Below are 55,793 nucleotides of genomic sequence, written 5' to 3'. Positions count from 1 at the left end.
TAGCCTTCCGACAGCGCGCAGCCGGTCACCGCCAGCCATTTCTCGGCCACCGGCTTTTGCGTGGCCATGCCGCCGCCGAAGGAGGTCTTCAGCTTGGAGAAGTCGAGCTTGTCGAAGCCGGGCGTGTTCAACAAGCCGTTGTAGAGCGTGTTGACCGCGGGGAAGCTGTTGATCTGATATTTCGCGAGCTCCTTGACGAAGCCGGGCAGGTCGCGCGGGTTCGGGATCAGGAGGTTGACGCCGCCGGCGCGCACCGCCAGCAGATAGCAGGCGGTCAGCGCGAAGATGTGGTAGAGCGGCAGCGCGCAGACGATGAAGAGCTGGTCGACATGCGGCGGCTTCTTGATCGCCGGCTGCAGCCAGGCGTCATTCTGCAACACATTGGCGACGATGTTGCGGTGGAGCAGGGTGGCTCCCTTGGAGACGCCGGTGGTGCCGCCGGTATATTGCAGGAAGGCGACGTCGTCGGGCGTGATCCTGGGCCGGTTGAGCTTCATGCCACGGCCCGCAGCGACAGCGGCATTGAACGGGACGGCGCGCGGGATCGAGAACGGCGGCACCATCTTCTTCACCCGGCGCACCACCAGATTGACGATCACGCCCTTGAAGCCGAGCAGGTCGCCCATGCTGCCGACGATGACGTGCTTGACAGACGTCTTGCCCAGCACTTGCTGCACGGTGCTGGCGAAATTCTCCAGAACGATGATGGCTTCCGCGCCGGAATCCTTGAGCTGGTGCTCGAGCTCGCGCGGGGTGTAGAGCGGGTTGACGTTCACGACAGCGTATCCCGCGCGCAGCACGGCGGCGGTCGAGATCGGATATTGCAGCACGTTCGGCATCATCAGCGCGACGCGCGCGCCCTTTTGCAGGCCGAGGCTCTGCAAGTATGCGCCGAGCGCGGTCGACATCTCGTCGAGCTCGCGATAGGTGATCGCCTTGTCCATGCAGATGAAGGCCTTGCGGTCGGCGAACTTCGCAAAGCTTTCCTCGAGCAGCTCAACCAGCGATGAGTATTGCGTGACGTCGATGTCGGCGGGCACGCCGGCCGGGTAATGCTTGAGCCAGATGCGCTCCATGGAAATCCCCTCTCTCCTCGTCCCCGGACGTTGGCCCGGACTGCCTTCTTTTGGGCAGTATTGGGCTAGCCGGCAGCCGATGGCAAGCCGCCCGCGCCCGTTCGACGCATCTGCAGATCGGGGGATGTTGCGGCGCGGTTAACTGGCCGGCTTGCTGCTGTCGTTCTTCGGCTTGGCCGCCGCCTTCGGCTTCGCCGGCTTGGCGGCTGGCTTATCACCCGCGGTGGCAGCGGGCTTCTCCGAAGGCTTTGCGGCAGCGCCATTCGACTTGGCGCTGGCATGCCGCACAGCGGCAGGTTTCGCCGCTGGCTTGGCCTCCGGCTTAGCGGCTTGCTTGGTGTCCGCTTTGGCCTGCTTTGCAGCCGGCTTGGCGTCGGACTTAGCGTCCGACTTGGCGTCGGCAGAAGCGTCGGGCTTCTTGGCCGCGACATGCGCCTTCTTCTTGTGTGGCTTTGGCGTGTCCTTCTCGGTGTCCGCCGCAACCGCGGCGATCAGCGCCGCACCCGTCCGCGTTGGGCCGGTATAGACCACGACCGGCTCGGACGCCTCCGCAGGCTGCGCCAGCAAGTCAGCCGGCTTGAACAGCGGCGGTGGCAGGGCGGCGGCGAAGAAGGTCGCGCCGGTCTCACCGCTGCTGCTGCTTGTGCTGCTGGCGACAGTGTCCTCATCCTCGTCGCTCGCCGGCCGCTTGCGCTTGGGGCCGCACATCTCGTCGCGCAGGTTCGGCGGCGTGGCATCGATCGGCGCCAGATTCTCCACCGTGCCGAGCGAGGGCTTGAGCCAGGACAGGCCGTTATTGGCAAAGCCGCGATCGAGCAGCTGCGCCGCGCGCACCGCGCGCATCCGGCCCGACGAGGCGCCGAGCACCACTGCGATCAGCCGCTTGCCGTCGCGCGTCGCCGACGCCACGAGGTTGTAGCCGGAGGCACAGATGAAGCCGGTCTTGAAGCCGTCAGCGCCGGGATAGCGGCCGATCAGGCGGTTGAAGTTCTGCGTGACCCGTCGGCCGAAGCGGATCGAGGGGATGTGCACGAAATATTCGTATTCCGGGAGATCACGGATGATGGCGCGGGCGAGGATCGCAAGGTCGCGCGCCGAGGTGATCTGACCGTCCGCCGGCAGTCCGTTCGGATTGACGTAGCTCGTCTGCACCATGCCGAGCTTCTGCGCGGTCTCGTTCATCATCGCGGAGAAGCCGTCGATCGATCCGCCGACGCCTTCGGCGAGCACGACCGCCATGTCGTTGGCCGACTTCACCAGCATCATCTTCAGCGCATTGTCGACGGTGACCTGCGTGCCCGGGCGGAAGCCCATCTTCGACGGCGATTGCGAGGCGGCCGTCGGCGACACCGTCAGCAGCGTGTCGAGCGAGATGCGGCCGTCCTTCACCGCCTTCAGCGTCACATAGGCGGTCATCAGCTTGGTGACCGATGCCGGATACCAGGGCATGGTCGCGTTGTCGGCCTGCAGCACCTTTCCACTATCGGCTTCCACCACCAGCAGCGCCTCGGCGTTGGTCGCGCGCGGCGCGAGAGCGAGAGCCGCGGCGGCGACGAAGAGGAGAAGCGATCGGCGAAGCAGCGGGCGAAGAAGGTGCACTATCCTGGTCCGGTTCTGATTGAAGACCCGCCTTGAACAAGGTGGGCTTTCAGATGTGACGTTCCGGTTTCAAGCGTGTCCGGCGCCGGCCAATTTTGCGGCGATGCAAACCCTATACCGGGCCGCCTTTCGAGAACAGAGGCCGGCCGACTTAATCGTGGACGAAATCGGCCGAATTTCGACAATTCCGCGACCGGCGGACTGCGGCCTATTCCGCCTGCAGGCTCGCTCGCGCGTTCTCCTGGACCATGAACTGGGCCCGCGCCAGATCGGCAAAACGGCCGCCTTTTGCGACGAGTTCATCGAAAGTTCCGCTTTCGATCACCCTGCCATTGTCGAACATCAGGATGCGGGTGGCGTGGCGGATGGTGGAGAGGCGATGCGCGATCACGAAGGTGGTACGGCCTTTCATCACTTCATCGAGAGCGGCGTTGACCTTGGCCTCGGTGACGGCGTCGAGCGCGCTGGTCGCCTCGTCCAGGATCAGGATCGGCGGATCCTTCAGAAGCGCGCGGGCGATCGACAAGCGCTGCCGCTCGCCGCCTGACAGCATGCGGCCGCGCTCGCCGGCATGGGTATCAAAACCCTTCTCGCTACGCTCGATGAATTCCAGCGCCTGCGCCCGGGCTGCTGCCGTGCGAAGTTCCTCGTCGGTGGCATCAGGCTTGCCGACGCGCAGGTTCTCGGCAAGCGAGCGGTTGAACAATAGCGCCTCCTGGAACACCACGCCGATGTTCCTTCGCAGCGCAGTCAGCTTCAGCGCGCGGATGTCCATGCCGTCGATCTTGATGATGCCCGACTGCGGGTCGAAGGCGCGGTGCAGCAGCGCGATCGCGGTCGACTTGCCGGCGCCGGTCGAGCCGACCAGCGCGATGGTCTGGCCGGGCAGCGCGGTGAAGGTCAAATCCTCCACTGCCGGCCGCTTGCCGTCATAGGAGAAGGAGACATCGTTGAATTCGATGAGGCCCGACAGCCGGCCCGCATCCATCGCGCCGGGACGGTCGCGCACCGCCGGCACCGCGTCGAGCACGTCGAAGAATTCCTTCAAGCGCGGCGCTTCCATGAACACGTTGTTGATGAAGCTCACCACCTGCTCGAGCTTCTGGATCAGCATGGTCGCGAAGGAGACGAACATCACGATCTCGCCGACCGAGGTCAGCCCCTGCTGGTTCAGCACGATGCCGACCGTGAAGATCGCAAGCACGGTGATGGTGGTGGAGGCGCGCGTGATCACGGTCACCAGCGCCCACCACGACAACACGGGCATTTGTGCGGCGAGCAGCTTGTCGGCGACGAAGCGCAGGCCCTGCACCTCCGAGTCGATGCGCACGAAGCTCTGCACCAGCGCGACATTGCCGAGCGCGTCAGAGGCGCGCGCGGAGAGATCGCTGTAGTGCTCCTCGACCTCGCTCTGCATGCCGTAGGTCTTGCGCACCACCAGCGTCGTCAGCACGGTGAAGACGACACAGAGCGCGAACAGCAGGATCGCAAGCCGCCAGTTGATGTAGAGCGACAGCGGCAACAGCACGACCAGCGACAGGATTGCGGCGAAATGCTCGCGGAAGAAGCCGAGCCAGAGCCGCCACAGCGCGTCCGTGCCGTTCAGCATCACCTTCATCAGCCGTCCCGAATGGGTGCCGGTGTGGAAGGTCAGCGGCAGTTGCAGGATGTGCTCGAAATAATCGGTCAGAACTGCCTGCCGCTGGCGATGCGCGAGCCGGTCGGCATGCAGCGCCACGATGGCGCTACACCCGATTGTGAACAGGCCGAACGCGACCCAGGCCGCGAGCAGCGGCCATGGCGACGTGGATGCGAGCAGCCCGGTGACCGGCTTGCCCGAGAGTACGTCGACGATCTTGCCGAACAGCACCGGCTCGGCGAATTGCGCGCAGGCGAGCAGGAGATTGGCGCCGGCCAGGATCCAGCCGAGCCGCGCCTCCTTGCCGAGCAATTCGAGCACGCGAACATAAAGACGAAGCAGCGACATGCCGCCATTGTAATCCGGGATCGCGGGCGAGAACCAGAGCGCGATGGTTTTTTGGGCTCTTTCTCCACGTCATTGCGAGCGCAGCGAAGCAATCCATATCTCCGCTTGCGGAGGCGTGGATTGCTTCGTCGCTGTCGCTCCTCGCAATGACGGGCGCGGCGATATTCTTGCTCAATTCACCACGCGCGCGTCGGCCGGCGGCAGGAACGCGTCATCGAAAATATCCGCCGCGGTCGGCCGCTTCTGGAATTTGAAATCCTCCGCGATCTGGTCGATCGACCGCTCGAACCTGACCGTATCGATGCCGCCGAGGCCGTGCTGCTTCACTTCCGCGGTGAGGATGTTGTCGCCGATGATGGCGCGCAGCCGCTCGGATTCCAGTTCGCGCGAGCCGGCGTCCATGCGGCTTACCACCTCGGTCACCGCGCGGCCCGGGTCCTTGATCGCAAGATGTGTTCCCGTGATCGCCGCCCGCACAAAGCCCTTCACGGCCTCGGGCTTGGCGGCTGCCAAATTCGGGTTGACGATCAGCGCGGCGCCATAGGCCTCGCAGCCGTAATCTGCGAAGCGCAGCACCGCAAGATCGTCCGCCGGCACGCCGCGATCGCGCAGGTTGATCGCCGACAGATAGGAGAAGCCGGTGACCGCGTCGACCTGTCCGGCCGACAGCATCGGCTCGCGGACCGCGGCGCTGATGCTGCTCTGCTTCACGCTTGCCGGCTTGATGCCGTTCTGCCTGGCGACCGCAGGCCACAGCCGGATCGAGAGATCGCCCTCGGCGACGCCGAGATTCTTGCCCTCGATGTCGGAGAGGGCGCGAATGCCGCGGCTCCTGCGCGCGATGATGGCGTAGGGCGCGTGGTTGAACAGGACGAAGATCGCTTTGACCGGGGCCGCGCCCTGCCGGTCGCGCGCGCGGATCAGCGTGTTGATGTCGACCAGCGCGAAATCGCTCATCCCCGCGCCGACGCGCGCGATCGCGTCCTGCGATCCGCTGACGATGTTGGTGGTGACCGCAAGTCCCTCCGCACCGAACGATCCGCCGACGGCTGCCATCACGAAGGGCGACGCCGCCGCGTCGATCGGGCGGTCGAGCGTAAGCTGGATCGTGATCGGCTGCTTGGCGGCGCCTGCGCTCTGCGCGCGGCTTGCGCGAGGGCACAGGCTGGCGCCGAGGCCGATCGCAAGGCCCAGGAAGTCGCGGCGGGTGGAAGTTGAGGTTACGCGCATGATGACGTCAGGAGACGCGAGACAATCTGTCGCGCTGGGGTGTGTCTGTTTCGTGACGCCGAACGCGCGTTTTCGCCCGTTCAGCGGTGCCATTCTGCCGCTTCTAACCTGAATGCTTGATGACTGCCACGATTTCGCCAGGGATCGTTCAGCCTGCGTTTGGTTTGGGGAACTTAGGATCGCACCCGTGGTTGGCTGTGAGTGGCCCGACGGGCCGAGCTTCCACGGAGGACTACTCAGATGTTTGCGCGAAAAGGTGTGTTTTCATCGATCGGCCGCGGAGCCGCGCTGGCCACGGTCGCGGCGGTCGCGCTGACGGCGGTCGAGCCGTCGATGGCCTATGCGGGCTCGGCCCCGAAGGCCAAGGAGGTCACGGCGCAGACCGGCACCAGTGACGTCACCGATATCAGCGCGCGCCGGCGATACTATCGCGGTGGCGGTGGTGGCGCGGCTGCTGCGGCCGCCTTTGCCGGCATCGTTGGCGCGGGGCTTGCGATCGCCGCCGCCCAGAACCGCCGTGATTACTATGATTCCTACGGCTACTATGGTGGCGGCCCGGTCTATTACGGTGGTCCGGCCTACTATGGCGGCGGTCCGTATTATTACGGCGGCGGCTATGGCCGCGGCGTGCCGTATTATCGCGGTCACCCGATCGCGAGCTGGTAAACGTAATCTTGATCGCAACGACATCCACCGGCCGCCCGCGCGGCCGGTGGATTTTTTTGCGTGTCATGGTTGCCCGTTAACACGCTGGCCAGAGGTTTGAATTAGGCTTGAGAAATGAGTGATTCGGTCGAACGGCTCTATCGGGCGGTTCTCGCGGCCCGGCATCTCGATCCGGCGACGTCGCGCACCGCCCGGCTGTTTCAGCGCGGGCCGTCAAAGATGGCCAAGAAGCTGGCCGAGGAAGCGATCGAGGTCGTGATCGACGCCCTCAGCGGCAAGACCGACGCGGTGGTGCGCGAGAGCGCCGACCTTCTCTATAATCTGACTGTTTTGTGGGCAGCCGCCGGCGTCAAGCCGGAGGATGTCTGGAAAGAGATGGAACGGCGCGAACATCTGCTCGGAATCGCCGAAAAACTGCCGAAGACTGGCGCCAGACTGGCCAAGCCGTCGGCCGAGCCGGTCGTGCGGCGGCGAATTGTCGCGCTCGAAAGCAGCCTGCGGAAGCGGCGCTGACCCGCCAACAATCCTCTTTTGCCGGCATGGACAAATGCGCTCCATGATGGTTGATCGCGCCCATGCTGAAACGGATCTACGACTGGTGCATCGACGCCGCCGACAAGCCCTACGCGCTTTGGATTCTCGCGGCGGTCGCCTTCGCTGAAAGCTCATTCTTCCCGGTTCCGCCCGACATCATGCTGCTGCCGATGTCGCTGGCGCAGCCGAGGCGCGCGTGGTGGTTTGCCACCGTCTGCACGATCGCGTCGGTCGCCGGCGGCGTGCTCGGCTACGCCATCGGCGCGCTGCTCTATGACTCGGTCGGCCATTGGCTGATCACCATCTACGGCCTCGGCGACAAGGTCGACGCCTTCCGCGCCTCCTATGCCGAATGGGGCGCGGTGATCATCCTGCTCAAGGGCCTGACCCCGATCCCCTACAAGCTCGTCACCATCACCTCGGGCTTTGCCGGCTATAACATCTGGCTGTTCATCCTGTGCTCGATCGTCGCGCGCGGCGGCCGCTTCTTCATTGTCGCGGTCCTGCTCAACCGCTACGGCGATTTCATCCGCAAGGAATTGGAGAAGCGGCTGGGCTTCTACGTCGCGCTCGGCGCAATCGTGCTGGTGTTCGGCTTCTACATCGCCTTCAAGCTGGTTTGATCCTGCGCGACAAACCGGTGCTCTAACCCCTCATGGTTAGGAGGCGCGTAAGCGCCGTCTCCGGACGATGCGTCGCATCGCTTTCAGAACCATGAGGCCCCAATCGAGCCCGTGGCCCATCCCTCGAGACGCCGCTTGCGCGGCTCCTCGGGATGAGGGCGATAGGTGTGGCGTAAAGCGCTTTGCCGTGTCGTCGTCCTCGGTTACGCTTCGGCATGCTTGATCGAGTCGAGCTTTCGTTTCGCATCGGACCGCCCGTCGCCAAGGCGGCTGTTGTCGTGTCGACACTGATGCTCGCCTCCGATCTCGCTTTTTCGCAGGCCGCGCCTCCAATCTCGCTCGGTGTCCAGTCACAGCCCCAGCCGAACCAAGCTCCGCCACCCGCGCGTGAGGAGAACCCCGGCCTCATCAACGAGATCGGCAAGCTGTTCGAAAAGTCCAGGTCGATCCTGCCGTCCTTGAAGAGCCCGGGCGAGACCGTCGACGACCTCAACAACAGCGCCAGGGATGCGGGCGAGAACCTGTCTGCCCTCACAAGACCGTCATTGATTGTCACCGGCCGCGCGGCCTGCCTGGTGGCAGCCAACGGCGCGCCAGACTGCAAGGCCGGCGCCGACAGGCTCTGCCAGAGCAAGGGTTACAAGGAAGGCAAGAGCCTGGACACCGATGCCGCCGAGAAATGCTCGCCGATCGTGTTCCTGCCCGGCCACAAACGCAAGCCGAACGACTGCCGGACGGAAAATTTCGTCACGCGGGCGATCTGCCAGTAGTGCGCTGTAGCGCTCGTAGCCCTGGTGGAGCGCCAGCGTAACCCGGGGCCGCTGGTAAACGCTGCCACAGATGCCCGGGTTGCGCGTTCCGCTTCACCCGGGCTACGGCAGTAGCGCCAAGACGCAATACTTGACACTGGAAAGATTGCCCTGCTGGTATGACGTCTGGCATCTTAAGCCCAGTCTCTCTTCCGAGCTAACCCGAAGGATTTTCACTGATGTCCATGCCTGCGTTGTTCAAAGGCCGTCTGTCGATTCCAGTGATCGGTGCGCCGCTGTTCATCATCTCCGTGCCTGATCTCGTGATCGCGCAGTGCAAGGCCGGCGTGGTCGGATCGTTTCCGGCGCTGAATGCGCGGCCGCCGGAGTTGCTCGACGAATGGCTGGGGCGCATCAAGGAAGAACTCGCGGCCTATGACAGGGCGCATCCGGAACGGCCCTCGGCGCCATTCGCGGTCAATCAGATCGTGCACAAGTCGAACAACCGGCTCGATCATGACCTCTCGCTTTGCGAGAAGCACAAGGTGCCGATGATCATCTCCTCGCTGGGCGCGCGCGAGGAGCTCAATCAGGCCGTGCACAATTGGGGCGGCATCGTCTTCCACGACGTGATCAATCAGAAGTTCGCCCACAAGGCGATCGAGAAGGGCGCCGACGGCCTGATCCTGGTGGCGGCCGGCGCGGGCGGTCATGCCGGCACCCTGTCGCCGTTCCCCTTCGTTACGGAGACGCGGCAGTGGTTCGACGGCCCGATCGCGCTGTCGGGCGCGATGGGCAGCGGCAAGGCGATCCGCGCCGCGCGCGTCCTCGGCGCCGACTTCGCCTATATCGGCTCGGCCTTTATCGCGACCAAGGAGGCGAATGCGGTGGAAGGCTACAAGAGCATGATCACCGGCTCGGCCGCCGAAGACATCGTCTATTCCAACCTGTTCACCGGCGTGCACGGCAATTACCTGAAGCCGTCGATCGTCGCCGCCGGCATGGATCCGGACAATCTGCCGACCTCCGATCCCTCCAAGATGAGCTTCGGCACCGACGCCTCCGGCGAGCGGGCGAAGCCGAAAGCCTGGAAGGAGATCTGGGGCTCGGGCCAGGGCGTCGGCAGCGTCGAAAAGATCGTGCCCGCCGCCGAACTGATCGCGCGCTTCAAGAAGGAATACGAGGAAGCCGTCGATCCGGCGTTGTGAATAACTCGCATCGTGTCTCGTCATGCCCGGGCTCGTCCCGGGCATCCACGTTCTTGGCGCGTTGCGGAAACGCGTGGATGGCCGGGTCAAGCCCGGCCATGACGGAGCAAGCGCAAGTGGACGCTCCGCACACCCTTGATGCAGCCATCACGCCTGTGCGACAAATACCGCCATGAGCGCCGCCGCCGTCAACGTCGTCAACCATCCGCTGGTACAGCACAAGCTCACGCTGATGCGCGAGCGTGACCGGTCGATCAAGAGTTTCCGGGAACTCGTGAACGAGGTCGGCATGCTGCTCTGCTACGAGGTGACGCGCGACCTGCCGCTCGAACTGGTCGACATCGAGACGCCGCTGATGCCGATGCGGGCGCCGATGATCGCAGGCAAGAAACTGACCTTCGCGCCGATCCTGCGCGCCGGCGTCGGCTTCCTGGACGGCATGCTCGCGCTGGTGCCGTCGGCGCGCGTGTCGCATATCGGGCTCTATCGCGATCCCGAGACGCTGGAAGCGGTGGAATATTTCTTCAAGGCCCCGCACGATCTGGCCGACCGCACCGCGATCCTGATGGACCCGATGCTGGCGACCGGCAATTCCGCCGTCGCCGGTGCGCACCTCCTGAAAAAGCGTGCTGCGCGCGACATCCGCTTCGTCTGCCTGCTGGCCGCTCCCGAGGGAATCGCTCATTTCCAGAAGGAGCATCCCGATGTGCCGCTTTGGACCGCGGCCATCGATGAGCGGTTGAACGACCACGGCTACATCCTGCCCGGCCTCGGCGATGCCGGCGATCGCATGTTCGGCACCAAATAGGCCCAGTTATCATGGACCCCATCTTCCGCGTTGACGGCAACAAGGTCGTCACCAGCCCGGATGCCGCCGGCCCGTGGCATCCGCAGATGCAGCACGGTTCCGCGCCCGCGGCGCTGGTGGTGTGGGCCGCCGAGTCCCTGCCCACGCCGGTGCCGATGCAGATCGCGCGCGTCACCATCGACCTGATGCGGCCGGTGCCGGTCGCGCCGCTCGCCATCGAGACCGAGATCTTGCGCGAGGGCCGCAAGATCCAGCTCTGCGGCGTGCGGCTGCTGGCCGAAGGTGTGCCTGTGGTCGCGGCCTCCGTGCTGCGGATCAAGTCGCAGGCACAGGCATTGCCGCCGGATGTCGTTGATCTGCCGCTCGGACTTCCCGGCCCCGATCAATCGACGTTCGAGCCTGCCGATAACGCCGGCAGCCCGTTCACCAAATGTATCTCGATGCGCGCCGTCCGCGGCCGCTTCGGCATGGTTGGTCCTGCCGCGATCTGGTTTCGCGTCGAGCGGCCGCTGATCGCGGGATCGCCGGTGTCGCAGGCCATGCGCGCGGTGGTCGCCGCCGATTTCAGTAACGGCACTTCGTCCGCGCTCGATTTCCGGGAGTGGACCTTCATCAATGCCGACCTCACCGTGAGCCTTTTGCGACAACCGGTCGGCGAGTGGATCCTGCTCGACGGCGAAAGCTGGATCGGCCCCGACGGGACGGGGCTTGCGATGTCGCGTCTCGCCGACGAGCGCGGCTATTTCGGCCGCGCCGTGCAAAGCCTCGTAATCGAGAAGCGGTAGAGCAACGCGGCGAAAAATCGCTGCCTCACCTTGGAACGCTTCGCGGCCGGGCGAGTTTGGCACTCGTCGAGGGCCATCATGAAGCGCGTTGATTTAGCCGCCGGCGGACTGACGCTCGCTGCCAGGCAAGCGTCAGCCGTCGACACTTCCTATCCTATTGCAGCCAAGTCCTTTTCAAGCCGGAGCGTGTTGTGAGGCCCGGTCCTTCCTCTGAGCGTGCGGTGGTCCTTGCCTCGAGCGAGCGTGAAGCGGTCGAGACTGCCTGCCTGATCCGCGACGCCGGCTACTACGCCAACATCTGCGGTGATCTCGCTGTGCTGAGGCGCGAGATCGCAAGCGGCGCCGGCCTAGCCGTCATTGCCGACGACGCGATCAAGGGGGCGGATTTGACCGACCTGACGCGATGGCTCAACGATCAGCCGGCATGGTCAGATTTCCCGATCGTGCTTCTGACCCAGGGCGGCAGCCTTGAGCGTGATCCGGGCGCGGTACGGCTCGGCAAGATCCTGGGCAATGTCACCTTCATCGAGCGCCCGTTTCATCCCACCACGCTTGCGAGCATCGTCGGCTCCGCGGTGCGTGGCCGGCGCCGCCAGTACCAGACCCGCGCCATTCTCGAAGATCTCACCGAGAGCGAGAGCCTGCTGCAGACCGCGCTGAATGCCGGCCAGCTCGGCGCGCTGGAATTGCATTTGCCGGAATTCGAGCTCGAGGCCTCGGACATCTGCAAGGCCTATTTCGGGCGTCGCGCGAGCGAGCACTTCACCTATCCGGAGCTCCTCGACGCCGTACATCCCGACGACCGCGAGCGGCGACTTGGCGTCCTCGAGCAAAGCATCCGCACCGGCAAGCACTACGCGATCGAATACCGCGTGATCTGGCCGGACGGCTCGCAGCATTGGCTCGACGTGCGCGCCCGCGCCGTGCGGCGGCCCGACGGCAGTCTCAGGTCGCTGGTTGGCGTCTGCTCCGACATTACCTTGCGCAAGACCGCCGAGATCGAGCGCGAAAACCTGCTGGCGCAGCTCGCAGCCGAGCGCATTGCGCTTTCGGAATTGACGGCGACGCTGGAGCAGCGCGTCGAACAGCGTACCGCCGACCTCCTGAAAGAAGTCGCCGCGCGCGAAAAGGCGCAGGAGCAGCTCCGTCATGCGCAGAAGATGGAGATCGTCGGCCAGCTCACCGGTGGCATCGCCCATGACTTCAACAATCTGCTGATGGCGGTGATGGGCAATCTCGAACTCTTGCGCAAGCGTCTGCCGGGCGACCAGCGCCTGCATCGTCTCATCGACGGCGCAATGCAGGGGGCCGAGCGCGGCGCCTCGCTGACGCAGCGGCTGCTCGCCTTTGCCCGGCAGCAAGATCTGCGCGTGGTGCCGGTCGATCTGCGCGTCTTGATCCAGGGCATGAGCAATCTGCTCGAACGCTCGCTGGGGCCGCGGATCGCATTGCATCTTGATTTGCCCGAAGCCCTGCCGCCGGCGCGGATCGACGCCAACCAGCTCGAGCTTGCGATCCTCAATCTCGCGATCAACGCGCGCGATGCGATGCCCGATGGCGGCGCGATCGACATCAAGGTGTCGGAAGATCAGGCCGTGAAGGATCCGGCGCTCAAGCCGGGCAGGTATATCAGGCTGTCGGTGATCGATACCGGCACCGGGATGTCGCCGGAGATCCTGAAGCGCGCGATCGAGCCGTTCTTCTCGTCAAAGCCACTCGGCAAGGGCACCGGGCTCGGACTGTCGATGGTGCATGGGCTCGCCGTGCAGCTCGGCGGCACGCTGCAGCTTTCCAGCATCGAAGGCCAGGGCACCACCGCAACGCTGATGCTGCCGGTTGCGACCGTACTGGCGGAAGCAGCGAGCCCGCAGCTGCCGTCGCGAAAGCTGGAGCGCTCCGCGGTGATCCTGTTCGTCGACGACGATCCCTTGATCGCGATGTCGACCACGGAGATGCTGGAGGACCTCGGTCATCACGTGATTGGCGCCACCTCGGGCCTGCATGCGCTCGATATCCTCCGCAGCGAGCAGCCGCTCGATCTGATGATGACCGATCACGTGATGCCTGGGATGACCGGGCTCGAGCTTGCCGCCGCCACCCGCAAGGTGCGCCCGTCGCTGCCGATCCTGCTCGCCACCGGCTACGCCGAATTGCCCGACGGCGTGCAGGTCGACCTGCCGCGGCTGGCGAAGCCATATCATCAGGACCAGTTGCGCGATCGGCTGGACCAATTGCTGCGGTGAACGTCGCCCCAGCTCTCTCCACGTCATTGCGAGGAGCGAAGCGACGAAGCAATCCACGCCTCCGCAAGTGGCGCGATGGATTGCTTCGCTCCGCTCGCAATGACGTCGGAGCATTTCGGCTCCGCCCGACTACCCTACCATCCGCTCGCGGCCGGCCCAGAAGCTTGCCTTCAGCACCTTCTTGTCGACCTTGCCGACGCCGGTCATCGGCAATGCTTCAACGAAACGGATCTGCTTCGGCGCATGCGCCGAGCCTTTCTTCGCTTTCACCAGGTTGATCAGCTCATCGGCATCCGGCCGCGCGCCGTCGCGGGCGACGATGACAGCGGTGACCGCTTCGCCCCATTTGTCGTCGGGCACGCCGACGACCGCGACCATCGCGACATCGGCATGCTGCGACAGCACGTCCTCGACCTCGCGCGGGAAGATGTTGAAGCCGCCGGAGATGATCATGTCCTTCTTGCGATCCAAGATGTACATGTAGCCGCGCTCGTCGGCGCGGGCGATGTCGCCGGTATGCAGCCAGCCGTTCTTCAGTGTCTCCGCTGTCGTGTCGGGCCGCTTCCAGTATTCCGCCATCACATGCGGCGCGCGCACGCAGATCTCGCCAGCTTCGCCGGCTCTGACCTCCTCGTCATTGTCATCAAGGATCTTCACGTCGCAGACCGCGATCGGGAAGCCGCAGGACAGGAGGAACTCGGGCGTCTTCGGATCGTGGTCGGCCTTGCGCAGCACCGAGACCGGATAGCATTCGGTCTGACCGTAGAGCTGCGAGAACACCGGCCCGATCCGCTCGATGCCTTCGACCAGCCGGCTCGGCGACATCGCCGAGGCGCCATAAAGCAACAGTTCGAGCGAGGAGAGATCGGTCTTATCAAGCGCGGGATGATCGAGCAGCACATAGATCATGGTCGGCACGAACAGCGTGAAGTTGATCTTCTCCCGCTCGATCGTCTTGAACACGGCCTCGGGATCGAAACCTTTGAGCATGTGCACGGTGCCTCCGCGCATCAGCGTCGGCAGCACCTTGGTGCCGGCAACGTGGCTGATCGGCGCCACCGTGAGATAGCGCGGCGTGTCGGGGATCTCGAAATCGGCGAGGATCGCGCCGGCGAAGCCGCCATATTCGCGGTGATAACGCAGCGCGCCCTTGGATTTGCCTGTGGTGCCACCGGTATAGTTCAGCGTCGCGACGTCGTCCGGTCCGGCCAGGCAACGCGCGGTGACGTGTCCCGCCTGCTCGATCGCCTGCAACAGGTCGATGCCGTAATCGGCTGGGCCGAGGGTAAACACGGTTTTGATATTCGTGGCTTTCGCTGCGAGATCACCACCGCGGTCGTGGAAGGTCGCGGCATCGATGATCAGCATCTGCGCGTCGGAATCCTCGATCTGGAACAATTGATCGTCGAGCGATCCCAACGGATGCAGCCAAGTGATCGCAAGTCGCGCGAGCTGCGCGGCGACGCCGGCACACCAGGCGTCGGCGCGGTTGGCGCTCAGCAGCGCGACGCGGGTGCCGGGCGCGAAGCCGAGCCGCGTGAACACGTTCTGGATCCGCCCGATCAGGTCGGTCGCGCCCTGGTAAGTGATCGATCCATCAGGCCAGCTAAAGGCCGTGCGCGAGGGATAGCGTGCCAGCGCCCGCAGCGTCTGTTCGCATACCGGTGGAAACGCATGGAGCGGATGGCTCATCTGAAAGATTCCTCCCTGCCGATTTTGTGTCTGGCATTTCTTCGTGCCAATGTTGACGATGACGCTAGCACAACAAGGAAGCGGCTCAAGCCGGGAGAGGGAAGGAACGCCTTGCCGTCGGACAGCTTTCGCTCGCGTATTCGCGAACGCCTCGCGCTGCCGCTGATTGCGGCGCCGATGTTTCTGGTCTCCGGCGTCGAGCTGGTGGTCGCCGCCTGCCGCAATGGCGTGATCGGTTCGTTCCCCACGGTGAATTGCCGCGAGACGGAACAGCTCGATCAGTGGCTCGCCGAGATCGAAGATCGATTGCAGCGTCATTCCGACGCGAGCGGGAAGACGGCCGCGCCGATCTGTCCGAACCTGATCGTGCATCGCTCCAACGCGCGGCTGCCGCAGGATCTTGAGGTGCTGCTGCGTCACAAGCCGGAGATGGTCATCACCTCGGTCGGCTCGCCCACGCCTGTACTGGCACCGCTGCATGATACAGGCGCGCTGGTGTTCGCCGACGTCGCATCGATCCGCCATGCCGAGCGCGCGGTCGAGGCCGGTGCTGACGGATTGGTGCTGCTCACCGCGGGCGCGGGCGGGCAGACCGGCTGGCTCAATCCGTTCGTGTTCGTGCGCGCGGTCCGCGCCTTCTTCGATGGTCCGATCGTGCTCGCCGGCGGCATCTCAGATGGCCACGCCCTCCGCGCCGCCGAAGCGCTCGGCTGCGACCTCGCTTATATGGGTACAAAATTCATCGCCACGCGCGAGAGCATGGCGGACGAGCGCTACAAGCAGATGCTGGTCGCAAGCGGCGCTGACGACATCCTGCTCACCACCGCCTTCACCGGCTTGCAGACCAACATGCTGCGGTCCTCGATCGAAGCCGCCGGCCTCGACCCGGACAACCTGCCGCAGCGCGGGGCCATCGACATCGGCAAGGATATCGACATCGGCGCCCGCGAAAGCCGCCCCAAGCGCTGGCGCGACATCTGGAGCGCCGGCCATTCGGTCTCCGGCGTGACTGATGTGCTCGCGGTGGATGAACTGGTGGCGCGGACGGTTGAGGAATATCGTGCAGCGGCGCGCCGTATCGAGCTCTCCTAGCTGGTACCCATCCTGCCGTCCGGCTCGCAACCCTGTGTTCACCATTTAACCCGGCCTTAACCACGTTCGCCCCAACAATAGCTGCGCAGGACAGCCCGCCGCCACGGCCGGGCTGGCGCAAGACCAAAGGGGATGCGACGTGCTTCTTGAGGCCTCTCTCACCAAAACCCCCGCGACCCTTGATGAGCTTCGGACCCGTGTCCGCCACGCCTTGCAGCGCCATCCGCTCTGCCGAAACGTCGAATTCGACGTCGTCAGGATGCCCCGAACCCGCCGGACCAACTGGACCATCAGCCTGCATTCGGTCTCAGGGTCCGCGCTGTTCGAGGCCCATGACATCGTCGCCGACATCCAGGAAGCCTATGAACTGGCCGTCGCGGCCTGATTTTCGCTTGCTTGGATACGATTTTTTCGGCCTTTTCCCGCCTTGGCGGTTCCGAGGGCATGCTAACGCCGCAATTGGCGTTCAATTTCAAAGGGTAATCCGGCCGGGATGGAGACGTCGTTGACCAGGGCCATGACCATCATCGCGCTGACCTGCTTCCTCGTGGTCGGCGCCGCCGCCACCAGCATTTTGAGCCGTGACAGCGTGCCGATGCCGCGCAGTGTCGCGGAGGACGCCGCGCCCGTTCATCCCGTCTCCAACAAGGAGAGCAAGAAGGATCGTCTGGCGGTGGTGGCCTACGCGCTCGCCGCCTATGAGCCGCAGCCGCAGACCCCGGCACAGGCGCAGCTTCAGGCCCAGGCCCAGGCTGCCATCCCGGATCTCACGGCCTCGCTGCGCCAGGCCTATGCCTCGGCCGAGCCGGCCGATGTGGGACTGCCGAAATTGACCGAGCCCCCCGCGAACCAGCCGGCAACCGCCCAGCCGGCTACGCCAGCGGCCCCCGCCAAGCCGAAGGCTGCCGCCAAGCCCGCGCCGCAGAAGAACTACGCGCTGCTCAGCGATGCGCAGATCGCCGGCATCAAGGATCGGCTGAAGCTGACCTCGTCGCAGGAATATTACTGGCCGGCGGTCGAGACCGCGCTCCGCGCCGTCGCCCGCAAGATCCACCAGAAGCGCCAAGCCGATCCGAACGCGACCGGCGTGCCGATCGATCCGGACTCCGACGAAGTGCAGCAATTGAAATCGGCGGCAATGCCGCTCCTGTTCCAGCTCCGCGAAGACCAGAAGAACGAAGTCCGCTCGCTCGCCCGCGTCATCGGCCTGGAAAAAGTCGCCGCGATGATCTGAGCGCGCCACTTCGCCCTCGCGCCTTCTGCAATCTCCTTCATCCGCGACGTTGCGCTTGGTCGCACAGGTTTTTCGTCGCGCGGGTTCCGCAGGAACATCGCTTCCGCTCGCACGTTGCTCGCGGCGTAGGAGAGGGAGCCCGTCATGCGCACAATGACCGCATTTTTTGCGGGGGTGGGAACTGTGGTCATCGCGATCGCCGTTGGCCTCGGTGGCGGCATGGTGATCTCGAACATCCTAAGCCCGCATCAGCCAAAGGCAGGCGCCGAGCTGACAAAGCTCGAACGGCGCGCGGCGGAGCCTGTCGCGGCATCGAATGCACCGGCTGAGCCGGTACCCTATCTCGCAGCGACCCGGGCCGCCGCGACCAATCCGGTCGTCGTCGATCCCGCGCCGCAAGCGGCGCCGCAGCAGGCCGAGCCGGCGCAGCAAACCAACACCACTCCAACCAACGCGGCGTCGAGCGAGCCGGAGCGCGGTCCCAATGCATCTGCGCAGCCTGCAGCCAACGCACAGCCGTCGGCGCAAACCGCCGCGCGCACTTCGTCGGCTTCTTCCGGCGACGCGCTGGCAAGAGCACGCGACGCCGAATCCAAGCGTGACGCCCGCCGTGTCGAGCAGCGGCGCAAGGCGGAGCGCCGACAGCAATGGGCTGAGCGTCGCCGCGTCCGCGAGCCGCGCGATGACGAACTGCGCGACGTCGAGCGCAGCGTCAGGGAAGATACCGAGCGGTCACGCGTCTTGGAGGCCGAACCGGTAAGCGTCGGGACGCCGAGGATCAGGCTGTTCGGCGACGAGGACTAGAGCGTTTTCGAGCGAAGTGGACACCGGATCGCGTGAAGAAAACGCGTCAAAACAAGAATCTAGAGCTTCGGTTCTGATCCATCAGAACCGAAAATGCTATAGTCTGGCAGTCGAGCGATCTGCGATTAATGCAGCAAGTCGTACGCCGCGACGCGATTGATGTCGGCCAGGCGCCGATCGGCATTTGCCTCAAGGTCGAGGCTTCCAACCAGCTCAAGCAGACGCTGATAGGCATGGTCCGCGATATCAACGGGCAGAGGCTCTTCATCGAAGGTTTCGATATAGCCACCAACGAGATCGCTCAGCAGCCGGCACAAGGCCTGCTGCCCGGGCTCGTCCTTCACCAAGGCGTCAAGTTTTTGCTGGAAGTTTCGGAAGGTTCGCAAGCCATGGTGTTGTTGCGAGAGCCATGCATGCAAGTCGTTCATATCAGCCTCTTCATGCTACGGAAGAAGCTACCGGCTTATACACGCGGCCGGCTCCTGGCGCCATCGCAATTTTTTGCGCTGCGGCCCTTGAAGAAGACGGAACAGGCAACTTCAATTTTCGTTGCGCCAGCCTCCCAACAGGAAAACTCTGCGCGGTCTGCGATTTGCTCCCGCCTGCGCCTGGACGTCGGTGAGATCGACGCTGCTTCGCTTCATCAGGACCTTGGCGACGATTCCGATCACGACGAAGGGCGCGACGTAGATCGCGAACACCTCGAGTGCGCGCATGGCACCGCTCCACATGATTGCGGACCCGACCATTATAGCACAGGGCGTTTTTTCATGTCGGCAAAGCAAGCTGCGCTGCGCTGACGCATGGATTGCCGGAACGGTGCAGTGCGGAAGACTGCGCGGCAGAGCCGCCGCCATCCCGGCTTAATGCCGGTTCGGGCGAGCTTCCGCCCACCTCGCCGATATCGAAATTGCGCAGGCGTGCTAATATCTCCAGTTCTTCGCGCCCAAGTATTCTTTACGCCCAAGTATTTTCGGTAACGTCTCTTGGGTGACGTCTGCATGCAAAGAGGAGAATTCAACTTAACGAGATAACAGGGAGGACAGATCATGGCTCGCATAAGTCGGCGTAAGCTTCTGAAGCTTTCCGGCGGTGGTGCAGTGGCGGCGAGGGCTGGGGGACTGGCGTCAATCCTTGCCCTGAAGCAGGCACCAGCCTTCGCACAGGCAACGACGATTCACTGGCTGCGCTGGAACGATTTCGTTCCTGCCTCGGACGAGGTGCTCCGCAAGGTGATCGTTCCCGAATGCGCCAAGGCGCTCGGCATCAAGCTCAACATCGAGATGATCAACGGCAACGATATCCAGGCACGCACCACCTCCGCGATTCAGTCCGGCACCGGTCCCGACGTGATCTGCGCGCTGAACAACTGGGCGCAGCTCTATCCCGAGAGCGTCGTCGACGTCAGCGATGTGGCGGAGGAGATCGGCCAGGCGCAGGGCGGTTTCTACGAGGAATCACGCGTCGTCGCCAATGACGGCAAGAAATGGATCGCGGTCCCCTGGTGCGTGCTCGGCGCGCAACTGGCGTACCGCAAGTCCTGGTTCGCGGAGATCGGGTACGAGGCGCCGAAGTTCCCGCAAACCTGGGAGGAATATCGCGAGGCTGGCAAGAAGCTGAAGGCGAAGGGCCGGCCGCTGGGGCAGACGGTCGGCCACAGCTTCGGCGACCCGCCGACCTATGCCTATCCGTATCTTTGGTCATGGGGCGGCAAGGAGGTCGAAGCGGACGGCAAGACGGTGACGCTGAACTCCAAGGCGACGGTCGATGCCGTCAACTTCGCGGTCGGCTTCTGGAACGACGCCTATGACGAGGGTGGGCTCGCCTGGGACGACACCAGCAACAACCGCGCCTTCCTCGCAGGCACGATCAGCTCCACGTTGAACGGCGCCTCGATCTATCTCGAGGCCAAGCGCAAGCCCCAGGTCTATCTGACTGAAACCGGCACCCCGCTCTGGCAGGACATCCTGCACTCGCCGCTGCCCAAGGGCGCCGCCGGCCAGTTCGGCTATCACCTGCCGATGTCCAACATGCTGATGAAGTATGTGAAGGACCCAAAGCCCGGCAAGGAGTTCCTGCGCTGGATCACCTCCAAGCCGGTCTATCAGGCGTGGTTCGACTCGCAGCAGGGCTATTCCGTCGGGGCCACCACGGTTTGGGAGCAGGACAAGCTCTGGGACAACGACCCTGTGATGCTGCCATTCCGCACCGCGGCGCGAGCTGGACGTTTCCCCGGCTACGCCGGACCAGCCGATCGTCGCGCAGCCGAAGTGCTCAGCAAGTACATCATCGTCGACATGACGGCAAAGGCGATACAGGGCATGCCGGCGCAAGACGCGGTGAAATGGGCGCACGACGAGGTCGCAAGGATTTATGCCGCTTGAAGCCGCTTCCTCGGCGCGCTAGGTTTTGATCTCGCCTCGGTGCTGCGGCCCGCGGCCGCAGCGCTCCGGCATCCGCTCGGAGAATCGCGCGATGGCCGTCGACTATGTCGCCGCCGCCAAACCCTATGTGGCCGCGCCGCGCCGCGGGCCGGTTACGCGAGTTCTTGAGAACGAGCGCTGGTTCGCGTTCTTTCTGCTGCTGCCGACCGCGGTATTGCTCGGCCTCTTTATCGCCTATCCCTTCGTCAAGGGCGTGCTGCTGGCGGTGACCGACGCCAAGGTCGGCGTGCCCGGAAATTTCGTCGGACTGCAGAATTTTGCGGTGCTGATGAACGACAGCATCTTCCGCATCGCGGTCTGGAACACCATCCTCTACACGGCGGTGACGACCGTCTTCAAGCTGGCGCTCGGCTTGTGGCTTGCTCTGCTGCTCAACCGCCACTTTCGGGCAAAGGCCCTGACCCGGGCCTTCATCCTGTTGCCCTTCATCATCCCGACCGTGCTCTCGACCTTCGCGTGGAAGTGGATGTTCGATCCGACTTTCAGCGTCATCAACTGGACGCTCTTTCACCTCGGCATCATCCGCACCCGCATCAATTGGCTCGGCGACCCCCAACTTGCCCTGATCTCGGTGATGATCGTCAATGTCTGGCGCGGCGTGCCGTTTTACGCAATCAGCCTGCTCGCCGGATTGCAGACCATCAGTCCGGAGCTCGCCGAGGCGGCCGCGATTGACGGAGCGCGGCCCTGGCAGCGCTTCCGCTACATCACCTGGCCCTTGCTGCTGCCCGTCACCATGGTTGTGGTGCTGTTCTCGGTAATCCAGACATTCGCCGATTTCCAGCTCGTCTACATCCTGACCGGCGGCGGACCGGCCAACGCCACGCAGCTCTTCGCCACCTACGCCTATCAGATCGGCGTCGGCACGGGTCTGTTGGGCGAGGGCGCGGCGATATCGCTCGCCATGTTCCCGGTGTTGCTCGTCGTCGTCGTCGTGCAGCTCCTCTACATCCGACGCGTGGAGACACTCTGATGATAGAGGGCGCGCGCTGGCGTCGTTGGGTCTTCTTCAATCTCCCGCTCGCGCTGTTCGTGATCGGGCTGCTGTTCCCGTTCTATTGGATGATGGTGACGACGGTGCGGCCGGACGCCGAGCTCTATCGTCCCTGGATGGCGCCGAACTACACGCCGTTCTGGACGCTCAATCCGACCCTTGACCATATCCGGTATCTCCTCAACGAGACGCTCTTCAACAGGTGGATGCTGAACACCTTCTTCATCTCGGTGCTTGCCACATTGATCTCGCTGTTCTGCGGGCTCCTCGCCGGCTACGCGCTCTCCCGGCTCAAATTTCCGTTCGCCGGCAGCCTCGGCACTGGAATCTTCGTCACCTATCTGGTGCCGCAGACGCTGCTGTTCATTCCGCTCGCCGATATCATCCGCAACTTCCGCCTCGGCGATACGCCATGGGCGCTCGTTCTCACATACCCCACCTTCCTCATCCCGTTCTGCACCTGGCTGCTGATGGGCTACTTCAAGGCGATCCCGCGCGAGCTCGAGGAATGTGCGCGCATCGACGGCGCGACCCGCTGGCAGGCGATGGTCTACATCGTCTTTCCGGTCGCTGTGCCCGGCATCCTCTCGGCCGGTATCTTCGCCTTCACGCTGTCGTGGAACGAGTTCATCTATGCCCTCGTCTTCCTGTCCTCGCCGGAGCAGAAGACGGTCTCCGTCGGCATCACCTCGGAGCTGGTCCGCGGCGACGTATTCTACTGGGGCTCGCTGATGGCCGGCGCCCTGCTCGGTTCGGTGCCGGTGGCGCTGATCTATTCCTTCTTCGTCGAGTACTACGTCGCCGGCATCACCGGGTCCGTCAAAGGGTGAGGCAAAGGGTGAGCCATGTCTCGGGTCATCATACGGAGCTTGAACAAGAGGTTTGACGGAGTCCATGCCGTCAAGGATGTCAATCTTGATATCCACGACAAGGAATTCGTGGTGCTCGTCGGTCCCTCGGGCTGCGGCAAAACCACGACGCTCCGCATGGTGGCCGGGCTCGAATCGATCACTTCGGGCGAGATCATGATCGGTGACCGCATTGTCAACGAGCTGCCGCCGATGGACCGCGACATCGCCATGGTGTTCCAGAACTACGCCCTTTATCCGCACATGAGCGTCTACGACAACATGGCGTTCGGCCTGAAGATGCGCGGGTTCGATCGCACCGAGATATCTAACCGAGTGAAGGCCGCAGCCGAAATCCTCGGCATAGAGGAACAGTTGCAACGCAAGCCGCGGCAGCTCTCCGGCGGCCAGCGGCAGCGCGTCGCCTTGGGCCGCGCCATCGTTCGGCATCCGCAGGTGTTCCTGTTCGACGAGCCGCTGTCGAACCTCGACGCCAAGCTGCGCATCCAGATGCGGGTGGAGATCAAAAAGATCCACGTCCGCCTCGGCACCACCGCGATCTACGTCACCCACGACCAGGTCGAAGCGATGACGCTCGGCGATCGCGTGGTCGTCATGAAGGATGGTCTCGTTCAGCAGGTGGGCGAACCGCTGGAACTCTACAACGAGCCCGCCAACCGTTTCGTCGCAGGCTTCATCGGCTCGCCAGCCATGAACTTCGCGACGGTGGAAATGGCTGATACCGAGGGTGCCCTCTGGGCCCGCCATGAAGGCATCCGCATCAAGCTGCCGGCCGACATCGCAGGCCGGCTCCGGCCGCATGTCGGAGAGAATGTCACGCTCGGCATCCGGCCGGAGGATCTGCGCGTCGCATCCGGCAGCGAGGAGGCGGATCTCAGCTTCGATGCCGTGGTCGAGGTCATCGAGAAGCTCGGCTCCCAGATTCTCCTCGACGTCAGGGTCGGTCCCAACACGATGGTGGCCGCAGTCGAACCGACCGTCAAAGCGAAAGTCCACGACCGTCTTCGCCTCGCACTGAATCCTGACCGGCTGTACTTCTTCGACCGCGTGTCGCAGGCGGCAATCTGATGTTGTGTGCCACCTCGTACACTGCTGGGTTGTAAGGACTATTCGCCGGATCGCCTTTGACAGGCTGGTGGTGAAACATGAAGGACGTACTCGTTTTCCTGTCTCCGTCGCGCAGAGATGACCTCTCGCGCGGCGCGCATTATGCGATCGCCCTGGCTCGCATGTATGGGGCGCATCTATCTGCATTGATTGCAGATGTGGAGACCGACCTCCGCGACTCGCTGCCTGAACCGGACATTCGGCAAGTCGGGAGTCCTGCCGCCAGGTCAGCAACGTCAAGTGAACGGGTGGCACGAACGGCGGAGCTTGTTCAGTCCGCTGCGACGGCTGCAAACGTATCGTGTGACATTCTGCAGGCCGAAAACCAGTCCGTCTCGCTTCGCGAACGAATGATCCATTGCACCCAGGTGCACGACGTCCTGGTGATCGATGTGCGCGGACCACTTGATGCGCCGCGCAAAGAACTGGTCGAGGCCGCCCTGTTTGCGAGTGGTCGTCCAATTGTCTTCGTGCCACCAAACACTCCTGTAGTCGCAAAAGACCGGATTGTCGTTGCATGGGACGGAACACGCTCGGCAGTTCGTGCAGTGCACGACGCCTTGCCCCTTCTCGCTCAGGCGCGTGAGGTGCTCGTCGTATCGGTCATGGACGACAAGCTGTTTCCGACACCTCATTCCGGACACGCACTCTGCCGCTATCTGGCGCGGTGGCAGGTTGATGCCAAATTCAGCACGATCCAGCGTGAGACCCTGAACGTCGGCGCGACCCTTCTGGCCTATGCGCAGCAAGCAGACGCGGATCTGCTGGTGATGGGCGCGTTCGCACATGGATTCGAGCGCGAGCTGATGCTCGGCAGCGCAACGCGAGATATCTTCAACGGGAGGATCGAAATTCCCGTACTGTTGTCGCACTAGTTTCTTCTGACGCGCACGACGAGATAGAGAGGCCGCATCAAGATCCGCGAGTCCCGATGCGCGATGCCGCATGGCAATGGACGTTCATGACGCGCAACAACAGTCGTCGGCCGTCGAGTAGATCCAGTGCGTACGTGCACCTCAGCTTGCGACAGGCACTATTCCGGCACGATGCTTGTCCGCACTGGCCTCACCCTGTTTGAGCGGAAGGTTCGCAGGGTGAGCCTTAGCGAGGCCGGCGCGCAGCTCTATCCTGTGCTGCGGGAACGGTTCGAAGCGTTCGAGGCCGTGCTTGAACGACTCTCGCAGTCAAAGAGGCCCGCGCAAGTGACGATTTCGGCGACCAACGCCTTCACGGTGAAATGGCTCGTCCTGAAAGTTGCCGGTTTCCGAAAGCTGCATCCCGGCGTCGACCTGCAACTCCATGCGTCGGACGAGGCCGTCGACTTCGTAGCCAGCTCCGTCGACATCGCAATCCGCTACGGCACAGGGCCGTATCCAGGCCTCATTTCAGAGCCGATGTTTGCGGACGAGTTCGCACCGCTCGTTAATCCGAATCTCGGCGTGCGCGATCTCGCGGACTTGAACCGTCGTCCCCTGATCCACTTTGAATGGACAAGAAAGCACCCGTTCAATCCGACCTGAGAGAACTGGTTTGCAAAGGCCGGGTTGTCGTGCCCCTCGAACCTCGGACAGCTCCGATTTTCGGACGAAGGTTATGCCATCCAGGCGGCTGTCGCGGGCCAGGGGATCGCGCTGCTCAGTCTGGCCCTCGTGGCCGACGAACTCGCCGCCGGCCACCTCGTACAGCCGTTCGGCCCTAAGGTGGACGGGTTCACTTATCATCTGGTGACAAGTGAAGATCGCGCGAAGAACCCACGCGTGCAAGCCGCGGCTGAATGGCTCCGGTTGGAAGTGATGTCCCTAAAGCCCTGAACCGGCAGCAACAGTCTTCGCTATATCCCGCGATGGAGGAGGCATCTCGATGTCTCCGTGACGCCGATGTAGTCGCAGCGATAGCCGGCTCGGGCGCAAGCCCCAAGAGTAAGCCCCGCGTTCTGCGGGCTTTTTTCCTCTTCGATCGAAGTAGGGCGGGTGGCGGTGGCACTTAACGTCAGCATCTGATCCAAAAGCGGAACTGAGTTTCGCTCGCTCGCCCATCTCTTGATCCAGCACATCATGTGGGCGAGGTGGCTATCACGGTTGCTGCTTCGCCGCTCCAAGCTTTGGCCAAAGCATTCCAGCGGGCTTGCGATAGTTCATATACTCCCCGGCGAGGGGCGACGGCCCAACGCTGCCCATTCAACTCCTGGCGAGAATGTTGGATCGTGACAAACGTAATCATTTAGGGTGTTGCGAAGCGCGCGATCGCGGCGTCTGCTCATGCGGAGGAGCGTGCGCCCGAGGCAGGGCCGCGCGTACCGGAATGATATGATGATCAACATACAATGGATGGCTCTGCTCCTGGCTATGGTGGTGGGCGGGGCGCATGCGGCAACACCGTTGGCGCTCGAGGCGCAGAACGGGATGGTTGTGAGTTCGCAACACCTCGCCTCTGAGGCAGGCCTGGAGATTCTGAAGGCTGGCGGCAACGCCATCGATGCGGCTGTCGCCGTAGGCAACGCCGAAGCGGTCGTAAATCCGTGTTGCGGCAATCTTGGTGGCGGCGGGTTCATGGTGATGCATTTGGCCGATGGTCGCGACCGGTTCATCAACTTTCGCGAAACTGCGCCGGCAGCGGCGAGCGAAAAGATGTATCTCGACGTCGGCGGCAATCCGATTCCGGGCGCCAGCCGATTTGGCTACAAGGCGGTTGCTCTCCCGGGAACGGTCAAGGGACTGGATGCGGCCCTGACCGAATATGGGACGATGTCGCGCGCCGAGGTGATGGCGCCCGCGATCCGGCTTGCCCGCGATGGGTTCGCGCTAACCCGCGGTGACACCGACATCATGGATTATGCGGCAAGTCGGTTTCATAACGATCCGTCGGTCGCAAGCATCTTTCTGCGCCGCGACGGAAGCAACCTCCAGCCGGGCGACAGGTTGGTGCAGACGGATCTGGCGGTGACGCTCGAAGCGATCGCCAAGGACGGGCCGGACGCCTTCTACGCCGGCCGAATCCCGGCTGCGGTCGAGGCTGCGTCGAAGGCCGGCGGCGGAATCGTTAAAGCCGATGATTTTGCTCATTACAAGATCACCGAGACGGAGCCGCTGTACTGCACCTATCGCGGCTACGTCTTCGTCTCCGCGCCGCCGCCGAGCTCAGGCGGCACGACGCTGTGCGAGATCCTGAATGTCCTCGAGGGCTATGACATGGCGGCGCTTGGCTTCCACTCGGCCGCCTCGATCCACGTCATGGCCGAGGCCATGCGTCATGCCTATCTCGACCGCAATACGTATTTGGGCGATCCCGATTTCGTTAGAAATCCTGTTGATCGGCTACTGTCCAAGGACTACGCAGCAGCCATCCGAGCCAAGATTCTGCCCGACAAGGCGACGCCTTCGGAGGCGGCGCGGCCCGGACTCGAGCCGCATGAACAAGGCGATACCACGCACTACTCGGTCATCGATCACGCCGGCAACGCTGTTTCTGTCACCTACACGCTCAACGGTCTGTTCGGCGCAGCGGTGATGGCGCCGGGGACTGGTTTCGTCCTGAATGACGAGATGGATGACTTCACCATCAAGCGCGGCGTGCCGAACATGTACGGGCTGGTGCAGGACCAGGCGAATCTCATCGCGCCGAACAAGCGCCCGCTGTCATCGATGACCCCGAGGCTGATCACCCGGAACGGCAAAGTCTTTGCTGTGCTCGGCAGCCCGGGCGGCCCGCGCATCATCACCATTACACTTGAGGCCGCGCTCAACATGATCGATCACGGCATGGAGCCGCGGCAGGCAGTCGATGCGCCGCGGATCCATCTTCAAGGCCTGCCTGACGAACTCGACTACGAGCCGTATGCGATCTCACCCGACACCGCAAAGCTGCTTCGTGAGATGGGCTACAAACTGGTCGAACAGACATCGTGGGGAGCGGCTGAGCTCATCGCGATCGGTCCTCCCGATGGCGGCGCTGCAGGTCCGCGCTCGTCCGGCAATGATGCCGCTCGGAGCGGCAGGATGCGGCCCGGCTATTTCTACGGCGCCCACGATGATCGGCGACCGGCCGGGAGCGCCGCGGGAGAATAGAGCGTATACCTTCGCAAAGCTGCAGCTGAGTTCCCAAGGCCGCGAAGGTGACCGATGCAGCCTGGAAGGTCGGACAATAGGCAGCGTCAGACCAGCTTCTTGCGCTTCGTCGTGGCCAAATCGGCCAGGCTCATCTGATCCAATACATCCGACATGGCATCGCGAACCCGTGTCATTGTGATGCGTACGACGCATTTGCGAGGATCTTCGCAGTCCTCGCATGGCTGGTAGGCCGTACGGCTTGCGCAGGCGATGGGCGCTAGCGGACCATCGAGCTCTCGGATCGCCTGCCCGATATTGATAGCGTGCGGCGGCCGAGCCAGCATATAACCGCCGCCGCCCGGTCCCTTCTTCGTATGCACGAGGCCGGCTTTGCGGAGATCGCCCAGGATCGTGTCCAGGAATTTCTTGGAGATGTTGTTGGTCTGCGCAATGTCGATGGACTGAATCGTTTCGCCGGGTTTCAGGGCCGCCAGATGGACGAGTGCCTTGAGGCCATATTTTCCCTTGGCTGTTAGCATCTGATGTCTTCGAATTAGAATAGGTAATAGATATACTATAGGATATATCGCCGCCATTTGGCGGTTATCTTGGAATAATTCACACGTTGATGCGGCCATTGAAAGATAAGGCTTCTGAATTGGCCGCGCCCCGACTTCAACTCCCGCTCAAAGCGTTCGCAAGAACGCGGCGAGGGCGGCTTTCTCTTCGTCGGAAAGACCGAGCGGCCGGATGTGAGACGACAGTTGCGCCGCGAACGGATAAAGCGGATATTCCGCTTCGCTGCGGTTTCGCGCCCATACCTCACCGCCACCGCGATCGTAGAGGTTGATCGCGCCTTCAAGTGTCGGAAAAAGCCCGTTGTGCATATAGGGCGCAGTCTCTCCGACATGACGCAGGCTCGGTGTGCGGAAACGCCCGACGTCGTCAGGGAGATGGGTGACCTGGTAACGGCCGAGATCCTGCGCCTTCTCGCCGAAGAACGAGATCTTCAGATTGTGGAAGCGATCGTCCGTCAATAGCGGGCCGAAGTGGCAGTTGGCGCATCGCGCCTTGGTCCGGAACAGGTGCAGGCCCCACAATTCCTGTTCGGTCAGCGTGTTCCGGTCGCCGTCTGCGAAGCGATCGAAGCGCGTCTCGGTCTCGAGATGGGTTTGAAAGGCAACGAGCGCATCCGCGAGTGCGTCTGCCGAAATCGGTCCCGCGCCGTAAACCTCCGCGAAGCGGGCTGCATAGTCGGGATCGGCGCGCAGGCGCGCCAGCACGGAATCCAGATCCGGATTGCTCATCTCCTCAGATATCGTGAGCGGCAACAGCGACTGGGCCGCCAGAGACGATCCTCGACCATCCCAGGCCAGATACGGCCGCAAGGCGACGTTCTGGAGCGATGGAGGATTACGCCGCCCGCGGGCAAGCGCATGCCCCGGCGCCGTTGCGGTCCCGCTGCTCCAGCCGTGCTGCGCATTGTGGCATGTCGAACAGGCGAGATCGTTGCCGGCAGAGAGCGTCGCGTCGTGGAAGAGACGCGCGCCAAGCGCGATATGACGTTGCTCTTGGGTGGATGGGGACGACGGCAGGTTCAGCTTGCCGAGCTCAACAAAGGCAACGTCAGCGTCGAGCCACGGTGCAGGCCATTCGGTTGCAGAGCGTGCGTAGGACTGCCGCAGCGTCGACAGATGCTCATCCCCTGGTGTCGCCGACGTTGCATGCGCGAAGATCATGCCGAGCATCGTCAGAGCGGTTACGCCAATCGCACCACAAAGGCTTGCCGCTTTACTTGAAGGAATCGCGCGGCTCAATGGCAATCAGGACCTGCCTGGTCCCTGTAGACCTCGAAGGAGGCGAGCTCCGCCCACCGTTCTCGCCGTCGCCGCCATTGCTCAGAGCTGCCTATCGCAGCCAGCGCGCGCCCGATCGTCACGGCGAGATCGGTTCGACGCTTTGCCACGGCAATCACGAGTGAAGTCGGATCGACGGGAGGCAAGGTCGCCGAGAATTTCTGCCAGGATCGCTTCGTGAACAAGGGATCAAGCACCGCGCGGTCGTGAAAGGTGGCTGCGCATTCGCCGGTCCTCACAAGCATCAAGGCTTCCGCCGGTGCCCGCAAGGTCCGTATCTCGGCGCCGAGCGATTGGGCGAGTTTCTGCCCGCGATCATTGGCGAGGGTGACGCAAACCACGCGGCCTCTGAAGTCGCTCCACTGCCGCAACGGCCGGTCCGAGCGCATGACCGGGCTCAGGCCGGACTCGTATCCCGTCGGCAATATCTCCGCCGCCTTGCGCAGCGGATCATCATCGGCGACGCGCGCCAGCACCGCGTCCACTCGATTTTCATTCAACGCCGCGAGCCGGTCCGCGGGCGGCACGAGCACGAGCTTCACGTCGGCACCAAGCCGTTCCCCGATCTCGTTCGCGAGATCGGTTTCGAATCCCTCCTCGATGTAGAGGCGCATGTCAGGTGCCTTGGCCGGCGGCACATAGGCGATGCCAAGCCTCAACTGATGCGCGTTATCGGTTTTATCACGAGGCCTCTCGGCAGATGCGAAATCAGACGAGGCAAAGCCCAAGTCAGCTCGCGTGATGCCGATGGCGCCGCCGATCAGAGCGGGCAGCAGCAAGCCGGACACAACGGCAGCGAGGATTTGCCAGATCGGGAAGCGTGCGTTGTTGGCGTTCATCGCGTGATCTTCTGCGCTGATTTCATGAAGCGAGCTGGCACGTGTGCTGCGAATAATCGTCCTTGAACTGAGATGATTACAGAATAAAATTGTCTATAGAACATATAGACTTATCGCGATGATGAAGTATCGTGAAAACGTTCATTTGTCATCACTGAACGGGGAATTCACATGCGAACCACGCGCGCGGCAAGCAGCAGGCGCCCATTCGGTTATCTAGCAGTGGCGGGCGCGCTCCTCGCCGTCGCACACATCGCTCCAGTACGCGCCGCCGAGCCGCTGCCGGAAATCAATCTGCAGCTCACGCCCTGGACGGTGATCGCGCGCGAGAAAGGCTTCTTCAAGGAGGAGTTCGACAAGATCGGCACCAGGAAGATCAACCTCATCGCCTCTGGCGCCGCTGAATTGATCGGTGCAGAATCCGCCGCGGTCAAGGGTGGAGCGATCGCGATCGCGCAGCGCATGATCTATCCGGCCACGGTCCACCGTGCGAACGGTCTCGATGGCGAGATCATCTGGGTTTCGGAGGCGTCCAATCGTTATCGCGCGCCCATTCTCGCCCGCGCCGACAACGACAACATCAAGTCCGTCGCCGACCTTGACGGAAAGAAGTTCGGCTCGAGCCGCATAAGCTGCTATTGGTCGTCGCCGTTCGAGATCACGCAGAAGGCGGGGCTGCCGTTCGACTCGCGCGAGAAGCAGGGCCGGATACGCTACACCTCGATCGACAACACCGCCGTTGCGATCAGCGCGGTGCTCTCGGGCGCCGCCGACGCCACGACCTTCCATCTTGCGGCGGGCGCCGCCGCCACCGGCGCATGGCTGTCGGGTAAGCTCAAGGTGGTCGGCCGGTCGCCGGACGACGGCATCTATGTGAACAATGCGGGCCGCGTGACCTATTTCGCTCGCCGCGACTTCGTGGACAAATATCCAGACCTTGTGAAGGCGTTCCTTGCCGCGCGCGAGCGTACGCGCGAGTGGGCCACCGATCACGTCGACGAAGCGGCCGAGATCGTCGCCAAGGAGACGCGCGTTCCGATCGAGGTCGCGAAGTTCCAGATCACCCACGCCGGCGAATGGGAGTTCATGGCGGGCGAGCCGAATGCCGACCGTGCGCGCGATGCGATCAAGAAGTTCCAGGCCTGGTACATTGCCAACGGCGACGACATCCTCTCCGAGCGCAAGCTGACCGACGCGCAGATCGATGCTTTCGTCGATGGGCGCTTCTTCGCAGGCGGCACCCACTCGATCTACAACTGACGCGCGGACGTAACCGATGCGTACGCCTCGGCACGCGGCGAGTGCCGGGGCGTCGTAATGATCTGTGAAATGTTGTCAGCATGACCGATAGCGTAGAGGCGATCGACGGCTCCGGAATCCGAACCGGCTGCTCGGCAGTCGCGGCGCGGCAAGGGCGCGCGTACAAGGGACCTGCGCTGATCGGCATTGTGCTGCCCGCAATCATCCTGACCCTATGGCAAACGGCGTCCACTCGCGGTTGGATCGACCCGGTGTTCCTGCCGGAGCCGATCACCGTCGTCACGGCGTTCTGGAAGATGCTGACCAAGCAGAACCTGGCGCTGGATTTTCTCGCCAGCGTCAAGATCGTCGGGCAGGCGTTCATCTACGGTTCGCTCGCCGGCGTCGCGCTGGGGATCGCGGCGGGATTGTCGCGCAAGGTCGAGCAGTTCTTCGGCCCGACCTTCGATACGATCCGGCACATTCCCGGCATTGCCTGGCTGCCCTTGATCGTCCTCTGGCTCGGCATCGGCGCACCGGCGAAAGTGCTCGTCATCGCCAAGTCGGTGTTCTTCCCGGTGTTCCTCAACACGTTGCAAGGCATTCGCAGCGTTGACAGGAGTTACATCGAGCTGGCGGAGGTCCTCACGCTCACCCGCAGGCAGCTGGTGCGCAAGGTGATTCTGCCCGCTGCAACGCCGTCGATTATGGTTGCGCTGCGCTATTCGGCTGGCCTTGCCTGGGCGCTGGTGGTCGTTGCGGAAGGATTGAGCGGACTGGAGGGGCTGGGCTTCCTGATCTTCCGCGCGCAGGGCTTGCTGCTCACCGACCAGCTTGTCGTGTGCATGGTCATCATCGGTCTCGTCGGCTTCGCAATCGACCGCAGCATGTATCTGTTGCAGCGCCGCGTGCTCCGCTGGAAGCAGGGCTACGAAGGTTGAAGCACGCGACGGCGGCCGCATCACATCAACAGGAGTATGCCATGGCCGCATCCGGCCAGCTCGAGGTGAGGAACGTATCCAAGACCTATGCTGTCGCCGGCCGCCCGCCGGTGCACGTCCTGTCCCATGTGAATCTCGATGTGAAGCCGGGCGCGTTCGTTTCGCTGGTCGGGCCGAGCGGATGCGGAAAGTCGACGCTGCTGCGGCTGATCATCGGTCTCGACCGCGACTATCGCGGCGATATCCTTATCGACGGCCGGCAGGTCACCGGTGCCGCGCTCTCGCGGGGCATCGTGTTCCAGGATCACCGTTTGCTGCCGTGGCTGACGCTCGAGGACAATATCGGTCTGAGCCTGGAGAATTCGGGCAGGAGTGCCGCGGACAAGGCTGCCACGATCGCCGAGCATATCGCCCTTGTCGGCTTGAAAGGTTTCGAGAAGGCCTATCCGCATCAGCTGTCCGGCGGCATGGCGCAGCGTGCGGCGATCGCCCGTGGCCTGGTGAACCGCCCGGAGATCCTGCTACTCGACGAACCGCTCGGCGCGCTGGACGCTCTGACCCGGGTCCATCTCCAGGCCGAATTGCAGCGCATCTGGCGCGTCGAACAGATCACCATGATTCTGGTGACGCATGACGTGGATGAAGCGATCTACCTCAGCGACAGGGTCGTGGTAATGGCCGGCGGTCCCGGCCGGATCGTCGACGACATCAAGATCGACCTTCCACGCGACCGCGACCGTGCGGACCTTGAGTTCGCCAGCTACAAGCGACGAATCCTGTCCGCCATGGGCGAATATGGCGGCAAGCCGCAGGCGGCCTGATGGCCGACGTGCTTGTCCTGCGAGGTCCAATCATGCTGAGGTCGCAGACGACGGCACGGCTCCACGGTCTCAGCTTGCTTCGCAACGTGATCGTTGCGATCGGGCTCGCCGCGAGCGGGGCGGCCATAGCCATGGACACCGCCCCGTCAAGCGATCTTCCTGATTTGTCGGCGGTGCGGGTCGAGATCTATTCCGGCGAATACGAGAAAGCGGCCGCCAAGCTGCTGACGCTTGCAGAAACCATCCATCATGCCGACGTGTACAATCTGCTCGGCTTCTCGCTGCGCAAGCTCAGGCGCTACGACGAGGCGGCGCGGTGGTACAAGGAGGCCATCTTCTACGATCCGACCCACCGGCCGGCGCTGGAATACCAGGGCGAGCTGTTCATCGATATCGGCGATGTCGCGCGCGCAGAGAAGAACCTCGAGCTGCTGCGGCTATTGTGTCACCCCGGCGGATGCGAGGAATACGACAAGCTGAAAGATGCTCTCGCTCGCGCCGGACATAAGTCCAAATCCTAGATTCTTGCGCTCACACTGCCTGGATGGAGATCTATAGATGAAACGCTGGTTGCTCTCTGTTGTCGTTGGGGTCGCGCTCCTCGCCACGCCCGCCTGGGCGGAGCAGAAGATCAAGGTCGGCATTGCGGCCGGCGACGGCGATATCGTCTGGGCGAAGGTCAGGGAGATCGCCGCCAAGGACGGACTCGACCTCACTGTGGTGGTGTTCAACGACTATCTCTTGCCAAACGCCGCGCTCGACGCAGGCGATCTGGATGCAAACGCGTTCCAGCACAGGCCCTTCCTCGAGAACCAGATCAAGACGAGAGGCTACAAGATCACGCCGGTCGGCGAGACGATCGTCGCCCCCATCGGCCTCTATTCCAGGAAGGTGAAGTCCATCGGCGAGATCAAGGACGGCGCGTCGATCGGCATCCCGAACGATCCCTCCAATGGAGGGCGTGCGCTCCTGCTGCTGCAGGCCGAGAAGCTGATCAAGCTCAAGGACGGTGTCGGGATATCGCCGACTGTGCTCGACGTGACTGACAACCCCAAGAAGCTGCAGCTTCGCGAGATCGATGCGGCGCAGCTTCCACGCAGTCTCGATGACCTCGACGCCGCCGTGATCAACACCAACTACGCGGTCCCGGCCGGGCTGCTTCCGGGCAAGGATTCCATCGCCGCCGAATCCGCCGTCAGCAATCCCTATAACAATTTCATCGCCGTGCGCGAGCGGGACAAGGATGCCCCTTGGGTGTCGAAGCTGGTGCGCGCCTATCAGAACGATACGATCCGGCAGCTCATCAAGGACACATTGCCAGGCCAGATTCCGGCCTTCTAGGGGTTAGCATGACGATAGTCCACGAGCCGGGCGAGATTGTTGGATCGCCGATCTTTCCGAGTCCGACGCAATTTCCGGACAGTCCGCTATCGAAGTCGCTGAGCCAGCCTTTGCTGCTCGGCTTGTTCTTGCCGATCCAGGCGGGCGGCTGGAGTGCCTCGACCTTGCCGCGAACGACGACGTGGACGTTCGACTACAACCGGGATCTGACGCTCACTGCCGAAGCTTTTGGCTTCGATCTGGTCTTTGCGCTGTCGCAATGGTTGCCGAAAGGCGGTTATGGCGGGGTATTCACCGGCGAGGCGCTCGATTCGTTCATGACGACAGCGTCGCTGGCGGCACTCACGTCAAAGATCATGCTGATCTCGACCATCCATGTGCTTTACGGTCCGATCCATCCGCTGCATCTCGCCAAATACGGCGCAACGCTGGATCACATCTCGGGCGGACGCTGGGGCATCAACGTCGTGACCGGGCATCGCGCGATCGAGCACGAGGCCTTCGGATGGAACCAGATCGAGCATGATCGCCGTTACGAACTGGCGGCGGAGTTCATCGAGGTGCTGCAGCGGCTGTGGAGCGATGACGAGAATTTTTCCTTCTCGGGCAAATCGCCGTGGCGGCTGAACAAAGCGTTCGTGACGCCGAAGCCGCGGTTCGGACGGCCCATCCTCGTCAATGCCACTGGATCGGACGCCGGCATCGCGTTTGCCGGCCGTTATTCCGACATCGTGTTCATCACGAGCCCCGCCGGCTCGTCCTTTGAGAGCGCGATCGAGGCGCTTCCAGCGCATGCGCAACGTGTCAAGCGGGCCGCGATCGAGGTCGGACGCGAGGTGCGGACGCTGCTCAATCCGATGGTGATCTGCCGCGAGACCGAGCGGGAGACGTGGCAGTACCATGACGCCATCGTCGATCACATCGACCCCGTCGCTGGCTTCCAGAATTTCGCCAGCGATGCGCACGCCTGGAAGGGAAGGATAGGTCGTGACGCGCCAAAACGGCGTGCGATCGGTGGCAATATCGAGGTGATCGGCACGCCGGAGCAGGTGGTCGATCAGTTCATCCAGCTCGAGAAGGCCGGCATCGACGGGCTTCAGCTCAGCTTCTTCGATTTCAAGCCTGATCTCGAGTTCTTCGGTCGCCGCGTGCTGCCGCTGATGGAGCAGGCTGGACTGCGGCTTCCGGTGACCCGTACGAACTGAGCTGAGATCCGGCCGCCGCGCCGTTTGGCCGGACGGCGCGCTACGCGGCGGTTCGCTCGCGGCGAGCCGGTCATTTCAAATAATCCGGCAGCGTGAATCCGTCATAGAAGCGGTCGCTTCGGATCGCGGCCTTGAAGGTTTCCGACTTATAGCCGGCGACGATGTCCTGTGCCCATGCGCTCTCCGCGTTGCTGCGCTTCACCGCAACGACGTTGATATAAGGGGTCGTCATCTTTTCCAGCGCGAAGGCGTTCGTCAGCTTCAACCCGCTATAGATCGCGAAATTGCCCTGGATGGCGGCGAAGTCGACGTCGTCAAGCGCGCGCGGCGCCTGCGCGGCCTCCAGCGGCACGATCTTGATGCCGCCCGGATTCTTGATGACGTCGAGCTCGGTGACGTCGACCGGCTTGCTGTCGCGGATTTCCACGAGGCCGAGGTCGCGCAGGATCCACAGCGCGCGCTGCAGGTTGACGGGATCATTGGGGACGGCCACGGTGGAGCCGGGCTTGATGGGCGTGCCGAGCGCATGCTTCTTCGAATAGAGACCCATCGGCGGCGTCGGCACGTGGACAATGCCGACAAGGTCGGTGTTCTGGCGCTCATTGTAGGAATTCAGGAAGATCGTGTGCTGCATGACGTTGGCATCGATCTCGCTCTTGAACACGGCGTTGTTGGCCTCGAGCCCGGTCGAGAATTCGAAATATTTGATGCGGTAGCCCTTCTTCTCGAGTTCCGGCTGAACGCCGGCCTTGAACTCGTCGATATAGGGGCCGGGCACGAAGCCGAGCTTGAGCTCAGCCTTGGCGGGTTCGGCACGGGACGGGACGCCTGCCAGCGCGCCGATGATGAGAAAGGCCGAAAGTAGAAGGAAACGAGGCGTATTCATTGCGGTCTCGGAGAGGTTGTGATGCTTGGCGTGCACGAAAATGCCCGCGGAAGACGCGGGGCATGATCCGGAAAGATCAGGCGGTCATGCGAATCGCGGCGAGCCAGGTGATCGGCTCCAGTCGGAAGCGCTGCGCATAGCGGACATTGTCGCCAAGCGCGGGACCGTCGGCGAAGAAGATCGCATCGAATTTGTGCGCCTCGGCGCGCTGCGCCAGCTCCTGGTAGTAGGTGATATCGAGGATCCGGTCCGTCGCGGAGCCCTTGTAGCGCCACGCGGCCTCGTGATGGCCGCCGGGATAGATGAAGAGATTGAGGGTTAGCTGCCGTCGATCGCTCATGTCTTAGGACCCGCGCATGTTTGAAGGCTGATGACGCCGTCGGGCTGCGACATTTCCGGGCATCCGTCGTCACTGCGTTTCCTGCTCGCACTCAAGCTGCAGTGCGAAAGAGTCTACGTCTGCGATCGCGAGAATGTCGATGAAATGAATTTACATAGTTGCGTCGGAAGCCAGCATGAACATTTTGGGTTATTCGTCGATAGGAGACGAGACCGCATGCTGCGATAGGAATGACGACGCATCGGGCATCCTGTGCGACGTCAGTACGAGAGTTTTCGGCTTAAAGAGCTTCGATTTCGACTGGCCATGCATGCAGTCGGTGCCCGCAAGACGATCGTCATCGCAAATATTCCAGCACCCGCATCGACGGAAACGCGATCATTGTCTGTCGTCGAAAACAAAGCTGGTTTCATTTCATTGACTGACGGTCGATCGCTCTTACGATTTACGCCCAATCGCGAGGTCGAAACATGCCGCCGATCTCTACGCATCAGCACTCTGGCGATCGCCGCAGATTGTTGCGGCCGAATAGGGGACACAACCATGGCTCAAACTGATGGCATCGATAACGTCATCCCGCGCGCTGATATCGTCGAGCGTGCGGCCCGCCTCGGTGCGGAGATCAGGAACATCAATCTGGCGGGCGATCTGCCTGACGAGACGATCGCCGCGATCAACAAGGTGCTGCTTGAGCACAAGGTGATCTTCTTCCGCAATCAAGATCATCTCGACGATGCCGAGCAGGAACGCTTTGCGGTGCGGCTTGGCAGACTGGTGCCGCATCCAACCATCGGCCCGGCCAAGGGCACGTCGTCGATCCTCGAACTGGACTCGGGAAGGGGCGGAGGCCGCGCCGACCAATGGCACACTGACGTCACCTTTGTCGACGCCTATCCGAAGATCTCGGTACTCCGTGGCGTGGTGATCCCGCCCTATGGCGGCGACACGATCTGGTCGAACACCGCGGCGGCCTATCTCGATTTGCCGCCGCCGCTCCGGCGGCTCGCCGACGAACTCTGGGCGGTCCACAGCAACGCCTATGATTATGCGGTGAAGTCGCGCGCCACCGACGCTGACAGGAAACACTTCGACGAAGTGTTCACGGGTACGGTCTACGAGACCGAACATCCGGTGGTTCGCGTCCATCCTGAAACCGGCGAGCGGACGCTGGTGCTCGGCAACTTCGTGCAGCGGTTCGTCGGCTTGCCGAAATATGACGGCCAGAAACTCTTCGACCTGTTCCAGTCGCATATCACCGCGCCGGAAAACACCGTGCGCTGGAGCTGGAAGGCAGGCGACGTCGCGATCTGGGACAATCGCGCGACGCAGCATTATGCCGTCAATGACTACGGCGACCAGCATCGCGTCGTCCGCCGCGCCACGGTCGATGGCGAGGTGCCGGTCAGCATCGACGGTCGCCACAGCGTGACACGCATCAAGGCGACCAAGCCGCAGGCAGCCAAGGCCGCGTAGCGGGGAGTTCGGCAGATGAGCATGACGCATCGATCGGCTGGCTTCTGGTCCGGGAGCAGTGCTGCAACGAAAATCCGGTATATTCTGTGGGCATTCGCGCTGATGCTTGGCTTCCTCGGCCAGGCGTTGGCCGAGCCATTGGAAAAGACCGAGATCCGCTATCAGGGCTGGGCTGGCCAGGTGACGTTCCCCGAACTGGCCGAGGATCTCGGTTACCTCGCGCCGCTCAAGCTCAAATGGGTCGGCAACACCATCAGCGGGCCGCAGGACATTCAGACCGTCGTCACCGGTGACATCGACATCGGCGGCGCCTTCTATGGGGCGATCATCAAGCTGACTGCGGCGAGAGCGCCGATCAAGGCGGTGGTGGGCTATTACGGCTCCGACGCCGATACCTATTACGGCTACTATGTGAAGGAGGACAGTCCGATCAAGGGGGCGCGCGACCTGATCGGAAAGAAGGTCGCAGTCAATACGCTCGGCGCCCACCTTGAATTCGTGCTCCGCGAATATCTGGCGCGGAACGGGCTGAGCGCGAGCGAGGCGAAGCAGGTGACGCTGGTGGCGGTCCCACCGGTCACCGGCGAGCAGGCGCTGCGGCAGGACCAGGTCGAGGTGGCCGCGCTCAACGGCGTGCTGCGCGACAAGGCGCTGGAACGCGGCGGCCTGCGAAAACTGTTCGCCGACACCGACCTGTTCGGCAACTTCACCGGTGGCGCTTATGTGCTGCGCGACAAGTTCATCAAGGAGAATCCGAATACAGCGCGCAAACTGGTCGAGGGCATCTCTCGCGCCATCGAATGGGCACGCGAAACCCCGCCGGAGGAAGTGCGGGCTCGCTTCAACAAGATCGTTGCGGAGCGCAAGCGAAACGAAGACGCCTCGTCGATCAAATACTGGAAGAGCACCGGCGTCGCATCAAAGGGCGGGCTGATCACCGACCAGCAATTGCAGGTGTGGATCGATTGGCTGGTGAAGGATGGTCTGCTGAAGCCCGACCAGATCAAGGCCTCCGACACCTACATCAACCAGTTCAACTACTATCGTTCGGGCAAGGCAGCGGAAGCCAGATGAGCACCGCAAAGATCCGCTTCGAACAGGTTCGCAAGGAGTTCCTCGTCCGCGGCGAAAGCGGTGGACCGGCGCGGCGGTTCGTCGCGCTGGAGGATGTCACGCTCGACGTCTATCCGGGCGAATTCCTGGCGCTGGTCGGCCCGAGCGGCTGCGGGAAGTCGACCTTGCTCGATCTCCTGGGTGGGCTGACCGCACCGACCAGCGGCCAGATCCTGCTCGATGGACGACCGATCTCGGGCCCGGCGCGCGACCGCGGCATCGTCTTCCAGCAATACGCGCTGTTTCCCTGGCGGACGGCGGCGCAGAATGTCGAGTTCGGGCTCGACATTGCAGGGTTGAAAGCGAGGGAGCGCCGCTCGATCGCGCTGCACTATCTCGATCTGGTCGGGCTCGCGGGTTTTGCCGACCGGTACCCGCACGAACTGTCCGGCGGCATGAAGCAGCGCGTGGCGATCGCGCGCAGCCTTGCCTACGATCCGGAAGTGTTGCTGATGGATGAGCCGTTCGCAGCACTCGACGCGCAGACGCGCGAGACGCTGCAGGGCGAACTCCTGCGCATCTGGCGGACCACCGGCAAGACCATCGTCTTCATCACGCATGGGATCGATGAGGCGGTTGTGCTCGGCCAGCGTGTCGCGGTGATGACGTCGCGGCCCGGCCGCATCAAGCATGTCGTCGACATTCCCGAACTGTTGCGAAGCGAGATGGATGACGTGCGATCGCTGCCCGAATTCGGGCGGGTCCGGCACGAGGTCTGGAGCTTGCTGCGCGAGGAAGTGTTGAAGGCCCAGCAAGGACAGCTTGCCGGTGCTCATGTCGCGTCGCGCGCCGATCGTTCTGTGGAGGATGTTGCGCATGTCTAGCCTTGAGATGCTGACGCTGCTCGAACTCGCGCACGGACGGCCGGCGTCGCTTGGCAAGATAGAAGAGGAACCGTCGGCGATGGCGCGTGCGCTGCATCGTTTCCTGCGTTGGCTGGTCGCGTTCGGCCGCAGGTCGCTGCTGCTGCTGGTTCTGCTTGCGGCATGGGAGGCGGCGCCCCGGTTCGGGCTGATCGATCGCGCATTCCTGCCACCGTTTTCGGAAGTCATCGCGGCCGGCTGGCAGCTTGCGCAGAGCGGGGAGCTTTACGATGACGTGACCGCCAGCCTGTTGCGTGCATTGAGCGGCTTCTTGATTTCCGTCGTACTTGTTGTTCCGCTGGGCCTCGCCGTCGGCTGGTATGCCCGGCTTGGCGATCTGCTCAATCAAACCATCGAGATTTGCCGCAATACGGCGCCGCTCGCGCTATTACCGGTGTTCATCCTGCTGCTCGGGATCGGTGAGGTCTCGAAGGTCACGATGGTGATCTATAGCTGCGCCTGGCCGCTGCTCCTCAACACCATTGCGGCGGTGAAACAGGTCGATCCGCTCCTGATCAAGTCTGCGCGCACCATGGGCGCGACACCGCAGCAGTTGTTCCGCAAGGTGATTCTGCCGGCAGCTCTTCCCACGATCTTCGTCGGTATCCGCCTGGCGAGCGCGGCTGCGATGCTGGTGCTGGTCGCTTCCGAAATGGTCGGTGCGAAGGCCGGCCTCGGCTATCTCATCATCTACAGCCAATACAGCTTCCTGATCCCGCAGATGTATTTCGGGATTTTGGGCATCACCGTGATCGGCCTGACGTTCAATGCGATCCTCGAAGCGCTCGAGCGGCGCTTCATGCGGTGGAAGGCGACGGTGACGGCCTGACGCGCGGTGGCTCAGGCCGGATCCTCGTCCCCAAGGATCGCGCGCAGCCGCGCAATCAACTCCCGGTTCGCCGGATCGTCGCGGCGACGAGGCCGGGCACCGTCGATGGGAATGGAGGCGGCGAGGCGCCCCGGCTTGCCCGTGATCGCGATCACCTCATCGGCGAGATAGACCGCTTCCGTGATCGAATGGGTCACGAAGATGACGGTCTTGTCGGTGGCGGCATGGATGCGCGCCAATTCGTCCTGCAGCGCTTCCCGGGTGAGGGCATCGACGGCGGCGAAGGGCTCGTCCATCAGCAGGATGTCGGGATCGACGGCGAGCGCGCGCGCCAGCGCCACCCGCTGACGCTGTCCGCCGGACATCTCGTGCGGATAGCGCTTCTCGAAACCGGACAAGCCGACCAGCGCGAGCGCGGCGCGCGCCATCTTGTGGCGCTCGTGCGTGCCGACTTTGCCGTGCTCGAGGCCGAAACCGACATTGGATAGCACGGTACGCCAAGGCAGCATGCGCGCGTCCTGGAACACCAGCGCGACCGGGAGCCTGTATCCTTCCGCGCGCGCATTGACGCGGACCTCTCCGGCATTCGGCTGGAGCAGCCCGGCGATCACGCGCAAGAGCGTCGACTTGCCCACGCCGGAGGGACCGAGCACGGCGATAAAACGGCCAGGCGCGACGTCGAGGTCGAGGTCGCGCAGCACTTCCGTCCGCTCGCCATCGCGTACGAATGACAGGCCGACGCTGCGCAGCGAAATTATCGCTTCCATCGCAGCACCCGTGATTGCAGCGCGACGAAAGAGGTGTCGATCAGCCCGTACAGCGCGGCCATCGTGGCCATGTAGATCACCACGACGTCGCTCGCGAGCAGGTTGGAGGCCTGCATCATGCGTTGGCCGAGACCGGGCACGCCGAAGATCTCGGAGGCGACGACGGCCATCCAGGCCTGCCCGAGCGCGGTCCGCAGGCCGACCAGGATCCCGGGCGCGGCGGCAGGCAGGATCACCTTGACCAGCTTCTGATCCGCGCGACGGAATCCGAACGCATCGGCCAGCTCGATCAGGTCGCGCTCCACCGAGTGGACCGAGCCAAGGGCCGCGAAATAGCAGATCCAGAACACGCCGGTTGAGATGATGAAGATGGCGGCGGCCGGATCGATGCCAAACCACAGGATCGCGAACGGCACCCATGCGAGTCCCGGGATCGGCCGCAAGATGCGCACGATCCAGGCGAGGAACGATTCCAGCGTTGCCGACATGCCGGTCGCAACGCCGAGCGCGATACCGAGCAGGCTGCCGATCGCAAGCCCCGCGAGATAATTGCGCAGGCTCGTCGTCAACGCCGCGAACCAGATGCCGCTCGAGAGCTCGCGCCAGAAAGCCCGCGGCAACGCGCTCGGCGGCGGCAGCACCGATGCCGGCACGATTTGGAAGGCGGGCATTGCCTCCCACAATGCGAGGAAGGCGACAAAGCCCAACGCGCCCAGCGTCAACGATCGTGTGCGTGTCACCGGCCGCGTCCGTTCCGTGAATTGCAGGCGTCGCTAGTTGGCCGTGGCGCGGTTATAGACATCGAAGGCGAACAAGCCTTCGAGGGGTTCCGCCTTCTGGAGCGCGCCGATCTTCACCTGATACTCCTGCAGCTGCCGAGTCGATTCCTCGATGCGTCGCGGATCGGAGGTGAACTGGGTCTGCGGCGACTTCAGCGACTCCAACAGGATGTCATCGGGCACAAGGCCATTGCCGAAAGCGGCGCCGACATGCTTCACGGCCTGCTCCGGGTGCTCTTTCAGCAGTGCGGTGGCGCGGATGATCGAACGCACGAGGCCGTCGACTGCTTTGGGATTCTTGTCCGCAAAGGAGCCCATGACCGCGACCACGACGCCCGGGAAATTCGGAAACATGTCCTTGCCGGTCGCGATCAGCTTGATCGCCGGATTCTGCTTGCGGATGATGGAAAGCGCGGGCTCTCGCACTGAGCCACCCTCGACCGCCCCGGTCGCGATCGCGCGCTGGGTCGCGTCGATGCCCATCTCGACGATCTGGACATCTGCCTTGTCGGCCTTCACGACTTCCCACAGCCAGTGCTGCAAGGCGGTGTTCGGGCCCGAGCCGATCGGCTGGGTCGCGAGCTTGACCGGGCGGCCGTTCTTTTCACGAAACGCCTTGAACGCAGCCGCCGGATCCTTGCCTTCGATCTGCGGAGAGAACGCGGCGCTGGTCGCAAATCCCATTTCCTCGACCACTGTCGCGGCGACGATGCGCACGTCGATGCCCTTCGCACGGGCGACCAAGAGCGGCGCAAGTCCAGCGACGTAGACGTCGAGGGTGCCGGACTGCAGTGCCTGGATCATGTTCGGGCCCGACTCGAACGTGCTCGTGGTCAGCGTCAGTCCCGCCTGCTTGATCCAGCCTTCGCCGTCCGCGACGAAGACCTGTGCCGCGCCCATCACCGGGATGAAGCCGAGGCGCAACGGCTGCTGCGCCCGCGCCGACACCGGCTGGCCCAACGCGATCCCGACCGCCACAAGGGCAGCAAACATGCTTGTCACGAGGCGCATCGTCATCCTTCCGAGAGATCAGGGGAAATGTGGCCGCAACGTCTCTTTTCGAGAACGTTTGGTCCATTGCGTTATTCGGGCTTTATCAGCTGGAATCTTCTAAATTTATCCCTCAAAGTAGAAAGTAATTCTGTGGCTCTGTCGAAGTACGGACGACAGTACCCCTCACATATCTAACGGCTTCGGCAGCCTAGCTAGCTCGGGTCGACACCTGTACCGATTTTGTTCCGGGCCGTGGCCTGCGTCACCACGCTGTTTGCAGGCACGTCGCGCGTCAGCCAGACATTGCCGCCGATGGTGGAGCCGCGGCCGATGGTGATTCGGCCGAGGATGGTCGCGCCCGCGTAAATGACGACGTCATCCTCCACGATCGGATGCCGCGCATCGCCCTTGATCAGGTTGCCTTCGTCGTCAGTCGGGAAATGCCGCGCGCCGAGCGTGACGGCCTGGTAGATGCGCACATTGTCGCCGATCACGGCGGTCTCTCCGATCACGACTCCGGTGCCGTGATCGATGAAGAAGCCCGAGCCGATGCTGGCACCCGGATGGATATCGATGCCGGTCCGGGCGTGGGCGATCTCGGCTATCAGCCGCGCGACGAGCCGCGCGCCCTGGCGATGCAGGATATGGGCGAGGCGGTGGTGGATGATCGCGGTCATGCCGGGATAGCCGATCAGGATTTCCGGAAAGTTGCGCGCGGCCGGGTCGCCGACGAACGCCGCTCGCAGGTCGTTGATCAACACGCCGCGCACCGAAGGCAGTTGGGAAGCCAGGCTGCGCGTCAGCTCGATCGCATCCTCTCGGCGAAAACCCGGCAACAACTCGTCACCGACGAACAGCGCGCCGCGATGGATCTGCTCGCACAGCGAATCCAGGGCAACGCTCAGCGTGTTGCCGACGAAATAGTCGATGTTCTCGCCGTCGAGATCGAACCGCCCATAATGCCTTGGAAACAGCGCCTCCGTCAGCCCGTCGAGAACGGCCTCCAGCGCCTCGCGAGACGGCGCTCGTCGCGCTTCGCCGTCGCGGCGGATGCTGTGGGTCTCCTCGCGCGAGACGCGCAATTCGGCGACGATCCGGTCGAGTTGCCAGCGCGCGGTCGACGGCGCACTGTCGCCCGCTGCAGCGAATTGCGATTGCGGTGGAGTTTCGCGCTTCATGCTGTCTCGACCCCCGTTGCCCTCAGCGGACGTGCGCCAAGGGGATACTTACCTCCGCAAGACGGTCCAGGTCCGTGTCGTGGTCGATCTGGATGTATTGACGGTTCCAGTAGATCAGGCCGGACAGCCGATGCGACAGCTCCATGCTGAGCAGGCGGCCGACGATAATCCCGTGCGAATAACGCTCGATGATCTCCTCGGCCTGGCACTCGACGGTCGCCAGCGCTTTGCCCAGCAGCGGCACGCCGGAGGAGCCGGTGAACCATGTCGTGCCGTCGAAGCGCTGGCTGCCCTTCAGCCGGCGATTGCTGAAGCGGGCGGCCAGCACCTGCTGGTCCGAACCCAGGATGTTGACGCCAAACAACCGGTGGCGCTCGATCAAGGCGAAGGAAGATGCCTGCCTGTTGATGCTCACGAGCAATCGCGGCGGGGCGGCGCTGAGCGAGGTCAGCGAGGTGACCGTCATTCCGGTGATGTCGTCGTCGCGTCCGGCGGTGATGATGCTGACTCCGCCGGCGAGGCGGCGCATGACGGAGCGAAACTGGCGCTCGATCTCGTCGGTTTCATCGACGAGATGGATATCCGCTTTGGCCATCGGTTGCTCCTCTCGTCGAACCTCGCGGAATTATGCTCCCGCTGGAAGCAGCCTTTCGCGGGCAGCGGCGTGCCTCTGATGAGTGCAAGCCTTCCACGCGTCGAAAAATGTCCCACGAATTTGGCCGGACAGAAATAGAGCGGTTTTCCAATTGTCCGCTGTCCGGGAGTTTTCTGATTTCTTTGCGCGTGCAAGACCGCAAAGAATATCTTTCAGCGCCTCCGCTTGATCTCTCCTCGCGCCTTGAAAGCAGCCTCGCTCGCGCCGCGACGTGAACTGTCATCGGTGGGAACAGTGGCGCTTCGGACGCGCAACGGAAGGGCGTACAAGCCCGCGGAGCTCGCAAGAGCGGTTCAAGACGAGCTCTTTCCCTATGAGCTGAACTATTTCCGTGAGGCCGAGCGTCTCAGTGCCTCGCTGGAGCGGCTCGATGCGCTCTGGATCAATGTATCGCAAGCGGGTGCCGCGGCGCAGGAAGACGTGCTCCGTGCGCGGGAAAGCGCAGCGATGCTGGCGACGGCGCGCTGGATGTATCGCAGCGCGGAAAGCCGCGGCATGCACCGGCGCGACGATTTTCCGGCTCGGGACGAGCGTGAGCGCCATTACATCACGGCCGGCGGTCTCGACGAGGTCTGGAGCTCGGTGCGTCCGCGTGCCGATCTTGCCTATGCGGAGGCCGCCGAATGATCGAGGTCATCGACGCCGAGCGCTGCACGGCCTGCGACATTTGCGTCAACGTCGCCACCGGCGATCATCATCCCGCTTCACGAGAAGAGGTTGCGGAACCGGCCGGCGGGAAGGGACACTCAACACGATCCCGTCGCATTGCAGGTGGACAATTGGGAGCCGGCAGCCTGAGGACAATTGATCACGTGCGCCAATGAATGCGGATCTCTTGAGCTGTATGGTGGTGGAACATGAAGGACATACTCGTTTTCCTGTCTCCGTCGCGCAGAGATGACCTCTCGCGCGGCGCGCATTATGCGATCGCCCTGGCTCGCATGTATGGGGCGCATCTATCTGCATTGATTGCTGATGTGGAGACCGATCTCCGCGACTTGCCGCCTGAACCGGACATTCGGCAGGTCGGGAGTCCTGCCGCCAGGCCAGCAACGTCAAGTGAACGGGTGGCACGAACCGCGGAGCTCGTTCAGTCCGCTGCGACGGCTGCAAACGTATCGTGTGACATTCTGCAGGCCGAAAACCAGTCCGTCTCGCTTCGCGAACGAATGATCCATTGCACCCAGGTGCACGACGTCCTGGTGATCGATGTGCGCGGACCACTTGATGCGCCTCGCAAAGAACTGGTCGAGGCCGCCCTGTTTGCGAGCGGTCGGCCAATTGTCTTCGTGCCACCAAACACCCCTGTGCTCGCAAAAGACCGGATTGTCGTTGCATGGGACGGAACACGCTCGGCAGTTCGTGCAGTGCACGACGCCTTGCCCCTTCTCGCTCAGGCGCGTGAGGTGCTCGTCGTATCGGTCATGGACGACAAGCTGTTTCCGACACCTCATTCCGGACACGCACTCTGCCGCTATCTGGCGCGGTGGCAGGTTGATGCCAAATTCAGCACGATCCGTCGTGAGACTCTGAACGTCGGCGCGACCCTTCTGGCCTATGCGCAGCAAGCAGACGCGGATCTGCTGGTGATGGGCGCGTTCGCACATGGATTCGAGCGCGAGCTGATGCTCGGCAGCGCAACGCGAGATATCTTCAACGCGAGGATCGAAATTCCCGTACTCTTATCGCACTAGAAGGAAACGCATCGATCCACTCTGCGAAAATCCAAGTCTGCGAAATCCAAGTCTTTCATCGAAAGGTTGCGTCTGAAGCTTCATCGCCCTGTTGCGCTGCAGCGGGCCGATCGACAGCTCTTGAACCCGGCCGCTGGAGCCGCCACCGCCCGCTTTTCAGATGCAGATCGAAGGCAAGGATCCGGCGGCACTTAACGTCAGCATCTGGACCCTCAACCGACATTCGGCGAGAGCTGGGACACCGTTTCGAGGCGCTAGGCGGCTGCCGGAGGGAACTTCGCAGCTCAAATCGAAACTTCTGCTCGCGCTTTTAGCAACAACCGAACGAGCAACACGTTTCGGTAGTCTCAAGGAAGGAGATCATCCATGAGACTGAAAATTGCTGCTGTTGTCTTCGCCGCGCTTGGTGGTGTCGCTCTCACCTCGACGGCGGCTTCCGCAATGCCAAATCGGATCACAAAGGCGAACGAGATCGTCTTGCAAACTTCAAGGATCCAGCAGGCGCGCTGGACCAGCGGCCCGCGCCACAGCGCCCGGCACTCGGGTCCGCGATGGCGTGCCGCCCACGCTTGGAATCCGCGCCGCGTGTCGCGTCCGGGATGGCGCAGCGCCAACGCTTGGGCTCCGCGGCGGGCGTGGGGTCCGGGATGGCGCGGCGCCTATGCCTGGAGCCCACGACCGGCGTGGTCTGCGGGCCCGGCGTGGGGCGCGAGCCCAGGATGGGGATGGGGCGCGAGCCCGGGGTGGGGATGGGGCGCGCGCCCAGGATGGGGCGTGAGCGTGGGATTTGGCCCGAGCGTAGGGGTGGGCTGGAACAGCGGGTGGTGGTGATAGGCGCATAGCGAAGCATCCCGTTGCTGGCGCGACCCGTTGGGCCAAGATCAATGCCAAGATCAATATGGGCGTGCAAGGCGTGCAAGGCTGGCCTGCTTACGCCAGCGTGGACCGCACGACCAACACCGGAAGCTTCGTAAGCGGCTAGTCGCACCAACAGCGAGGAGGGTTGTTCGTGGTTCTGCCTCGGAGCCGATCGTCAAAGCGAAAGTCCACGACCGGCTTCGCCTCGCGCTGAATCCCGAGCGGCTGTATTTCTTCGACCGCGTGTCGCAAGCGGCGATCTGAGGCTTTCGTAGTCTGCTCGGGATGGCGAGCTGGCGGCCGCGGTCTTGACTCTGCTTCCGACGCCTGCGATGTTGCGGTGCACACAATAAATCTCCCTGTGATTGGTATAGGTGTGCACCGATGCGCGAGGAGTTTCGCAGTAAATTCGAAGGTCTTCTTGCGGCGGCCCGAAAGAACGCGGCGTCCATTCGCGGGGCGCCCGCCCGCCGCCCGACACGGCTGCGAGAACTGACCGGGTTTGGAGCAAATCCCGGCAATCTCCGTATGTTTGCCTACGCGCCTGAGGACCTTCCGCCCAATAGGCCTGTGGTCATCGCGCTACATGGCTGCACCCAAACCTCCGCCGAGTATGATCACGGTACCGGCTGGTCAGCGCTCGCCGATAGGCTCGGCTTCGCGGTCGTCTATCCGCAGCAGCAGCCCACCAACAATCCGAAGAATTGTTTCTCGTGGTTCTTGCCGGGCGACATCGCGCGCGGTCATGGCGAGGCGCTTTCGATCAGGGAAATGATCGAGCATGCCCTGACGAGATTTGCGGGCGATCGGGGCAAAGTATTCGTGACCGGCCTCTCTGCCGGTGGCGCTATGGCTTCTGTTATGCTCGCGACCTATCCAGAGGTTATTGCCGGCGGCGCCATCATCGCCGGGTTGCCCTATGGATGCGCCAGCAACGTTCAACAAGCATTTGAGGCCATGTTTACCGAGCACGGACATGCCACGCAGGCGCTTGGCGATCGCGTGCGGGCAGCATCCAGACATTCCGGGCCGTGGCCGAAGATCTCGGTATGGCACGGCTCCCGCGATCCGATCGTGAAGCCGTCCAACGGTGAAGACATTATTCGGCAATGGACCAGCGTGCATGGGCTTTCGGACAGCCCCTCGCATCAAGAATTCCTCGAGAGCCACAATCGGCGCGTATGGAGCGACGCAAATGGTGAGCCACTGATCGAGGCGTTTTCCATCCGCGGCATGGGCCACGGTGTGCCGATCGCGACGAAGATGGAAGAGAGTTGCAGCTTTGCCGGTGCATTTTTCCTGGATGTGGGAATTTCCTCTACGCATCACATCTCTCGCTTCTGGGGTTTGCATGAATCTCCGGTTGAAATGCCCCGTGCCGCGCCGACGTCAGCCACCATTCAGATGCCAACTGATGACCACGCCCTGCTCATTGCTGCAGCAACTGCGGAGGGCACGCACGGTTCAGGCGGCGCCTCAACTGCTAATGATCGAGCCCAGCAGATGCGTCCGCCGCTCGACCCCAACACCATCATCGCGGCGGCCTTTAAAGCCGCAGGTCTCCCGGTTCCGGAGTTTCCCATCGCGCTGCCCGGCACGCCGCCGCGCGTTGCACCTGGCCCGATCATCACGGCGGCCCTGAAGGCCGCCGGACTGGTGCCGCGTTAATCCGACGTCGGCGCTCGCTCTTGTCGTGGATTGACGGGTCGGGCGTGGTCGCCAATTGGCCCTGAGCCGAATAACGTTTGAATCCGTCATCATATCGGCTGTCCGGGGCAGACCGGATATTGTGGTCGCGCTCGTGAACTGCAGCTCTGGATCCAGGCGCCGCAAATGTTTGTGTATTCGGCGACCGAAAGCGTCAGTTGGCGACAACTGGCGGCTGTTTGTGGCGCTATTGTTTCTTGAGCCATCCCTCGGCGATGTCATGCGAGCCCTCGGCACGCTCCTCCTCGAACGGGCTGGGGTTCGCCGGTAAGGCCTCTTCAACTGTCTGCTTCAGGCAGTTGGTAAACGGCCCAGGCTTGAGGCCGTTCCTGAAAACCAATTCTCCAGCGTGTAAGAACCTCATCGGTGCGAACGGGTTAGTCGCAGATGCCTGAAGATGTTGAGGTCTTGGTTATCGGTGCCGGGCCAGCGGGTCTCGTGTCCGCGATCTACCTTGCGCGATTCGAGCGAAAGGTTCTGGTTGTCGATTCCGGTGAGTCTCGGGCGGCACTGATTCCGAAAAGCCACAATTTTCCGGGATTCGCACACGGAATTTCCGGTGCCGAATTGCTTGCGCGCATGAGAGAGCAGGTGGCCGCGCTCGGTGTTCGGCTGATCGACGGCAAGGTCGAGGCACTTGCGCGAGCCGGCAGCGGCTTTACTGCCACGGTCGGTCGCGCGAATATCCTGGTGTCGAAAGTCGTTCTCGCGACCGGTATCGTCGATCGGCAGCCTCCGATGAAGGATTGGGCCAGCGCGGTAGAGGAAGGTCTGCTGCGCTATTGTCCGATATGCGACGCGTTCGAGGCGCGCGCGAAAAGGATAGGGGTGATCGGCCCGCTTGCGCATGCAGCGAGCAAGGCGCTTTTCCTTCGTACTTTCACCACTGATGTAGTCCTCGTTCCGACCGATGACGCGCGTGAGGACGGGCTGGAGATGAAGCTGAAGCAGGCAACAATTGCCACCACTGCGCCACTCGCTCAGCTTAAAAAAGTCGATGGTCGATTAGCGGCTCGGCTGATCGATGGCACCTCAGTCGGGTTCGATGTTATCTATCCTGCGATGGGCAGCGAGGTCCGATCCGCCCTGTCACTTGCGGTGGGCGCGGATCATACGGCGGAAGGGTTTCTGATCGTGGACCAAAAACAGCAGAGCACGGTCCAGGGACTGTACGGAATTGGTGACGTCGTCAGTGACCTGCACCAGATATCGGTCGCACTGGGTCATGCTGCAGTAGCGGCATGCCACATCCACAATACACTGCCACCGAACTACGTGTAGTCGCCACCGCCTAGAAACGTTGCCGGATCGTGATGACTGTCTCGGCCGTCATCCATTGACCCGCCGAGCACGGCTAGGCCGAGCCTGAGCGGCAAGGGGAGTCCTGAGAGCGGCCAGTGATTTTCCTCGGTCCAGTTTCGGCGACCGATCGCGCAGGTAAAGGAACTGCCCGTCGAACAAACAATAGGACGAAGATCCGAACGCGAGCGAGCAGAAGAAGGCGCCTCCATTGGAAAGGACACGTGAAAAGCTCCTGGCCTGGGTAGAATAACCGGTTGCTGGTAAGAAACTATTTTAGCGTTCCCGACTTTGCTTTGCGAAGATCGTCTGATTCGCAGAGGTCGACTGTGAACAGAATCCTTAGGCCGGTTACTTACGTCTTCGCCGCCGTGTATTTCCTGGTGGATGCGGCGTTTTTGGCGCTTGCCAAGCCGATCTCAAACTGGATCGCTGACCACGTTCCGTTGAGACGACTACGGGCTTGGATCAGATCGTTACCGCCTTACCCATCGCTTGCACTCTTTTCAGTTCCTGTGATTCTTCTGGAACCTGTTAAGCCTCTCGCCGCATATCTAGCCGCGACGGGGCAGTTTCTGAGCAGCGCTTTAACATTGATCACGGGCGAGCTGTTAAAGCTCGTGCTGGTAGAGCGTCTATTCAGACTCACCCGAGACAAATTAATGAAGATCCCCGCATTTGCTTGGGTCTATGTCAGGTTCCAGCAAGCGAAAGCTTGGTTAGAAGCCACGGAGGCTTGGCGCACCATACGGTCGTTGAGCAGGGCGGCCCGCAACTACGCTGCACGTGTCAAAGCAACGATATGGTGCCACTTCGCCACTGTGGGGGGCGATAGAAATCAGAGCTAAATCCCTGGGCTACAGGTCCACAACTTGTCCGCCCAATCCGCGATTGTGGACCGGAGCTCGCGCGGACCCCGTGATTCCCTCCCTGGGCACCACTCCCCGGTCAAAGCAAGACGCTGCCGCACCTCCAGCCTTTGGCGGCGGCTTGGCGGTTGTCACGCTGGCCAGGCCTCAGTGATGAGCCGAGACGCTCCTGACGCATTCGGACAGGAGATTGTCGCCAGACGTGGAATGGCTGACATCGCCGAGACTGAGGATGCCGACCATCCGCTTGCTCTTGTTGATCACCGGCAGCCTGCGGACCTGCAGCTTCTCCATGTGATGCATCGCCTTTGCGAGGTCATCGTCCTCGCGGCAGCAATGGATGCCTTCGGTCATGACATCGCGCGCCGTCGCGCGACGCGCATCGAAGTCGTTGCTCGCAAGCCCTTTGCAGACGATATCGCGGTCGGTCACCATCCCGATCAGCCGATCGTCCTCTCCGATCGGAATGCAGCCGATGTCATGCCCCCGCATCAATTTCGCGAGTTCGGTGACGGGGGTGTCGGGGCTGACCCAGTCGACGCCCTTGTGCATCACGTCTTTGACTTTCATGGCGGACCTCCATTGCTGGATTTCAGGTGCACTTGATGCGCGCGACCAATCCTCAGTCGTGCGCGCTAAAGCGCCCATGCGGTGCGTTCGCCGTCAGGCGCGCAAACTGCTCATGCGTGAGATGAAGCAGGGTCTCGTGATCGCCGGCTTCCATATAGATTTCCGGCTGTGTCTCGATGCTATCGTCGACAATAATATCGAGCCCATAGCACTTGCCAATGGCCGGAACGGCGCCGAGTGCGCAGTCGCGGAACAGTCGATTGATTTCGGCTTCATTCGCCATATCGACATGATCACCGAGTGTCGCCCGCAGTTCCGACAGGCGGAGGTGGTGCGATGCCGGCACGACGGCGAGGATATATTCGCCGTCGCGTCGCAGCACGATGCCTTTGGCAAGACGGTCGCCCGAGATATGGCATGCTTCGGCCGTGCGAGTGGACGACATGCTCGGCTCGTGCTGGATCTCCTCGTATTGGATGTTTTCAGCGGCGAGGTATTTTTGCAGTGTGGGAGCGATGGACATGACGTGACCTCCGGTGCGGGTAGGCAAACCATCCGCCGTAAGGTTTTCCTGCCGAGCCTCGCCTTACGATGGGCGGCTGCGTCATTATAAGGCCAACATATTCCTTCCATCCGCCAGCCGCAATTCTTCGTCAGTGACCGGGGTGCGATGCAACGCTTCAGATTGGCGTTGGTATGCTCTCTGTCTTTGCCACCAACAGGCGATCGTCGCGGCGTACGTATCACCGATAAGGCAGCGTTCTTGGCCCAATTCTCGATCGCTCTGGCCCGGTGCAGAAGTCGCGAAAAACGCGGGTAGTCGTCCCCATTTTTAACGCTCAATCCCGATCACGAAAGAAGCGGCAAGCGTCCTTCATTTCCGCTATCATCAAGCCATGACGATCGGGATAACCGGACCCGAGCGGAAGGCACCTAGGCAAAGCGCCGTTCGCTGGCGCTACATCAAGGATGGTGGGTTACGCCTTGCGGCTTCGCGTGTTGAAGCAGCGGAGTGCGAGTTCGGCTAACCCACCCTACGACTTGCTGATAGGAAGCGTTAACGGCCGCAAATGTACGCATATGCCCTTTTCATCATCGTGGTCATTGGCTTTGCCTGGATGGCAGGGAAGCTGTTGAGCAGTTTGCGACAGATGGAAGTCCGAATGGGCGTTGGCGTGGTGCTCGCAAAGCGCGATAACCCCATGCTCTTTTGGTCCGTGGTCAGTATTCAGAGTCTGGGCGTAGGTATCCTGCTTGCGATTATCTGCTTCGTGATCTTCGTTCTTCCAAACAAGATAATGACCTGACAGGGCCGTAGGGCGGATTAGCTTTGCGCCGCAGCTCGAAGAGCGAAGGTGGAAAGCATAATCCGCCGTTCACTGGCGCTGCACCAAGGATGGTGGGTTGCGCCTTGCGGCTTTGCGTGTTGAAGCAGTGGAGTGTGAGTTCGGCTAACCCACCCTGCGACTACGCTGCTAGGCCGCCCCTATTTCGTCACCATCCCTCCCGTCTCCGGATGCTGCAGCCATCCCAGCACCGCGTCGTGGAAGCGTGCGGGCGCCTGGATTTGCGGGGCGTGGCCGAGATCGGGGAATTCGATCAGTTGTGCGTGCGGGAAACGCTTGGCCGCTTCCTTGCCGAGCACGGGATAATTGCCGAGCGTTGGGCGAATGTCCGGCGGTGCGAGGTCTTTGCCGATTGCGGTGGTGTCCTTGTCGCCGATCAGGAGCAGCACTGGCGCGGTGATGCGCTCGAATTCGTAGAACACCGGCTGGGTCGCGATCATGTCGTAGAGCCGCGCCGAACTCGATGCCACCGCCTCGCGTCCGGGACCGCGATACATGCCGGCCAGCATCTGCACCCAGGGTTCGTATGACGCGTCCCAGGTGTTGGCATAATAAGTCGCGCGCTCGTAGGCGCGAATGGTGTCGGCGGTCACGCGCTTCTCGCGTTCGTTCCAGCCGTCGAGGCTGAGCCACGGCACGCCCTTGGCCGCCCAGTCCTCCAGCCCGATCGGATCGACCAGCACGAGCTGATCGACGGCCGCCGGATACATCAGCGCGTAGCGCATCGCCAGCATGCCGCCGGTCGAATGGCCCATGATCACCGAACGCTCGATGCCGAGTGACGCCAATAGCGCGCGGGTGTTGCCCGCGAGCTGGTGGAAGGTGAACTGATAGCGCTCGGGCTTGCTGGATTTGCAGAACCCGATCTGGTCGGGCGCGATCACCCGATAGCCGGCCGCCGTCAGCGCCTTGATCGAGCCTTCCCAGGTGGCGGCACAGAAATTCTTTCCATGCAGCATCACGACGGTGCGGCCGTTCGGGTTCGACGGTTTGACGTCGAGATAGGCCATCTCCAGGTCCTGGCCCTGCGATGAGAAGCGATAGCGCTCAACCGGGAAGGGGTATTCGAACCCCTGCAGCTCAGGCCCATAGGCCGGTCCCTCGTCGGCGGCGGAAGCCGGTGAACTGAGGCTCACAGCGGTGGTCAACGCGAGACTGAACAGAGCGGCAAAACGGATCATCGGGCAATCCTGCGGATTGGAATGTCAGGCGGCCTCGGACTAACGCAGCACTGTGACGCTATCCAGAAGGCTTGCGATGATTTGTTTGTGATCGATCGGGAGATCGGCCGACTGCTCACGCCGTCATTGCGAGCGGAGCGAAGCAATCCATGGTCTCCACAAGCGGCGCTATGGATTGCTTCGCTTCGCTCGCAATGACGATGTGGTTGATTTCGGTGCGACAAATTAACTCGACGGGCAAATCAGCCGAAAGTCTGTCCACCCCTCGCGTGAAAAATATTCCGCTTTCGCCGTCGGGCAAATCAGTGATTTAACTCCGCGCGTCTCACGGCGGATGAGGGGCGGGTCGCGATCGTCACGA

Annotated in this window: 54 protein-coding genes and 2 pseudogenes (1 of these 56 running past the window's edge); 35 read left to right on the top strand and 21 right to left on the bottom strand. The window is 62.8% G+C overall.

The features are described from left to right. The 4 genes from AC5ZG5_RS35145 to AC5ZG5_RS35130 all read right to left on the bottom strand — a co-directional run. Positions 1-1,076, bottom strand: the 5' portion of a protein-coding gene (locus AC5ZG5_RS35145) for a long-chain fatty acid--CoA ligase (protein ID WP_456643607.1). 613 nt of this gene lie to the left of the window's left edge; the window shows 1,076 of its 1,689 coding nt (coding positions 1-1,076); its start codon is at positions 1,074-1,076; its stop codon lies off the left edge, out of view. A 138-nt stretch (positions 1,077-1,214) separates the two neighbouring features. After that, the gene (locus AC5ZG5_RS35140) at positions 1,215-2,675 is read right to left on the bottom strand and encodes a D-alanyl-D-alanine carboxypeptidase family protein (protein WP_130229839.1); all 1,461 of its coding nucleotides are present in this window, start codon (positions 2,673-2,675) and stop codon (positions 1,215-1,217) included. 208 nt (positions 2,676-2,883) lie between these two features. Continuing rightward, positions 2,884-4,662, bottom strand: a complete 1,779-nt coding sequence (locus AC5ZG5_RS35135) for a glucan ABC transporter ATP-binding protein/ permease (protein ID WP_456643606.1) — start codon at positions 4,660-4,662, stop codon at positions 2,884-2,886. 171 nt (positions 4,663-4,833) lie between these two features. Further along, complete coding sequence (locus AC5ZG5_RS35130) at positions 4,834-5,892, bottom strand: ABC transporter substrate-binding protein (protein WP_456643605.1); 1,059 nt, start codon at positions 5,890-5,892, stop codon at positions 4,834-4,836. A 240-nt stretch (positions 5,893-6,132) separates the two neighbouring features. Between AC5ZG5_RS35130 and AC5ZG5_RS35125 the strand changes: the two genes are divergently transcribed. The 8 genes from AC5ZG5_RS35125 (at position 6,133) to AC5ZG5_RS35090 (ending at position 13,508) form a co-directional block, all read left to right on the top strand. Continuing rightward, the gene (locus AC5ZG5_RS35125; protein ID WP_028168678.1) at positions 6,133-6,558 is read left to right on the top strand and encodes a hypothetical protein; all 426 of its coding nucleotides are present in this window, start codon (positions 6,133-6,135) and stop codon (positions 6,556-6,558) included. A gap of 114 nt (positions 6,559-6,672) precedes the next feature. After that, entirely contained in the window at positions 6,673-7,071 is a 399-nt protein-coding gene (hisE, locus tag AC5ZG5_RS35120; protein WP_130229836.1) for a phosphoribosyl-ATP diphosphatase, read from the top strand. A gap of 62 nt (positions 7,072-7,133) precedes the next feature. Continuing rightward, positions 7,134-7,715 carry a YqaA family protein gene (locus AC5ZG5_RS35115; protein WP_130229835.1) on the top strand — a complete coding sequence of 194 codons (582 nt, stop codon included), beginning with the start codon at positions 7,134-7,136 and terminating at the stop codon, positions 7,713-7,715. Positions 7,716-7,930: 215 nt separating this feature from the next. Then, entirely contained in the window at positions 7,931-8,485 is a 555-nt protein-coding gene (locus AC5ZG5_RS35110) for a hypothetical protein (RefSeq protein ID WP_456643604.1), read from the top strand. 218 nt (positions 8,486-8,703) lie between these two features. Further along, the gene (locus AC5ZG5_RS35105) at positions 8,704-9,672 is read left to right on the top strand and encodes an NAD(P)H-dependent flavin oxidoreductase (protein WP_456643603.1); all 969 of its coding nucleotides are present in this window, start codon (positions 8,704-8,706) and stop codon (positions 9,670-9,672) included. A 172-nt stretch (positions 9,673-9,844) separates the two neighbouring features. Then, positions 9,845-10,480, top strand: a complete 636-nt coding sequence (gene upp, locus AC5ZG5_RS35100) for a uracil phosphoribosyltransferase (protein WP_456643602.1) — start codon at positions 9,845-9,847, stop codon at positions 10,478-10,480. An 11-nt stretch (positions 10,481-10,491) separates the two neighbouring features. After that, positions 10,492-11,265, top strand: coding sequence for a thioesterase family protein (locus tag AC5ZG5_RS35095; RefSeq protein ID WP_456643601.1), 774 nt, complete (start codon positions 10,492-10,494; stop codon positions 11,263-11,265). Positions 11,266-11,486: 221 nt separating this feature from the next. After that, complete coding sequence (locus AC5ZG5_RS35090; RefSeq protein ID WP_456643600.1) at positions 11,487-13,508, top strand: ATP-binding protein; 2,022 nt, start codon at positions 11,487-11,489, stop codon at positions 13,506-13,508. 129 nt (positions 13,509-13,637) lie between these two features. Here AC5ZG5_RS35090 and AC5ZG5_RS35085 read toward each other — a convergent pair whose 3' ends face one another. After that, positions 13,638-15,200 (bottom strand): AMP-binding protein, encoded by a 1,563-nt coding sequence (locus AC5ZG5_RS35085; RefSeq protein ID WP_456643599.1) that lies wholly within the window; start codon positions 15,198-15,200, stop codon positions 13,638-13,640. A gap of 111 nt (positions 15,201-15,311) precedes the next feature. On the opposite strand from AC5ZG5_RS35085, the gene AC5ZG5_RS35080 reads away from it, so the two are divergent. From AC5ZG5_RS35080 to AC5ZG5_RS35065, 4 genes are all read left to right on the top strand, one after another. Then, on the top strand, positions 15,312-16,292 hold the full coding sequence (locus AC5ZG5_RS35080) for an NAD(P)H-dependent flavin oxidoreductase (protein WP_456643598.1): 981 nt from the start codon (positions 15,312-15,314) through the stop codon (positions 16,290-16,292). A gap of 139 nt (positions 16,293-16,431) precedes the next feature. Continuing rightward, positions 16,432-16,677 (top strand): hypothetical protein, encoded by a 246-nt coding sequence (locus AC5ZG5_RS35075; protein WP_028168688.1) that lies wholly within the window; start codon positions 16,432-16,434, stop codon positions 16,675-16,677. A 120-nt stretch (positions 16,678-16,797) separates the two neighbouring features. Beyond that, positions 16,798-17,526, top strand: coding sequence for a hypothetical protein (locus tag AC5ZG5_RS35070; RefSeq protein ID WP_456643597.1), 729 nt, complete (start codon positions 16,798-16,800; stop codon positions 17,524-17,526). Between the two features lie 144 nt (positions 17,527-17,670). Next, positions 17,671-18,330, top strand: a complete 660-nt coding sequence (locus AC5ZG5_RS35065) for a hypothetical protein (RefSeq protein WP_456643596.1) — start codon at positions 17,671-17,673, stop codon at positions 18,328-18,330. 125 nt (positions 18,331-18,455) lie between these two features. On the opposite strand, the gene AC5ZG5_RS35060 is transcribed toward AC5ZG5_RS35065, so the two are convergent. Together AC5ZG5_RS35060 and AC5ZG5_RS35055 are read right to left on the bottom strand one after the other, a co-directional pair. Continuing rightward, positions 18,456-18,758 carry a hypothetical protein gene (locus tag AC5ZG5_RS35060; protein WP_028168691.1) on the bottom strand — a complete coding sequence of 101 codons (303 nt, stop codon included), beginning with the start codon at positions 18,756-18,758 and terminating at the stop codon, positions 18,456-18,458. Positions 18,759-18,869: 111 nt separating this feature from the next. After that, complete coding sequence (locus AC5ZG5_RS35055) at positions 18,870-19,046, bottom strand: hypothetical protein (RefSeq protein ID WP_165435585.1); 177 nt, start codon at positions 19,044-19,046, stop codon at positions 18,870-18,872. Between the two features lie 333 nt (positions 19,047-19,379). Here AC5ZG5_RS35055 and AC5ZG5_RS35050 point away from each other — a divergent pair, with 333 nt between their 5' ends. The 7 genes and pseudogenes from AC5ZG5_RS35050 to ggt all read left to right on the top strand — a co-directional run bounded on the left by AC5ZG5_RS35050 (position 19,380) and on the right by ggt (position 27,808). Further along, positions 19,380-20,714 carry an ABC transporter substrate-binding protein gene (locus tag AC5ZG5_RS35050; protein WP_456643595.1) on the top strand — a complete coding sequence of 445 codons (1,335 nt, stop codon included), beginning with the start codon at positions 19,380-19,382 and terminating at the stop codon, positions 20,712-20,714. A gap of 91 nt (positions 20,715-20,805) precedes the next feature. Then, a complete protein-coding gene (locus AC5ZG5_RS35045) occupies positions 20,806-21,747 on the top strand; it encodes a carbohydrate ABC transporter permease (RefSeq protein ID WP_028168693.1) in 942 nt (313 codons plus the stop codon). Further along, positions 21,747-22,598: a carbohydrate ABC transporter permease gene (locus tag AC5ZG5_RS35040; protein WP_456643594.1), complete on the top strand. Its 852-nt coding sequence runs from the start codon at positions 21,747-21,749 to the stop codon at positions 22,596-22,598. Before AC5ZG5_RS35045 ends, AC5ZG5_RS35040 begins: the two co-directional genes overlap by 1 nt. A 15-nt stretch (positions 22,599-22,613) precedes the next feature. Next, entirely contained in the window at positions 22,614-23,705 is a 1,092-nt protein-coding gene (locus AC5ZG5_RS35035; protein ID WP_456643593.1) for an ABC transporter ATP-binding protein, read from the top strand. 77 nt (positions 23,706-23,782) lie between these two features. Beyond that, positions 23,783-24,619: a universal stress protein gene (locus AC5ZG5_RS35030; protein WP_456643592.1), complete on the top strand. Its 837-nt coding sequence runs from the start codon at positions 23,783-23,785 to the stop codon at positions 24,617-24,619. Positions 24,620-24,790: 171 nt separating this feature from the next. After that, positions 24,791-25,555, top strand: a pseudogene (locus tag AC5ZG5_RS35025) (LysR substrate-binding domain-containing protein). Between the two features lie 498 nt (positions 25,556-26,053). Beyond that, complete coding sequence (ggt, locus tag AC5ZG5_RS35020) at positions 26,054-27,808, top strand: gamma-glutamyltransferase (RefSeq protein WP_456643591.1); 1,755 nt, start codon at positions 26,054-26,056, stop codon at positions 27,806-27,808. A gap of 86 nt (positions 27,809-27,894) precedes the next feature. On the opposite strand, the gene AC5ZG5_RS35015 is transcribed toward ggt, so the two are convergent. The 3 genes from AC5ZG5_RS35015 to AC5ZG5_RS35005 all read right to left on the bottom strand — a co-directional run bounded on the left by AC5ZG5_RS35015 (position 27,895) and on the right by AC5ZG5_RS35005 (position 30,485). After that, complete coding sequence (locus tag AC5ZG5_RS35015; protein WP_456643619.1) at positions 27,895-28,329, bottom strand: RrF2 family transcriptional regulator; 435 nt, start codon at positions 28,327-28,329, stop codon at positions 27,895-27,897. Positions 28,330-28,476: 147 nt separating this feature from the next. Continuing rightward, positions 28,477-29,529, bottom strand: coding sequence for a cytochrome-c peroxidase (locus AC5ZG5_RS35010; protein ID WP_456643590.1), 1,053 nt, complete (start codon positions 29,527-29,529; stop codon positions 28,477-28,479). Positions 29,530-29,603: 74 nt separating this feature from the next. Further along, positions 29,604-30,485, bottom strand: a complete 882-nt coding sequence (locus tag AC5ZG5_RS35005) for a transporter substrate-binding domain-containing protein (protein WP_456643589.1) — start codon at positions 30,483-30,485, stop codon at positions 29,604-29,606. A gap of 171 nt (positions 30,486-30,656) precedes the next feature. Here AC5ZG5_RS35005 and AC5ZG5_RS35000 point away from each other — a divergent pair, with 171 nt between their 5' ends. From AC5ZG5_RS35000 to AC5ZG5_RS34975, 6 genes are all read left to right on the top strand, one after another. Continuing rightward, positions 30,657-31,745: an ABC transporter substrate-binding protein gene (locus AC5ZG5_RS35000; protein WP_130228771.1), complete on the top strand. Its 1,089-nt coding sequence runs from the start codon at positions 30,657-30,659 to the stop codon at positions 31,743-31,745. Positions 31,746-31,825: 80 nt separating this feature from the next. Then, a complete protein-coding gene (locus tag AC5ZG5_RS34995) occupies positions 31,826-32,665 on the top strand; it encodes an ABC transporter permease (protein WP_456643588.1) in 840 nt (279 codons plus the stop codon). 41 nt (positions 32,666-32,706) lie between these two features. Next, on the top strand, positions 32,707-33,486 hold the full coding sequence (locus tag AC5ZG5_RS34990; protein WP_456643587.1) for an ABC transporter ATP-binding protein: 780 nt from the start codon (positions 32,707-32,709) through the stop codon (positions 33,484-33,486). Between the two features lie 32 nt (positions 33,487-33,518). Beyond that, a complete protein-coding gene (locus AC5ZG5_RS34985; protein WP_456643586.1) occupies positions 33,519-34,007 on the top strand; it encodes a tetratricopeptide repeat protein in 489 nt (162 codons plus the stop codon). A 37-nt stretch (positions 34,008-34,044) separates the two neighbouring features. Continuing rightward, positions 34,045-34,827 carry a MetQ/NlpA family ABC transporter substrate-binding protein gene (locus tag AC5ZG5_RS34980; RefSeq protein WP_456643585.1) on the top strand — a complete coding sequence of 261 codons (783 nt, stop codon included), beginning with the start codon at positions 34,045-34,047 and terminating at the stop codon, positions 34,825-34,827. Positions 34,828-34,835: 8 nt separating this feature from the next. Then, positions 34,836-36,032 carry an LLM class flavin-dependent oxidoreductase gene (locus AC5ZG5_RS34975; RefSeq protein ID WP_456643584.1) on the top strand — a complete coding sequence of 399 codons (1,197 nt, stop codon included), beginning with the start codon at positions 34,836-34,838 and terminating at the stop codon, positions 36,030-36,032. A gap of 70 nt (positions 36,033-36,102) precedes the next feature. Here AC5ZG5_RS34975 and AC5ZG5_RS34970 read toward each other — a convergent pair whose 3' ends face one another. Together AC5ZG5_RS34970 and AC5ZG5_RS34965 are read right to left on the bottom strand one after the other, a co-directional pair. Then, positions 36,103-36,918, bottom strand: a complete 816-nt coding sequence (locus tag AC5ZG5_RS34970) for a MetQ/NlpA family ABC transporter substrate-binding protein (protein WP_456643583.1) — start codon at positions 36,916-36,918, stop codon at positions 36,103-36,105. A gap of 91 nt (positions 36,919-37,009) precedes the next feature. Then, a pseudogene (locus AC5ZG5_RS34965) lies at positions 37,010-37,258 on the bottom strand (LLM class flavin-dependent oxidoreductase); the annotation flags it as partial. 543 nt (positions 37,259-37,801) lie between these two features. Between AC5ZG5_RS34965 and AC5ZG5_RS34960 the strand changes: the two are divergent. Genes AC5ZG5_RS34960 through AC5ZG5_RS34945 form a run of 4 tightly spaced genes read left to right on the top strand, consistent with a single transcriptional unit; the run spans position 37,802 to position 41,536 of the window. After that, positions 37,802-38,731 (top strand): TauD/TfdA dioxygenase family protein, encoded by a 930-nt coding sequence (locus tag AC5ZG5_RS34960; RefSeq protein ID WP_456643582.1) that lies wholly within the window; start codon positions 37,802-37,804, stop codon positions 38,729-38,731. Positions 38,732-38,746: 15 nt separating this feature from the next. Further along, positions 38,747-39,805, top strand: a complete 1,059-nt coding sequence (locus AC5ZG5_RS34955) for an ABC transporter substrate-binding protein (protein WP_456643581.1) — start codon at positions 38,747-38,749, stop codon at positions 39,803-39,805. Next, a complete protein-coding gene (locus AC5ZG5_RS34950) occupies positions 39,802-40,668 on the top strand; it encodes an ABC transporter ATP-binding protein (protein WP_456643580.1) in 867 nt (288 codons plus the stop codon). The genes AC5ZG5_RS34955 and AC5ZG5_RS34950 overlap by 4 nt, the downstream gene beginning before the upstream one ends. Continuing rightward, the gene (locus tag AC5ZG5_RS34945) at positions 40,661-41,536 is read left to right on the top strand and encodes an ABC transporter permease (protein ID WP_456643579.1); all 876 of its coding nucleotides are present in this window, start codon (positions 40,661-40,663) and stop codon (positions 41,534-41,536) included. The genes AC5ZG5_RS34950 and AC5ZG5_RS34945 overlap by 8 nt, the downstream gene beginning before the upstream one ends. 11 nt (positions 41,537-41,547) lie before the next feature. Here the strand turns inward: AC5ZG5_RS34945 and AC5ZG5_RS34940 are convergent, their stop codons facing one another. From AC5ZG5_RS34940 to AC5ZG5_RS34920, 5 genes are all read right to left on the bottom strand, one after another. Then, positions 41,548-42,303, bottom strand: coding sequence for an ABC transporter ATP-binding protein (locus tag AC5ZG5_RS34940; RefSeq protein ID WP_456643578.1), 756 nt, complete (start codon positions 42,301-42,303; stop codon positions 41,548-41,550). After that, positions 42,291-43,043: an ABC transporter permease gene (locus AC5ZG5_RS34935; protein ID WP_028168776.1), complete on the bottom strand. Its 753-nt coding sequence runs from the start codon at positions 43,041-43,043 to the stop codon at positions 42,291-42,293. Before AC5ZG5_RS34935 ends, AC5ZG5_RS34940 begins: the two co-directional genes overlap by 13 nt. Positions 43,044-43,076: 33 nt before the next feature. Beyond that, the gene (locus AC5ZG5_RS34930) at positions 43,077-44,075 is read right to left on the bottom strand and encodes an ABC transporter substrate-binding protein (protein WP_456643577.1); all 999 of its coding nucleotides are present in this window, start codon (positions 44,073-44,075) and stop codon (positions 43,077-43,079) included. A 212-nt stretch (positions 44,076-44,287) separates the two neighbouring features. Continuing rightward, positions 44,288-45,253, bottom strand: a complete 966-nt coding sequence (gene epsC, locus AC5ZG5_RS34925; protein ID WP_456643576.1) for a serine O-acetyltransferase EpsC — start codon at positions 45,251-45,253, stop codon at positions 44,288-44,290. Positions 45,254-45,275: 22 nt separating this feature from the next. Beyond that, complete coding sequence (locus tag AC5ZG5_RS34920; protein WP_028168773.1) at positions 45,276-45,848, bottom strand: flavin reductase family protein; 573 nt, start codon at positions 45,846-45,848, stop codon at positions 45,276-45,278. Positions 45,849-46,142: 294 nt separating this feature from the next. On the opposite strand from AC5ZG5_RS34920, the gene AC5ZG5_RS34915 reads away from it, so the two are divergent. Genes AC5ZG5_RS34915 through AC5ZG5_RS34905 form a run of 3 tightly spaced genes read left to right on the top strand, consistent with a single transcriptional unit; the run spans position 46,143 to position 47,602 of the window. Beyond that, the gene (locus AC5ZG5_RS34915; protein WP_456643575.1) at positions 46,143-46,535 is read left to right on the top strand and encodes a hypothetical protein; all 393 of its coding nucleotides are present in this window, start codon (positions 46,143-46,145) and stop codon (positions 46,533-46,535) included. Further along, complete coding sequence (locus AC5ZG5_RS34910; protein ID WP_456643574.1) at positions 46,532-46,732, top strand: hypothetical protein; 201 nt, start codon at positions 46,532-46,534, stop codon at positions 46,730-46,732. The genes AC5ZG5_RS34915 and AC5ZG5_RS34910 overlap by 4 nt, the downstream gene beginning before the upstream one ends. Before the next feature lie 33 nt (positions 46,733-46,765). Next, the gene (locus AC5ZG5_RS34905) at positions 46,766-47,602 is read left to right on the top strand and encodes a universal stress protein (protein ID WP_456643573.1); all 837 of its coding nucleotides are present in this window, start codon (positions 46,766-46,768) and stop codon (positions 47,600-47,602) included. A 347-nt stretch (positions 47,603-47,949) separates the two neighbouring features. Here the strand turns inward: AC5ZG5_RS34905 and AC5ZG5_RS34900 are convergent, their stop codons facing one another. After that, entirely contained in the window at positions 47,950-48,216 is a 267-nt protein-coding gene (locus tag AC5ZG5_RS34900; protein WP_456643572.1) for a hypothetical protein, read from the bottom strand. 628 nt (positions 48,217-48,844) lie between these two features. Here AC5ZG5_RS34900 and AC5ZG5_RS34895 point away from each other — a divergent pair. Both AC5ZG5_RS34895 and AC5ZG5_RS34890 read left to right on the top strand, forming a co-directional pair. Then, positions 48,845-50,128: an extracellular catalytic domain type 1 short-chain-length polyhydroxyalkanoate depolymerase gene (locus AC5ZG5_RS34895; RefSeq protein ID WP_456643571.1), complete on the top strand. Its 1,284-nt coding sequence runs from the start codon at positions 48,845-48,847 to the stop codon at positions 50,126-50,128. A 426-nt stretch (positions 50,129-50,554) separates the two neighbouring features. Then, positions 50,555-51,448, top strand: a complete 894-nt coding sequence (locus AC5ZG5_RS34890) for an NAD(P)/FAD-dependent oxidoreductase (RefSeq protein ID WP_130230886.1) — start codon at positions 50,555-50,557, stop codon at positions 51,446-51,448. 1,034 nt (positions 51,449-52,482) lie between these two features. On the opposite strand, the gene AC5ZG5_RS34885 is transcribed toward AC5ZG5_RS34890, so the two are convergent. Together AC5ZG5_RS34885 and AC5ZG5_RS34880 are read right to left on the bottom strand one after the other, a co-directional pair. Continuing rightward, complete coding sequence (locus AC5ZG5_RS34885) at positions 52,483-52,905, bottom strand: CBS domain-containing protein (RefSeq protein ID WP_130230890.1); 423 nt, start codon at positions 52,903-52,905, stop codon at positions 52,483-52,485. Positions 52,906-52,957: 52 nt separating this feature from the next. After that, positions 52,958-53,428: an aminoacyl-tRNA deacylase gene (locus AC5ZG5_RS34880; protein ID WP_028165041.1), complete on the bottom strand. Its 471-nt coding sequence runs from the start codon at positions 53,426-53,428 to the stop codon at positions 52,958-52,960. Between the two features lie 547 nt (positions 53,429-53,975). Between AC5ZG5_RS34880 and AC5ZG5_RS34875 the strand changes: the two genes are divergently transcribed. Continuing rightward, a complete protein-coding gene (locus AC5ZG5_RS34875) occupies positions 53,976-54,212 on the top strand; it encodes a hypothetical protein (RefSeq protein ID WP_456643570.1) in 237 nt (78 codons plus the stop codon). A gap of 179 nt (positions 54,213-54,391) precedes the next feature. On the opposite strand, the gene AC5ZG5_RS34870 is transcribed toward AC5ZG5_RS34875, so the two are convergent. Continuing rightward, complete coding sequence (locus tag AC5ZG5_RS34870) at positions 54,392-55,432, bottom strand: alpha/beta fold hydrolase (RefSeq protein WP_456643569.1); 1,041 nt, start codon at positions 55,430-55,432, stop codon at positions 54,392-54,394. Positions 55,433-55,793 lie beyond the last annotated feature (361 nt).

This window comes from Bradyrhizobium sp. Ses1 (assembly GCF_059512365.1).
The sequence above is the reverse complement of the archived record's forward strand: the minus strand, read 5'-3'. Positions and strand labels throughout refer to the sequence as shown.

What these genes read in the sequence shown, in the direction of transcription:
- AC5ZG5_RS35135 (WP_456643606.1), bottom strand. Translation starts at nt 4,662, where the DNA reads ATGTCGCTGCTTCGTCTTTATGTTCGCGTGCTCGAATTGCTCGGCAAG.
- AC5ZG5_RS35130 (WP_456643605.1), bottom strand. Translation starts at nt 5,892, where the DNA reads ATGCGCGTAACCTCAACTTCCACCCGCCGCGACTTCCTGGGCCTTGCG.
- AC5ZG5_RS35125 (WP_028168678.1), top strand. Translation starts at nt 6,133, where the DNA reads ATGTTTGCGCGAAAAGGTGTGTTTTCATCGATCGGCCGCGGAGCCGCG.
- hisE (WP_130229836.1), top strand. Translation starts at nt 6,673, where the DNA reads ATGAGTGATTCGGTCGAACGGCTCTATCGGGCGGTTCTCGCGGCCCGG.
- AC5ZG5_RS35115 (WP_130229835.1), top strand. Translation starts at nt 7,134, where the DNA reads ATGCTGAAACGGATCTACGACTGGTGCATCGACGCCGCCGACAAGCCC.
- AC5ZG5_RS35110 (WP_456643604.1), top strand. Translation starts at nt 7,931, where the DNA reads ATGCTTGATCGAGTCGAGCTTTCGTTTCGCATCGGACCGCCCGTCGCC.
- AC5ZG5_RS35105 (WP_456643603.1), top strand. Translation starts at nt 8,704, where the DNA reads ATGTCCATGCCTGCGTTGTTCAAAGGCCGTCTGTCGATTCCAGTGATC.
- upp (WP_456643602.1), top strand. Translation starts at nt 9,845, where the DNA reads ATGAGCGCCGCCGCCGTCAACGTCGTCAACCATCCGCTGGTACAGCAC.
- AC5ZG5_RS35095 (WP_456643601.1), top strand. Translation starts at nt 10,492, where the DNA reads ATGGACCCCATCTTCCGCGTTGACGGCAACAAGGTCGTCACCAGCCCG.
- AC5ZG5_RS35085 (WP_456643599.1), bottom strand. Translation starts at nt 15,200, where the DNA reads ATGAGCCATCCGCTCCATGCGTTTCCACCGGTATGCGAACAGACGCTG.
- AC5ZG5_RS35065 (WP_456643596.1), top strand. Translation starts at nt 17,671, where the DNA reads ATGCGCACAATGACCGCATTTTTTGCGGGGGTGGGAACTGTGGTCATC.
- AC5ZG5_RS35060 (WP_028168691.1), bottom strand. Translation starts at nt 18,758, where the DNA reads ATGAACGACTTGCATGCATGGCTCTCGCAACAACACCATGGCTTGCGA.
- AC5ZG5_RS35055 (WP_165435585.1), bottom strand. Translation starts at nt 19,046, where the DNA reads ATGCGCGCACTCGAGGTGTTCGCGATCTACGTCGCGCCCTTCGTCGTG.
- AC5ZG5_RS35050 (WP_456643595.1), top strand. Translation starts at nt 19,380, where the DNA reads ATGGCTCGCATAAGTCGGCGTAAGCTTCTGAAGCTTTCCGGCGGTGGT.
- AC5ZG5_RS35045 (WP_028168693.1), top strand. Translation starts at nt 20,806, where the DNA reads ATGGCCGTCGACTATGTCGCCGCCGCCAAACCCTATGTGGCCGCGCCG.
- AC5ZG5_RS35040 (WP_456643594.1), top strand. Translation starts at nt 21,747, where the DNA reads ATGATAGAGGGCGCGCGCTGGCGTCGTTGGGTCTTCTTCAATCTCCCG.
- AC5ZG5_RS35035 (WP_456643593.1), top strand. Translation starts at nt 22,614, where the DNA reads ATGTCTCGGGTCATCATACGGAGCTTGAACAAGAGGTTTGACGGAGTC.
- AC5ZG5_RS35030 (WP_456643592.1), top strand. Translation starts at nt 23,783, where the DNA reads ATGAAGGACGTACTCGTTTTCCTGTCTCCGTCGCGCAGAGATGACCTC.
- ggt (WP_456643591.1), top strand. Translation starts at nt 26,054, where the DNA reads ATGATCAACATACAATGGATGGCTCTGCTCCTGGCTATGGTGGTGGGC.
- AC5ZG5_RS35015 (WP_456643619.1), bottom strand. Translation starts at nt 28,329, where the DNA reads ATGCTAACAGCCAAGGGAAAATATGGCCTCAAGGCACTCGTCCATCTG.
- AC5ZG5_RS35010 (WP_456643590.1), bottom strand. Translation starts at nt 29,529, where the DNA reads ATGATCTTCGCGCATGCAACGTCGGCGACACCAGGGGATGAGCATCTG.
- AC5ZG5_RS35005 (WP_456643589.1), bottom strand. Translation starts at nt 30,485, where the DNA reads ATGAACGCCAACAACGCACGCTTCCCGATCTGGCAAATCCTCGCTGCC.
- AC5ZG5_RS35000 (WP_130228771.1), top strand. Translation starts at nt 30,657, where the DNA reads ATGCGAACCACGCGCGCGGCAAGCAGCAGGCGCCCATTCGGTTATCTA.
- AC5ZG5_RS34995 (WP_456643588.1), top strand. Translation starts at nt 31,826, where the DNA reads ATGACCGATAGCGTAGAGGCGATCGACGGCTCCGGAATCCGAACCGGC.
- AC5ZG5_RS34990 (WP_456643587.1), top strand. Translation starts at nt 32,707, where the DNA reads ATGGCCGCATCCGGCCAGCTCGAGGTGAGGAACGTATCCAAGACCTAT.
- AC5ZG5_RS34985 (WP_456643586.1), top strand. Translation starts at nt 33,519, where the DNA reads ATGCTGAGGTCGCAGACGACGGCACGGCTCCACGGTCTCAGCTTGCTT.
- AC5ZG5_RS34980 (WP_456643585.1), top strand. Translation starts at nt 34,045, where the DNA reads ATGAAACGCTGGTTGCTCTCTGTTGTCGTTGGGGTCGCGCTCCTCGCC.
- AC5ZG5_RS34975 (WP_456643584.1), top strand. Translation starts at nt 34,836, where the DNA reads ATGACGATAGTCCACGAGCCGGGCGAGATTGTTGGATCGCCGATCTTT.
- AC5ZG5_RS34970 (WP_456643583.1), bottom strand. Translation starts at nt 36,918, where the DNA reads ATGAATACGCCTCGTTTCCTTCTACTTTCGGCCTTTCTCATCATCGGC.
- AC5ZG5_RS34960 (WP_456643582.1), top strand. Translation starts at nt 37,802, where the DNA reads ATGGCTCAAACTGATGGCATCGATAACGTCATCCCGCGCGCTGATATC.
- AC5ZG5_RS34955 (WP_456643581.1), top strand. Translation starts at nt 38,747, where the DNA reads ATGAGCATGACGCATCGATCGGCTGGCTTCTGGTCCGGGAGCAGTGCT.
- AC5ZG5_RS34950 (WP_456643580.1), top strand. Translation starts at nt 39,802, where the DNA reads ATGAGCACCGCAAAGATCCGCTTCGAACAGGTTCGCAAGGAGTTCCTC.
- AC5ZG5_RS34945 (WP_456643579.1), top strand. Translation starts at nt 40,661, where the DNA reads ATGTCTAGCCTTGAGATGCTGACGCTGCTCGAACTCGCGCACGGACGG.
- AC5ZG5_RS34940 (WP_456643578.1), bottom strand. Translation starts at nt 42,303, where the DNA reads ATGGAAGCGATAATTTCGCTGCGCAGCGTCGGCCTGTCATTCGTACGC.
- AC5ZG5_RS34930 (WP_456643577.1), bottom strand. Translation starts at nt 44,075, where the DNA reads ATGTTTGCTGCCCTTGTGGCGGTCGGGATCGCGTTGGGCCAGCCGGTG.
- epsC (WP_456643576.1), bottom strand. Translation starts at nt 45,253, where the DNA reads ATGAAGCGCGAAACTCCACCGCAATCGCAATTCGCTGCAGCGGGCGAC.
- AC5ZG5_RS34920 (WP_028168773.1), bottom strand. Translation starts at nt 45,848, where the DNA reads ATGGCCAAAGCGGATATCCATCTCGTCGATGAAACCGACGAGATCGAG.
- AC5ZG5_RS34910 (WP_456643574.1), top strand. Translation starts at nt 46,532, where the DNA reads ATGATCGAGGTCATCGACGCCGAGCGCTGCACGGCCTGCGACATTTGC.
- AC5ZG5_RS34905 (WP_456643573.1), top strand. Translation starts at nt 46,766, where the DNA reads ATGAAGGACATACTCGTTTTCCTGTCTCCGTCGCGCAGAGATGACCTC.
- AC5ZG5_RS34895 (WP_456643571.1), top strand. Translation starts at nt 48,845, where the DNA reads ATGCGCGAGGAGTTTCGCAGTAAATTCGAAGGTCTTCTTGCGGCGGCC.
- AC5ZG5_RS34890 (WP_130230886.1), top strand. Translation starts at nt 50,555, where the DNA reads ATGCCTGAAGATGTTGAGGTCTTGGTTATCGGTGCCGGGCCAGCGGGT.
- AC5ZG5_RS34885 (WP_130230890.1), bottom strand. Translation starts at nt 52,905, where the DNA reads ATGAAAGTCAAAGACGTGATGCACAAGGGCGTCGACTGGGTCAGCCCC.
- AC5ZG5_RS34880 (WP_028165041.1), bottom strand. Translation starts at nt 53,428, where the DNA reads ATGTCCATCGCTCCCACACTGCAAAAATACCTCGCCGCTGAAAACATC.
- AC5ZG5_RS34875 (WP_456643570.1), top strand. Translation starts at nt 53,976, where the DNA reads ATGTACGCATATGCCCTTTTCATCATCGTGGTCATTGGCTTTGCCTGG.
- AC5ZG5_RS34870 (WP_456643569.1), bottom strand. Translation starts at nt 55,432, where the DNA reads ATGATCCGTTTTGCCGCTCTGTTCAGTCTCGCGTTGACCACCGCTGTG.